Consider the following 56,371-nt stretch of genomic DNA (forward strand, 5'->3'; position numbering starts at 1 on the left):
AAAAGAAATACCTCAGGATTTAGAAAACTATGTTCTAAAACCGCTTTTTTCATTTTCAGGAACAGGAGTTATTTTCCATGTAACCAAGGAAGATATTGAATCCGTTGTTGAAAAAGAACTTTATATTCTTCAAAAAAAGGTAAATTACATTCCAATTGTGCAATCTCCAGACGGAAAAGTAAAAGCCGAAGTACGTGTACTTTGTGTTTGGAAAAAAGACGATATCGCTCCTACTCTATGCTGCAACTTGGTGCGTTTGAGTCGAGGTGAAATGATTGGCGTAAAATTCAACAAGGACAAAGATTGGGTTGGTGGTACGCTTGGTTTATTTGAAAGATAAACTTAAATTGAATCTTAATATTTCCATTTTTTAACATTGATTAAAGTTTTTAATTAGCTTTTCATTTTTTATCATTGAAGCCTTTTTTACTAATTATCTAGCAAAAAAAATTCTAACTGTTTACATGCTTATTTTTACCGATAATGTCATTTTAACGCATTGAAAATTATTTTAACGAATGTTCAACAATATCTTATAGTAAAATACTCGCTAATATTATATTAATTTCATTTTTAAGAGCGGTTTTTCTTCCTTTTTTCTTTAAGAAATATAATTTTTTATTTAAAATCTTAGATTCCAGCGACACTTTTATGAATTTTTTAAAGTGTTTCCCTTAATAATTTGAAAAATATGGAATTATTCAATAATTTAACATAAATAAAATTAAGGTGTTTTTTTTTTCTTTATTATTGTAAGGTTATAATAATTTAAGAATAATCAACAACTTTAATAATTAACAAATGAATAGAAGAGAAGCACTTAAAAACGTTGCGTTTTTGATGGGAGGCGCAATCTCAGCAACTACAATGGGCGTTTTGTTTGAAAGTTTTACTTTACCCGAAAAAGAAAAAAATCAGGTGTCTTTTTCTGCAACGGATGAAGAGATTTTGGCTGAATTCGCCGATATCATCATCCCGACAACAGCATCTTCGCCCGGAGCAAAAGCTGCAGGACTCGGTGCTTTTATTCCAATGATTATTAGAGATTGTTATCCTGCAAATATGCAAGAAATTTTTGCCTCAGGATTAAAAGCAATGCAATATAAATGTTCTAAAGAATTCAATAAAGACTTTTTGTCAATGTCCGTTGAAGAACGTCAAAAACTATTGACCTCATTAAGGGATGAGGCAATTGCTACCAATAAAGCACCTTCTTTCTTTTTGATTGCAAGAGATTTAACAATTTTAGGGTATTATTCTTCAGAAATAGGCTGCACACAGGCTCGTGAATATCTTCCAGTTCCGGGACGCTACGATGGTAGTGCAGACTACAAACCTGGACAAAAAGCTTGGGCAACCAACTAGTCTTATTAGAACCTACTGTTAGAAACTATTTTATTAAATAAAAAATACTACCCGTGAATATAAATACCAATTTGAAAGAGGAAAATACGTATGATGCTATTGTTGTAGGATCTGGAATTAGTGGTGGTTGGGCTGCAAAAGAACTTACCGAAAAAGGATTAAAAGTTTTGATGTTAGAACGCGGAATGAATATTGAGCACATCAAAGATTATGAATCGGCCATGAAAGCACCATGGGAATTTGAACGAGCAGGCAAGCTTACCGAAGAACAAAAAAGAACCCATCCTGTTCAAACAAGAGATTATCCATACAATGAAGCTACCGAAAAATGGTGGGTGAATGACTTGGAATGTCCCTATACAGAAGACAAACGTTTTGATTGGTACAGAGGATTTCATGTGGGTGGAAAATCTTTAATGTGGGGCCGTCAAAGTTACCGTTTTAGTGACCATAATTTTGAAGATAATGCCAAAGATGGTCATGGAAATGACTGGCCTATTCGATATAAAGACCTTACCAAGTGGTATGATTATGTAGAGAAATTCGTAGGAATAAGTGGTCAAGCAGAAAATTGGCCCCTATTACCGGATGGTAAATTTTTGCCTCCGATGGATTTAAATTGTGTTGAAAAATCAGTTAAAGAAAGATTAGAAAAACATTATAATAAAACCCGTATTCTTACAATTGGTCGTACTGCTAACTTAACTGTACCCCACAAAGGGCGTGGCAGCTGTCAGTACAGAAATTTATGCAGTCGAGGCTGTCCATTTGGTGCATATTTTAGCACCCAATCTTCTACACTACCTGCTGCAATGGCAACCAATAGATTGACCGTGAGACCCTACTCTATTGTGAATCATATTATTTATGATAAAGACACTAAAAAAGCAAAAGGTGTTATGGTTATTGATGCAGAAACAAATGAAACCATGGAGTTTTATGCTAAAATTGTTTTTGTGAACGCATCCACTTTAGGATCAACATTCCTTTTATTAAATTCAACTTCAGAAGCGCATCCGAATGGAATGGGTAATGCCAGCGGACAATTAGGCCATAATCTTATGGATCATCATTTCCGTTGTGGTGCAGAAGGAACAGCTGAAGGTTTTGAAGATAAATACACGTACGGAAGAAGAGCTAATGGTATTTATATTCCAAGATATCAGAATGTAGGTGGTGATAAACGAGATTATTTAAGAGGTTTTGGGTACCAAGGAGGTGCCAGCAGAGGATCATGGCATAAAGAAGTTGCCGAATTGGCTTTTGGTGAAAACTTTAAATCGACTATGTCATTACCAGCTGATTCCTGGAGTATGGGATTAGGTGGTTTTGGAGAAATGCTACCGTATTACGAAAATAAAGTATATATCGATCACAGCAAAAAAGACAAATGGGGACAACCTGTTTTAGCAATTGACTGCGAAATTAAAGATAACGAAGCTAAAATGAGGGAAGATATGATGAATGATGCCGCAGAAATGCTGGAAGCTTCAGGAATTAAAAATATACAAACCTATGATAATGATTATTATCCTGGAATGGCTATCCACGAAATGGGTACTGCCAGAATGGGTAATGACCCTAAGGATTCCGTTTTAAATAAATGGAATCAAATGCACGAAGTTAGTAATGTATTTGTTACCGATGGGTCTTGTATGCCTTCCATCGCTTGTCAAAATCCATCATTAACATTTATGGCTTTAACGGCACGTGCTTGCGATTACGCAGTAAAAGAATTAAAAAAAGGAAATATTTAGGTTCATCAGTATGAGAAAATTAAGAATGGGAATGGTTGGTGGTGGCCAAGATGCCTTTATTGGTGCAATTCACCGCTTAGCCGCCAATATGGATGGATTAATTGAATTAAAGTGTGGTGCATTAAGTATAAAACCAGAAACCGCAATAGCCTCTGGTAAAGCCTTGTTTCTTCCGGAATCAAGAACATATTTAACGTTTGACGAAATGATTAAAGCGGAAGCGGCTTTACCTGCTGACGAAAGAATCGATTTTGTTACTATTGTTACACCAAACTTTGCTCATTTTGCTCCTGCGATGATGGCTTTGGATCATGGTTTTAATGTAGTAATTGAAAAACCAATGACTTTTTCGTTGGAAGAGGCAAAACTATTGCAGCAAAAAGTAGAAGAAACAGGATTAATTCTTTGTTTAACACATACCTACTCCGGCTACCCAATGGTCAAGCAAGCTAAAGCAATGGTTAATGAAGGAAAATTAGGAAAAATTAGAAAAGTTTGGGTTGAATATCCGCAAGGTTGGTTGAGTAAACTTTCTGAAAGAGAGGGTAATGCGCAAGCAGCTTGGAGAACGGATCCTACTAAATCCGGAAAAAGTTCAGTAATGGGTGACATTGGAACTCATGCAGCACATTTAGCCGAATATATTACCGGAGCCAAAATTACGGATGTTTGTGCTGAATTAAACACTTTAGTCGAAGGGCGTGTAATGGATGATGATGGAGCTGTTTTATTAAAGTTTGACAATGGTTCCAAAGGAGTTTTAATGGCTTCGCAAGTAGCTGCCGGAGAAGAAAATGCATTAAGAATAAGAGTTTATGGTGAAAAAGGTGGAATCGAATGGTTTCAACACGATCCCAATACTTTAACAGTTAAGTGGCTAGATGAACCAACTCAGGTTTTAAGAGCTGGATCTAACTATGCACATTTATCTTCATTTGCAACACACAATTGTAGAACTCCAGGCGGACATCCCGAAGGTTATTTAGAAGCATTTGCTAATATTTATCGCAACTTTGCTTTAACCCTCAACTGCAAATTAGATGGTACAACACCTACTGCTGAAATGTTAGACTTTCCTTCTGTTGAAGATGGAGTAAGAGGAATGGCATTTATTGATAACGTAGTAGCATCATCACAATCTGATAAAAAATGGACTCCTTACGTTTTGTAATTAATTAGGAATTCACAAAAGTTTAGACAAACATAACATGACAACAATACAAGGTCCAGCAGTATTTTTAGCCCAATTTATAAGTGATGAAGCGCCTTTTAATTCTTTAGATGGGATTTGTAAGTGGGCCGCTGATTTAGGTTTTAAAGGTATTCAAATGCCAACATTAGATACCCGTTTTATTGATTTACAAAAAGCCGCCGAAAGCAAAACCTATGCCGAAGAACTCAAAGGTACCGTTGCTTCTTATGGACTGGAAATTACAGAATTGTCTACGCATCTGCAAGGACAGTTAGTAGCCGTTCACCCCGCTTATGATGATTTTTTTGATGCTTTTGCTCCGGTAAACGTTCATGGAAATTCAAAAGCGAGACAAGAATGGGCTGTCCAACAATTAAAATATGCAGCTAAGGCATCCCAAAATTTAGGTTTAAATGCTCATGCCACCTTTAGTGGTTCTTTACTTTGGCAATATTTTCATCCGTGGCCTCAAAGGCCGCCCGGCTTAGTTGAAGATGGTTTTGCTGAATTAGCCAAACGCTGGTTACCAATTTTAAATGAATTTGACGAAAATGGAGTCGATCTTTGTTATGAAATACACCCTGGCGAAGATTTGTTTGATGGGGAAACCTATGAAATGTTTTTAAAAGCCGTAAATAATCATTCCAGAGCGTGTTTGTTATATGACCCGTCCCATTTTGTATTACAACAGTTAGATTACATTCAATACATTGATTTTTATCATGAACGAATAAAAGCGTTTCACGTAAAGGATGCCGAGTTTAATCCTACAGGAAAGCAAGGAACTTTTGGAGGATATCAAAGTTGGGTAAATCGTGCAGGACGTTATCGCTCCCCTGGAGATGGTCAAATTGATTTTAAAACTATTTTTAGCAAACTGGCACAATATGATTACAAAGGCTGGGCTGTTATGGAATGGGAATGTTGCATTAAAAATCAAGAGGATGGCGCTAGAGAAGGCGCTGCATTTATAAAAAATCATATCATAAAAGTTACCGACAAAGCATTTGATGATTTTGCTGCTGTGGAAACAAATAAAGCTTTTAACAAAAAAAACTTAGGATTATAAAACTTAAATATAAATGAAAATGAAATTAAAATATTTGCTTTTTGGGGTTGCTTTAATTAGCTTAACCTCATTTTCTAATGATAATTTAGATACAAAATATATTAAAGCTACTAAAAAAACAACAGCGATTTTTCAAACATCGGATGGTGAAAAATTAATCGCTAAATCGGATTGTGTTGGGTGTCATAAACTAGACAAGAAACTAATAGGCCCCTCCTACTTAGATATTGCAAAAAAATATCCTTCGAACGATAAAAATATTACTTATTTATCTGGTAAAATAATAAAAGGTGGTTCAGGAGTTTGGGGAACAATACCTATGTCTGCGCATGCTTCGCTTAAAAAGAATGATGCAAATTCGATGGCAAAGTATATTTTATCCTTAAAAAAATAAATCAAAAGACGCTTTTATATATTCTGTATAACGTTATTATGCAGAATATAAAGTTATGATGTGACACTATTCTATTGCTATTAACCAAACTAGATTAAAAATAAATGAAACAAAAAGAAGAAGATAAAATCACAAATAACCGTCGTGATTTTATAAAAACAACTGCTATAGCTGCCGCAGCTTTTATGATTGTTCCCCGTCATGTTTTAGGAAGAGGATTCGTTGCACCAAGCGATCGTTTATCAATAGCCAGTATTGGCGTTGGCGGAAAAGGTAAATCTGATATCGCTATGTTCGCCAGCAGTGGAAAAGCTGATATTTCTTTTTTATGTGATGTTGATACCAGAAGAGCCGCTGCAAGTGTAAATGCATTTCCTAAAGCTAAATTTTACACGGATTGGCGCGAAATGTTAGACAAAGAACATAAAAATTTCGATGCAGTTTCAGTTTCTACTCCGGACCATAACCATGCTATACAAGCGCTTGCTGCTATGCAATTAGGCAAACATGTATATGTTCAAAAACCTATGGCACATGATATTTACGAAGCTCGTATTTTGACTCAAGCTGCCAAAAAATATAAGGTGGTTACGCAAATGGGAAATCAAGGTGCCTCAAATGATGGTACCCGAATAATGAAAGAATGGTATGATGCAGGTTTAATTGGTGATGTTCATACGATACATGCATGGACAGACCGCCCAGTTTGGCCTCAAGGTATTCCGTGGTCTGCCAATAAAGCCGATATTCCAAGTGAATTAAATTGGGATTTGTGGTTGGGAACCGCTCCTTACAAAGAGTATGTAAATAAATTAGTGCCCTTCAACTGGCGAGGATGGTGGGATTATGGTACTGGTGCCTTAGGAGATATGGGTTGTCACCTGCTAGAAGCTCCTTTTAGTGTATTAAACTTAAAATATGCGAAAGATGTACAATGTAGTGTAGGTTCTGTATACGTAGATGAATTTCAAAGAGGATATTTTCCTGAGAGTTGTCCACCTTCTAGTCACGTTACATTAACTTTTCCAAAAACTGAAAAAACTAATGGTGACATCGCAGTACATTGGATGGATGGAGGAATCCAACCTGAAAGACCTTCTGAATTAGGTTCGAATGAAATTTTTGGCGATGGCGGAAATGGAACATTGTTCACAGGTACAAAAGGAAAAATGATGTGTGATACTTATGGTTTAAATCCGCGTTTGCTTCCTCTAAGCAAAAATGAAAATTTACAAGTTGCTCAAAAATATGCAAGAGTAATCGATGGTTCCGAAGGACATTACAAGCAATGGATTGAAGCAGCAATTGCAGGTTATGGAAAAAAAGAGTTAAGTTCTCCTTTTGAAATTGCAGGTCCTTTAACAGAAGCATTATTGATGGCAAATCTTGCTATCAGAGGTTATGATGTAATGAGAGAAGAGCTTGGAGAAGAAGTGTATCCGGGCCGTTCAGCAAAATTACTATGGGATAATGATGCCATGAGAATAACCAATTTTGACGAAGTTAATCAATTTGTGAAGCGAGACTATCGCCAAGGTTGGAAAGCTTTAACTTTATAAACAAGATTAATTATTAATTCAAAAACTTAAAAATGATTAAAAATATTTGTACCTCATTAATTGTTATACTAATGATTCAAACCGCAAATGCACAACAAGCACCAATAGCCAAAGGATTTAAATCAATTTTTGATGGACAATCCACAGCAGGATGGCATTCTTACGGAAAAAAAACAGCTGGTTCAGGTTGGAAAGTTGAAGATGGCGTATTGCATTTTGATCCTACTGCTGCCCAAAATGGTCAAGGAGGCGATCTTGTAACTGATGTTGAATACGAAAATTTTCATTTGAAATTAGAATGGAAAGTAGCAGCAAATGCGAACAGTGGTATTATTTTCTTCGTTAACGAGGATTTGACAAAATTTAAAAATACCTATGAAACAGGTCTTGAAATGCAAGTGTTAGACAATGAAGGTCATCCTGACGGTAAAATTGAAAAACACAGAGCTGGTGATTTGTATGATTTAGTAAAAAGCACTTCAGAACCAGTAAAGCCTGTTGGAGAATGGAATTCTGTTGATATTGTATGTAAATTCGGAAAACTTACAATGTTAGTTAATGGTGTAAAAGTTGTTGAAACAACACTTTGGGATGCTAATTTCAAAAATTTAGTTGCCGGCAGTAAATTTGCTACTTGGCCTGGTTTTGCAGCTTTCAAAAAAGGAAAAATTGCTTTGCAAGATCACGGTGACAATGTCTGGTTCAGAAACATCATGATTAAAGAATGGAATACTATGAAAATTACAACCGGATGCGAGGCCGGAATGTAATTGAATAAAAAGTATTAAAAAAAAACGAAAACTAACCAAACCAAAATAAAAATTATCCAACCAATGAATAGCACCATCCGAATAAAATTATCCATAATGATGTTCCTAGAATTTTTTATCTGGGGCGCATGGTTTGTAACCCTTGGAACATTTCTGGGAAATAACTTAAAAGCATCGGGTTCAGAAACTGCCGCTATTTTTTCTACGCAATCCTGGGGCGCCATTGTTGCACCTTTCATCATAGGTTTAATAGCTGACCGGTATTTTAATGCAGAAAAGATTTTGGGAATTCTTCATCTCGCAGGTGCCTTTTTAATGTATCAAATGTATCAATCGGAAGAAGTTGGAATGTTCTACACTTATGTTTTAAGTTACATGATTTTATACATGCCAACGTTGGCTTTAGTCAACTCAGTTTCGTTCAATCAAATGAAAGATCCGGAAAAAGAGTTTTCTAACATTAGAGTTTGGGGAACTATTGGTTGGATCATTGCGGGACTTTCAATCAGTTATTTATTTCATTGGGATTCTGCCGAAGGAATAAGTTCAGGTTTACTTAAAAATACTTTTTTACTAGCTGGTGTTGCTGCCTTTATATTAGGCTTATTTAGCTTTACATTACCAAAAACACCACCAAAAGTTAATGATGAAAAAATAAAAATTGGAGACATTATAGGTCTTGATGCTTTAAAATTATTGAAAGATAAAAACTTTGCAATATTTTTCGTTTCATCTATTCTAATTTGTATTCCTCTTGCTTTTTATTATCAAAATGCTAATCTCTTTTTAACTGAAGCAGGTGTTGAAAATCCGACGGGGAAAATGGCAATTGGACAAATATCGGAAGCCTTATTCTTGTTATTGATTCCTGTGTTCTTTACGCGTTTTGGTTTCAAAAAAACGATTTTAATCGGGATGTTAGCTTGGGCAATTCGATACGTTTTATTTGCTTACGGCAATGGTGGAGACTTAAGTTTCATGTTAATTATAGGTATTGCGCTGCACGGTATTTGTTATGATTTCTTTTTTGTATCGGGTCAAATTTACACCAATTCAAAAGCGGGAGAAAAATATAAAAGTGCTGCTCAGGGTCTCATTACATTAGCTACCTATGGAATTGGTATGCTAATAGGTTTTGCTGTTGCAGGTTATATTACAGATAATTATAAGCTGGCAGACGGTGCTGTAAACTGGCAGATGGTATGGATTATTCCTGCTGGAATTGCTATGGCAGTGTTCTTACTTTTTGCACTTTTATTTAATGAAAAAAACAATGGAGAAGAATCCACTTCTGCTGTATAAAAATTAAAAATGAGTACTAATTTAAATAGAAGATCTGCCATAAAAGGAATAGTAGCCGGAACAGTTGCGATGGGAATTCCTTCTGGATTTTCTGCTTTGGCTATGCCAAAAAAAGAAACAGCAATACAATTGGGTAAATTAAAAGGAAATATAAATCACTCCGTTTCTCGGTGGTGTTTTAATGACATAGATTTAGATACTCTTTGCATCGAATCTAAAAAGATGGGAATTTCCGGGATTGATTTAGTAGGTCCTAAAGATTGGCCAACATTGAAGAAATATGATCTTGTTTCTACCATGTGCAACGGTGCAGAGATTAATTTAGTAGATGGTTTTAATGATATTAAATTCCACGAAACGCTATTAAAAAACTACACTGAAATGATTCCGATGGTAGCAAAAGCAGGTTATAAAAACCTAATTTGCTTTAGCGGAAGCCGAAGAGGAATAACTGATGAAGAAGGATGGAACAATTGTGTTATCGGTTTGCAAAAACTAATTACATTGGCTGAAAAGCATAATGTGATTTTAGTAATGGAATTGCTAAACAGCAAAATTGATCATAAAGATTACCAATGTGACAGAACATCCTGGGGAGTAGCATTAGCAAAACGCTTGAATTCAGAAAACTTTAAACTTCTTTATGATATTTATCACATGCAAATCGATGAAGGTGATGTGATTAGAAACATAAGGGACAATCATCAATATATTGCACATTATCATACGGCCGGCGTTCCGGGACGAAATGAAATTGATGATACACAAGAATTAAATTACTCCGCAATTATGAAAGCAATTGCAAAAACTGCTTTTAAAGGTTATGTAGGACAAGAATTTGTACCAAAAAACCCGGACAAATTAGCCGCACTACAACAAGCTATTACTATTTGTGATATTTAACCAATCTAAAAAACAACTCATGATAAAGAGAAGAGAATTTTTAATTAATACTGGTTTGGCTCTAGGCGCATTAGCACTTGCTCCTACATTTGCTTTTGACTCAAAAAATAGAAATATCGGAATTCAACTATGGACCTTGCGTGACACGTTACCAAAAGATGTTAAAGGTGTTTTAGCTCAAGTTGGTAAAGCTGGATTTTGCGAAGTGGAAACTTTTGGTTATTCAGTAGATAAAGGCTTTTTTGGAACTTCAGTGCGCGATTTTAAATCGATATTGGATGATAACGGTTTAAAAGCAACGAGTAATCATTTCGATTTCAATTCGATGATTAAAGATGGTTCCACTGATCTTGTAAAATATTATGTAGAAACCGCAAATCAGTTAGGAAGTGAATATGTGACGGTGCCATATATCGTTTCAGAATTGCGCGGAACTACTGGTGATGCCTATAAAAAATTAGCCTTACAAATTAATAAAGTAGGAGAACTTTGTAAAGAAGGAGGTTTGAAATTAGCATATCACAATCATGATTTTGAATTTACTAAATTTGGTTCAACCAATGGATATGAGATTTTATTAAATGAAACTGATAAAAACTTAGTTGATTTTGAAATGGATTTATATTGGGTAGTTCGCTCTGGAAATGATCCACTGCAATTATTCCAAAAATATCCGGGACGTTTTTCAATGTGGCATGTAAAAGATATGGATAAAAGTAATCCAGATTGGAATGCAGAAATTGGAACTGGAACTATAGATTTTAAATCGATTTTTGCTCAAGCTAAACTTGCTGGAATGAAACGTTTCTTTTTGGAACACGAATCAAACTACAAACCAAATCCAATAGAGTCTGCTGCAACAAGTTTTAAATACATTAGGAAAAACTTGATCTAAATAGTTTAAACGAAAAATAAATTTAAAAAAGGGATATGTTAGTATCCCTTTTTTATTACCACTTCTCTGCTCCCAATAATTTTTTTCCCAAATCACTCAATTCTGCGGTTTTATATTTACTGTAAAAATCATAAAAGTTTTCATTCTTTATTTAAAATAAAAGATACCTTCATGAAATTTAGGCCTTAATTTCTGGATTTACTCTGTTATATCAAAACTGGCGACATAAAAATTTTTGTCTGTTTCCAATTTTGAATTTTCAGTATTTGCTGGAAGACTCTTCCATTTTATTTCCGGTTGCAACAATTCTTCTTTTCCGTTTAGAGTCACTTTGACTGGCATATTAAAACCAGCTACACAATTTGTCCAGCGATACCCCAGTTGATTATCCTTGAAAAAATATTCCAGTGTAGGAATTCTGGTGTCTCGTAAGTACTGATTAAAAACAGTTGATAAATCGAATCCAACTTTTTGACTCATATAATTCTCAATTTGTTTTGTAGTTACCGTTTGGTGATAAAAAGTACTGTTCAAACCTCTTAAAATCCCTCTCCATTTTTCATCATCATTTACTAATTGGCGTATCGTGTGAATCATATTGGCGCCTTTAGGATACATATCGCCTGAACCTTCATTATTTACATCGTAATTTCCGATTATTGGTTTGTCATTTTGGATATTTTTTCTGGTTCCTCTCACGTACTCAAATCCTGCTTCTTTTCCATAATAATATTCGACAAAAAGACTTTCAGAATAGTTTGTAAAACTTTCGTGAATCCACATATCAGCAATATCTTTATACGTGATATTATTGGCAAACCACTCATGTCCAGATTCGTGAATTATAATAAAATCGAATTTTAATCCCCAACCCGTTCCGCTCAAATCACGACCCAAATAACCATTTTGAAATTTGTTTCCATAAGTTACAGAACTTTGATGTTCCATTCCTAAATATGGAGCTTCAACAAGTTTGTAACTGTCTTCATAAAAAGGATACGGCCCAAACCAGTGCTCAAAAGCCTTTAGCATCCTTGGAACATCTTGAAATTGTTTTTTGGCTTTCGCCAAATTGTCTCTCAAAACATAATACGTGCAATCCAAAATCCCTTTTTCTCCTTTATATTTTTCTGAAAATGAAACATAATCTCCTATATTTATGTTTACGCCATAATTATTAATTGGATTTGACACATACCAATTATAGGTTTTTGTCCCGTCTTTTAGTTGTTTAACACTAGTCAGACGTCCATTCGATACATTTGTCAAATTTTTAGGAACATTTACGCTAATCAGCATATTTTCCACTTCGTCATACATGTGATCTTTGTTTGGCCACCAAACACTCGCTCCTAATCCTTGACATGAAGAAGCAATAAAAGGCATACCATTATTGTCTTTTTTCCAAGTGATTCCTCCATCCCATGGCGGATTTACCGCAACTTTTGGTTTTCCTCCATAATGTATGGTCAGTTCTTTTATTGCACCTTTTGTTTGGAGAGCAAGTAATTCAATAAAAAATGCATTTCCTTCTCTTCTGTATTTTAAAGATTTTCCATCTTGAATAACTTTAAAAATTTCCATGGGATTCTGTAAATCAATTTGCATATTGTTGTATTCCTGTAATACCTGATATTTTATGGTATTCGAACCAGAAATAGTGCTGTCTGCGGGATTTACTTTAATATCAAGATGGTAGTTTTTTACATCCCACCAAGCTCTTTCTTTGGTAATACTGCCACGTATCGTATCTTGTCTAGTAAATATTTCTTCTTTTTTATCTAGAAGGCCTTGCGCATTTACACCATTAAAGATGAGAAATGAGATAAAAATAAGACTGCACTGTTTTTTCATAATGAATTTATTTTGGACAAAAATAGCCTTCAAATTATAGAAATAAAATTCCTTAAATTTATTTTCCGGGATATATCTGAACATATTCTTGAAGCAATTTATTTTGTTTTCCTCTAATTTCCATAATTACCTTATTATGTTTAAAGTCAAATTTTAATAATCCAAAATTGATATCTTTTATCACTGCTCCTTTGACATAAGGATTTTCTTCACCAGAAAAAGTAGTATAAGTATGTGTCAATCCATTCGAGGTAAAATCTATTAACGGATACGCTAATTTAGCAACATTTTTGGCAGAAAATGTAGCAATATGACGATCTCCCGATATTATAAAAGTACCTTGAGCTTTGGTGGAAATTATTAATTGCTCTAATTTTTCTATTTCATGAGGGAAATTTCCCCAGGCTTCAAAACCATGTTTATCGGATAAAAACTGAATACTGCTTACTATGACGTTAAATTGAGCATCGGAATTTCTAAGTTCTTTCTTTAGCCAATTCCATTGTGCCTTTCCCAATACTGTTCCTTCACCATATTTATTGGGTTGAAAACGCTTTTTTGAATCGGTCGCTTTTGTAAGTGCTGTTCTAAAAAAACGAGAATCCAATACAATTATTTTGACTTTATTTCCATCAACAACAATGGTTTTTGCAGTATAAATTCCGTCTCTTTTTCGTTCCGGAGCCTTTTTTGAAGTTCCTAAAAAATCTAATAATAACTGTTGACTTTTTCTTTTAAAAGGATATTCTGCCCCGCCGTCATTCACACCAAAATCGTGATCGTCCCACGTTCCTAAAACGATTTTGTCTTTAATAAATTTGAGATAATCAGAATCTTGTTTCTGAATATCATAATTATTTTTAAGAAAATGCATGTCTGATGTATCGGAATACACATTATCGCCTCCCCAAATCCAAACAGAAGGATGATTTTCATCTATCGCTGGCCAAAGTTCATTTTTAATTTTTTGGTCGTCGCAGGAACCGAAAGCAACAGTAAAATATTCATTTTGAATCGGTTTTTGAGTTTCAATTTGACTTATTTGATCAAACGATTTACAACTTATAAATCCTAAAAAACTAAAAAGAAATATTATTTTTTTCATTTGATGTAGAAATGGAAGTAATTATTTAATATTAAAATTCCAACGAAGATATAAAAAACTGTGTCGTTGTACTTTAACTAAACTTTAAATAAAAAAGCGACTATTTCTATTGAAACAATCGCTATTTTTAATTCGGCAAAAGCATTTAATGCAAATTTGTTATTTTTATTTGTTCTACCACAGCTGTGAAATCATTGGCTAAACGATTGCCATAATCTTCTAAAAGTTCTAAAACACGCTGCTGATTATCTGATTTTACAATTAATCCTGCATGATATTCCAATGGCACTTTAAAGCAAACTTCAGGATCTGAAAAAGATGATAAATTAGGGTGCTGGAATTTTGACAACGTCAGAACGATTCCGGCATACCCTTTTTTTACTTTTGGCAAAACATATTTATCCGCTTTTACTAATCCGTTTTCAATTGCTGCCCACTCCTTCCATAAATTAATATTGGAAGCTTCGGCAACCATCTCTGCTAAATGTGCTCCTCCCACGCGTGAAGATGTTTCCAGAAAATAAATTTGACCACCTTCATTACTTTTAATAAATTCAGTATGAGCGGCTCCATGTTTCAATCCAAAACCTTTCATCACTTGTTCATTTAACTTTTTTATCGCAATATCATCTTCTGAATTGTATCTAATATTTGCCGAACGGAAAACACCACCATCCTGAGAAATTTCCATTGGTGTGGATAAATATTTTGAAGTCAAACTAAAGATCACTTTACTGTCCGAAATTAAACTATCGCAATGATACACATCGCCTGGTTTAAATTGTTCCAATAAATATTTAAATCTATTATTTCCCATTTCATTAATATGAATCCACAAACTCTCTTTGTCATGTATTTTTATAATTCCTGTTACCGAAGCTTCGGAACGAGGTTTTAAAACCCATGGAGCTTCGATAGTTTCAGCAAAAGTATTAATGTCATGATCGTTAAATAAGGAACAAAAAGCAGGAATGGGTATCCCACAACTTTTGGCTCTCATACGCATGGCGAGTTTATCTCTAAAATAACGTCCTGTGGTTTGTCCCATTCCGTCGATACGGAGATTTTCCCTTAAATATGTTGCTTTTTCCACGTCATAATCATCCAGAGCTACAATGGCATCAATTTTTGTGGACTTCATGAAATTCCCAACACCTAACAAAAGATGTTCTAAATTCCAATCGACGTCCTGACCTTCCATATAGAAAATCTCATCAATATGTTGATGGGGCCACGGTTTATCCTTCAGTTTTTCACTCGTCACTAAATAGACTTTGTTGCCTAACTTTTTTAAATTAATTAAAAAATCGGCACCTTTGAAATAATTTGAAATGCAAAGAAAGGTTTTACAGTTTTCCATTGTTTATAAATTTTCAATGAATTTAGTCAATAAATGAACACCAAAGGCTGTTGCGTGCTTACTTTTAGCAAATTCATCATCTCCAAATGCCACTCCTGCAACATCCAGATGTGCCCAAGATTTGTGTCCCTCAGTAAAATATTCTAAAAATTTGGCAGCACTTATGGCTCCCGCAACTGCTTTTCCGCTATAATTTTTCACATCGGCAATATCACTTTCAATATCTGATTTATATACATCCCAAAGTGGTAAAGGCCATAAACGTTCTCCAATTGCATCTCCGTTTTGTTGCAATTTCTTCGCCATTTCTTCATTATTGGTAAACAAAGCACCACATTCATAACCAAGAGTAGCCACGCTGCTTCCGGTAAGTGTAGCAATATCAACAATATATTCTGGTTTGAAATTTTTAATTAAATACGATAATCCATCTGCTAAAATAAGTCGCCCTTCAGCATCCGTATCAATAATTTCTATAGAATGCCCGCTGTAACTGTGAATTACGTCGCTTGGTAAAAATGATTTGCCATCCACTGCATTTTCAGCACAAGGAACAATTGCAGTTACTTTTACAGGTAATTGTAAATCAGCGATCAGTTGCATCGCGCCAAAAACTGCGCCACCACCTGCCATATCACATTTCATGTGAACCATTCCAGCTGTTTTTATATTTATTCCACCAGTATCAAATGTGATTCCTTTTCCAACAAGTCCAACGTATTTCATGTGCTTAACTTCAGCTACGGGAGTGTAATTCATGATAATAAACTGTGGTTCATTTTCACTTCCTTTTCCAACTGCTAAAAATGCGCCGAGACCAACTATTTTTGAAGCTTCAGACCCGAGAACTTCTACATCAAATCCGTATTTTTCTCCCGTTTCTTTGGCCCAATTCGCTAAGTATTTCGGATTGATTGTATTTGGTGGCAAATCGACCAAATTAAAAGTACTCAATTGTGCTTTTGCAATTTTAATTCCTTTTTTGGCTGCAGCCAAATAATCATTCTCACTTACCAAAGTCAATGTGAATTCAGGATTTAAAAAAGGATGTATTTCTTTTTCAGATTTAAAATGACCCAAATTATACGTTCCCAGAAGCAAACCGGATACCATCGCTTCAATCTGTTCTTCAATACATTGTTCCGGTATAACTAAAGCAACATTCGAACTGAAATTTTCTTTTTGTTTCGATGAAATACGTCTAAAAATAGTCTTTAAAGATTTGTAATCAATTGTTTTTCCCAAACCAATAAAGACATAAGTATTGTCATTTTTTTCGGCTAAGTAGTGTGTGTCTTTTTTTCCAAAAAAAACGTTAGAAGCAATTTTCAATCCATTAAATGCAATGGGAACAATACTTTTTGAATAGGTTTCAAAAACCGGAATCAAAATTGTACCTGAAAAACTATCTAAATTTGTTACTGTTCTTGTTGTCATTTTCTTTAATTTTTAAAGCTTTTTGATTAAATTTAATGTTACTGTGTATGCTTTATTCTTAAAATTGAGTTGCAATAAATTGCGTCTCTACGAATCTTTTGTATTAAAAAATAACCACTCAATTGCTTTAGGAAATTCATCACTCCAATATATTTCGCTGTGTTTTCCCTGCCTGTTAATACTTAAATTAATTTGGGATCTATCTTCTATAAAGTGGCTGGAAATTAAATCATCCTGAAACTTTTTGACGTGCTCAATCATCGTTTTACTTTCATCACCACCAGCATATAAATAAATTTTAGTATCGGTCGTATTTACTTTCCTTGCATCAATTTTTAACTCCGGAACCACCCAAAGTGATGGAGAAAAAATCATCAGTTTACCAAATGTTTCGGGATTCCTGAGACCACTAAAAATACTGATTAATCCGCCCATCGAACTTCCTCCTATCCCTGTAAATTCACGTTCTTTTTTGGTTCTAAAATTACTGTCTACATAAGGTTTTAGCGTATCAGTCACAAAACGGATGTATTTCTTTCCTTGTCCTTTTCCTAAAACTGTTTTTCCTACATTATATTCTTTTATACGATCTTCCTCAGCGTGTTCAACAGCAATAATTATGATTTTTCCAATTTTATACTCGGACATGACTGCCAGTTTTTTGTCAATTTCCCAGTTTCCAAATTCGGCTGTTTCATTGAATAAATTTTGGGCATCCTGCAAATACATTACCGGATAACTCTCACTAGAATTATCGTAATCATGCGGTAAAAGTGCCCAAATTTTCCTAATTTTATTGAGTTGCGGGATTTTAAATTCATCTGATATCAACTGAACTTGTGGCAAATACGATTGTTTATAAGGCAACCAGTTTTTCCTCCATCTGGCAACATGTTCATTTTGTATGCCAGTATACGCTAATGTTGAACGATTTTCGGTACGATTTCCATGACTGTCAATTTCAACTTCACTCCAATCCCCTTTTGTAAATTTATACAAAAGCACCTTAGGATAATCAAAGTCATGAGGGAATTTGTAATGATACGAACCATTTCCAATCTTTTGCATTACAAATTCTTTGTCCTGTGTGCGCCAATTATTAAAATTTCCTGAAATATAAACCGGTCGAGAATCATCTTCGTCAGTTGTCAGAATTATGTATAGTCCTGTATTAATTATGGAATCGTTTACATCTGGATTAAAGGTGGTATTATCTGTATTCATCACTTGTATTGGGGGACTTTTTATTGTAAAATAATAGTAAATATAGTGGATTGGCATTTGAAATAAAAGAAAAAAGAAAAACCCAATAGTATAATTATTTACTATTGGGTTTTATGAATTTAAATTCTCTAAAAGGAATTTCTATTTTTGACGCGTTTTTAACACTTCAACAACGTCATTCAGCTTATATCCCTTGGCTTGCAATAAAATAAGATAATGAAAAAGCAAATCAGCACTTTCGCTTAAAAACAAATCATCGTTATCATCTTTGGCCTCTATAACCACTTCAATCGCTTCCTCGCCTACTTTCTGTGCAATTTTGTTCATTCCCAATTTAAACAACGAAGCCACATAACTTTTTTCGGAATCCGCATTTTCTTTTCGAAGTTGAATAGTATCTTCTAACGCCGTCAGAAACCCATAATCGGATTTATTTTCGTCAGCCCAACACGTATCAGTTCCGTTGTGACACGTTGGTCCTTCTGGTTTTACTTGTACCAATAATGTATCATTATCGCAATCGTTTTTGATGTTAATCAAATTTAGAAAATTTCCACTTTCCTCTCCTTTTGTCCAAAGTCTCTGTTTAGTTCGACTATAAAATGTTACTTTTTTAGTGTCAACTGTTTTTTGGTATGCTTCAGCATTCATGAAACCCAACATCAAAACCGTTTTGGTTTCACTGTCTTGAATGATAGCAGGAATTAATCCGTCAGTATTTTTTGAGAAATCTATGTTCATATTTTTAGTCTAATGTATTAAAGTCAAAAAAAAATTAAATTCGTACTTCGATATTATTGTTTTTAAGCGCTTTTTTTAATGTTTTGATTTCAATTTCTTTAAAATGAAATACGCTTGCCGCCAATGCTGCATCGGCTTTTCCGACCAGAAAAGTGTCTTTAAAATGTTGAATGTTTCCTGCGCCACCAGAAGCAATTATTGGAATATTAACCAATTCAGAAAGTTTGGCCAAAGCTTCATTTGCAAAGCCATTTTTAGTTCCGTCATTGTCCATTGAGGTAAACAGAATTTCGCCTGCGCCTCTTTGCTCCACTTCTTTGGCCCAATCAAATAAATTCAATTCAGTTGGTATTTTCCCTCCCATTAAATGCACAATCCATTCTCCATCTATCTGTTTGGCATCAATAGCGACAACAATACACTGGCTTCCAAATTTCTGTGCCAAATCATTAATCAATTGCGGATTTTTAACCGCTGATGAATTGATGGAAACCTTATCAGCTCCGTTTTGAAGCAATATTTCTACATCCAAAATAGAAGAAATTCCACCACCAACGGTAAAAGGAATATTAATCGTTGAAGCAACCTTCCGTACCAATTCAACCAAGGTTTTTCTTCTTTCTTCCGTTGCAGAAATATCAAGAAAGACTAATTCGTCCGCGCCTTCATCCGAATATATTTTGGCTAATTCTACCGGATCTCCTGCGTCACGTAAGTCCACAAAATTAACACCTTTTACGGTTCTTCCGTTTTTTATATCAAGACAGGGTATAATTCTTTTTGTAAGCATATCTGTTTGTTGTTAAAAGTCTTATTATTCAAATACTGGGCGCAAAAAAGTTCGTTCATAACTTAAAATACATCTTGAATCTTCTGCAATTTTGAACGTTTCGATACATTCTTGATCTTCTAAAATTAGTCTTCTGTAATTTTCATATTCGGATAAACTAACAAACGAAAACATTGCAAATGCAACGTTATTTGCTCCTTCAGACGGCAAAAAATAACCATGATGCTGTCCACCAAAACGGTTAACTAATTTAATCCATCTTTTACCATACTCTTCAAAAATATCCAATTGAAAAGGGTCAATAATATATTTTACGTAACAAGTTATCATAATTTATGCTCTGAATTTGACTATTTACTAATTATAAACTGTTCCAATTGTTTCAACGAAATTCGTCCTTCATAAATTGCTTTTCCGATTATTGTTCCTTCACAACCTAATTCGGCTAACCTTGGCAATTCATCAAAAGTTGAGATTCCTCCTGAAGCAATCAATTTTATGCCGTTGGATTCCCCCAAAATTTTATTGTATAATTCAAAAGAAGGTCCTTCAAGCATACCGTCTTTGGCGATATCCGTACAAATAACATATTCAATTCCTTTATTTTGATACTCTTGTATAAATGGAATTAAATCTTCATTCGAATCTTCTAACCAACCAGAAACTGCTACCTTTTCATTATTAGCATCTGCCCCCAAAATAATTTTATCCGAACCATATTGCGCAATCCATTTTTCGAACAGTTCTCTATTTTTAACGGCAATGCTTCCACCGGTAATTTGATTCGCACCACTTTCAAAAGCGATTTTTAAGTCGGAATCCGATTTTAATCCACCACCAAAATCAATTTTCAGTTTGGTTTGAGAAGCAATTTGTTCCAATATCTTATAATTGACAATTTGGCTTGACTTCGCTCCATCTAAATCAACCAAGTGCAAATATTCGATTCCGTGTGCTTCAAATGATTTCGCCACTTCAAGCGGATTTTCATTGTATATAATTTTGGTATTGTAATCGCCTTTTGACAAGCGAACACATTTTCCGTCTATGATATCTATTGCAGGTATTATTCTCATTTATTTAAGTCTTAAAGTGTAAAAGTCAAAAGTCATAAAGACATAACCTAATTTATAATTTTAAAAAATTACCCAAAATTTGTTCTCCAACGTCACCACTTTTCTCTGGGTGAAATTGTGTTCCGTAGAAATTATTTTTTTGAAGAGCTGATGCATACTCAACTTCATAATTAGTTGTTGCAATGGCTTCGAGACAAATTGGCACATAAAAACTATGTACTAAATACATGTGTTCGTTTTCATTAATTTCTTTGAATAAAAGTGATTTCAAGTTGTAAATTTGATTCCAGCCCATTTGAGGTACTTTTACTTTTGGCGTAAATTTAATCACATCAACATCAAAAATACCTAAACCCGTTGTTTTTCCTTCCTCCGATTTGTTGCACATCAATTGCATGCCCAGACAAATTCCCAAAACGGGTTGTTTTAAAGTTGGGATTAATACATCAAGACCACTGTCAATAAGCATTTTCATCGCAAAACTAGCTTCGCCAACACCTGGAAATATCACCCGGTCCGCAGCCTTAATTTCTTTCCAATCATTACTCAAAACAGCCTCAAAACCTAATCTTTCAATAGCAAATTTTATGCTTTGAATATTTCCTACTCCGTAATTTATGATTACAATTTTCATTTCTTTCAACCATTAATAAATTAAGTTTTATTTTAGAAGTAACGTCCAATAATTCATAATTTATAATTCATAATTTTTTAAAGCATTCCTTTTGTCGAAGGCAAAATCATCTTTTCCGTATCACGTTTTACTGCTACTTTTATCGCTTTTGCAAAAGCTTTAAAGATGGCTTCAATCTTGTGATGCTCATTTGTACCTTCTGCTTTGATATTAATGTTGGCTTTGGCACCATCCGAAAACGATTTGAAAAAATGAAAAAACATTTCCGTCGGCATTTTCCCAACCATCTCCCGTTTGAATTCGGTTTCCCAAACCAGCCAGTTTCTGCCTCCAAAATCAATGGCCACTTGTGCTAAACAGTCGTCCATTGGCAAACAAAAACCGTAACGTTCTATTCCTAATTTATTTCCCAATGCTTTTGCAAAAACTTCGCCCAATGCAATTGCTGTATCTTCAATCGTGTGATGTTCATCCACTTCTAAATCTCCTTTTACAAGAATTTCTAAATCCATTTGTCCGTGACGTGCAATTTGGTCCAGCATATGGTCAAAGAAGGCAATTCCGGTTTCAATTTTACTTTTTCCGGTTCCGTCAAGGTTTAACTTGATATAAATATCCGTTTCGTTCGTTTTCCTTTCGATGGAGGCGGAACGTTCCTCTAATTTCAAAAACTCATAAATTACTTTCCAATCGGTAGTTTGCAAAGCAATAACGAAGTCCAATTCTCCTCTTTTTGAAGAAATCTCATCTCCTCCCAAAGCTTCATTTGTATCAATAAAAATCGCTTTTGAACCTAAGTTTTTTGCTAATTCAACATCCGTTATTCTGTCTCCAATGACGAATGAATTTGCTAAATCATATTCCGGATTGTCAATATATTGTGTCAACATTCCAGTTGCGGGTTTACGCGTCGGTGCATTTTGGTAAGGGAAAGTTTTATCAATAAACACTTCTTTGAAAACAACCCCTTCATTTTCAAACGATTTCATAATAAAATTATGAACTGGCCAAAAGTTAATTTCGGGATGAGAATCCGTTCCCAAACCATCCTGATTGGTAACCATTACCAATTCGAAATCCAATTCTTGAGCTATTTTAGCTAAATATTGAAAGGCGTTTGGATAAAATTCTAATTTTTCGAAACTGTCTAACTGATAATCATTTGGTTCCAAAACCATTGTTCCGTCACGGTCTATAAAAAGTATTTTCTTCATTTAATTACGATGCGCTATTTTAAATTAGCTATTTGTCTATTATTTTCTTCTTGTATGAATAATCAAATCTTTTTGGGCGTGTCCCTGTGGGTCGGGCTATACGTTCCCGCTTTTTTACAGCCTCGTTCCTCTGCTCTAAAAAGAGCTCCACTGCTATCCCTCACGCTAAGCAACCACGTTCTATTTTAAATATTACAAACATTTGCTATCCTCGGTCATCTTGACCATCTTGGATTTAGCTGTATTTTCAGTTACTTCTTCACAGTATACATTGTTTATCAATATCCCGGTTTCAAATACAAGTTGCACATAAGTTATTTTACCTGGCTCAACTTAAATTACAAATTTTTCAGCACTTTCGCCTGGCTTCTTTCTGCCACCTTTAACAAAATAATTATGCTTTCCTACAGCAACTTCATGTACGGAGTAATTTTTATTATTCAATTTGCACACAAAAGCACCATCTACAAAAGTTTTAAAAGCAACTGCTGAACCCTGAAAATCTGTAGAACGCAAAAAATAAATTTTGCCAGTTGCAACGTTGGTAGTGTCCTGTGCAGAAGCAAGCGAAGCAAAAAACAAAGTAACAATGAAGGTAAAAATTAATTTTTTCATTTTATATTAGTTTAGGTTAATTCATTTCTTTCAAAGCTACTATTAATTTCATGTTTTCTTGTGCAGTTCCAACAGTAAAACGCAAACAATTGTCACATAGCGGTTGGGTTGTACGGTTCCGAATTACAATACCTTTCGCAATCAATTCATCATACCTTTTGTTAGCATCATCCACTTTTACCAAAATAAAATTGGCTTCTGTAGGATAAATTTTTTCGACAAAGTTCACATCAAGTAATTCCTTAAGTAATTTTTCTCGTTGTGCTATTATTGATTCAATCTCAGCTTTTATTTTTTCTGTATCACCTAATCGTTCGATTGCTCTTTTTTGAGTCAGTTCATTGACATTATACGGTGGTTTTATTTTGTTTAAGACCGAAATTATTTCCGCAGATCCATAACAAACTCCCAATCTAATTCCGGCCAGACCATACGCTTTTGATAATGTTTGGGTGATAATTAGGTTTGGATATTCATCTAATTCATTACTCCAGCTATCTTTCTTCGAAAAATCAATATAAGCTTCATCAATTACAACCAGACCTTTGAAGTTTTGCAAAAGATATGCGACACTTTCATCCGAAAAGGAATTCCCGCTTGGATTATTTGGCGAACACAAGAAGATAATTTTAGTTTGTTCATCGACAGCTTCTATAATTTTTTCAATTTGAGGTTGGAAATCATCCGAAAGCAAAACTTCTCGATTTTCAACTGCATTGATATTAGCCAAAACGCCATACATTCCGTAAGTTGGTGGCAAAGTAATTACATTATCTTTTTTTGGTTCACAAAAAGCCCGAAACAACAAATCCAACACTTCATCGCTTCCGTTTCCTAATAAAATTTGATCCGTTTTAACAGATTTTTGTTTTACCAAAACCTCTTTTACACTCACTTGTTGTGGATCCGGATAGCGGTTTACACCATTTTCAAATGGATTTTCATTGGCATCCAGAAAAATCATATCTGCAATGTCGAAATCCTTAAATTCATCACGAGCCGTAGAATACGGTTTCATTCGTTTAACGTTTTCTCTGACTAAATTATTTATATCGAAATTATTTTCCATCTTGAATCGCTTTTAATCGTAATGTAACTGCATTTTTGTGTGCTTGCAGTCCTTCCGCTTCTGCCATGATTTCAATAGCTTTACCGATATTTTGTATTCCTTTTTCAGTTATTTTTTGAAAAGTCATCGTTTTCGTAAAACTATCCAAATTTACGCCGCTATAATTCTTGGCGTAACCGTTTGTAGGCAGAGTATGATTCGTTCCTGAAGCATAATCACCGGCACTTTCAGGGGTATAATTTCCTATGAATACAGAACCCGCATTTTGAACACCATTGCTGTAAAAATCATCAAATTCTGAACAAATAATAAAGTGTTCCGGTCCGTATTCGTTGATTAAATCCAAAGCAATTTTATCATTTTCGACAAAAATTAATTTAGAATTGGCAATCGCTTTTTCAGCAATGGCTTTTCTTGGCAATGTTTCCATTTGGATTTGGATTTCAGCCTCGACAGCATCAATTAATTTTTTGGAAGTAGAAACTAAAATTACCTGACTGTCTGCTCCATGTTCAGCCTGTGACAATAAATCCGAAGCTACAAACGCCGGAATTGCAGTATCGTCAGCAATAATTAATAATTCTGATGGACCTGCCGGCATATCGATTGCTACGCCAAATTGTGTTGCTAATTGTTTAGCCACGGTCACAAATTGATTTCCCGGTCCAAAAATTTTATACACTTTCGGAATTGTTTCTGTCCCAAAAGTCATTCCGGCAATAGCCTGAATTCCTCCTACTTTTAATATTTTAGTCACACCACATAAATTTGCAGCATACAAAATAGCTGGATTTATATTTCCGTTTTTATCCGGTGGCGAACACAAAACAATTTCATTACATCCAGCAATTTCCGCAGGAACAGCCAACATCAAAACTGTGGAAAATAAAGGTGCAGTTCCTCCCGGAATATACAATCCTATCTTTTGAATTGGTCTTTTTTCCTGCCAGCACTTTACTCCTTCGATTGTTTCTACAGTTACTCTTTCCGTTTTTTGAGCAATATGGAATTTTTTAATATTTGATTTTGCGAGAGCAATCGCTTCTTTTAAGTCGGTAGAAATTGATGCGATTGCTTGGTCAATTTCAGCTTTAGTAACTTCAATAGAATCGATTTTGGCACCATCAAAAAGTGACGTATATTTCGCGACAGCTGTGTCTCCTTTCTTTTGAACTTCATTAAAAATTTCTTTTACAGTGGCTTCAATGTCATCCACAGTTTTGGTAGGTCGCTCTAAAATTGAGGACCACGTTTCTGGTTTTGGATTGTATATTTTATTCATTTTTTTATAATTTCAGGTTTGTAGCTTAAAGTTCGAATTTCAGACTTTATACTTCTAAGGTTAATTAAAGTACCATTTTCTCAATTGGACAAATTAAAATCCCTTCGGCTCCAAGTTCTTTCAATTGATCAATTACATCCCAAAAACTGTCCTTGTCGATAACAGAGTGAACGCTACTCCATCCCTCTTGTGCCAAAGGCAAAACGGTTAAACTTCTTAATACCGGAAGAATTTTTCCAACAGCATCAATTTTGTCATTTGGAACATTCATCAGGATATATTTCGATTTTCGTGCTCTTAAAACAGATTCGATTCTGAATTTTAACGTATCAATTATTTTTTGGGATTCAGGACTTACTTTTGGAGAAACAGCCAAAACCGCTTCACTTTTAAAAATAACTTCAACTTCTTTTAAATTATTTTTAAACAAAGTACTCCCGCTCGAAACAATATCAACAATAGCATCGGCCAAACCTATATTTGGAGCAATTTCAACCGAACCTGATATCTGGTGTATATCGACTGTCACCCCTTTAGAACTAAAAAAATCTAGCACTGTTTTAGGATAAGAAGTTGCAATACGCATACCGTCTAAATCTTGAACGGATTTGTAATTAAATGCTTTTGGTACAGCAACGGAAACTTTACATTTTGAAAAACCTAATTTTTGAATTACTTCAATACTGTTTCCTTTTTCAACTAATAAATTATCGCCAACAATTGCTATATCTACAACTCCATCTATCAAATATTGAGGAATATCTGAATTTCTTAAATATAAAACCTCTAAAGGAAAATTTGACGCTTCGGCTTTTAATTGGTCGATACCGTTATCTATTGAAATACCAGCATCTTTTAGAATTTGAATGCTGTCTTCGTTTAAACGTCCTGATTTTTGAATTGCAATTTTTAATGTACTCATTTTGTTTTGTTTTTTTTTTGTTTAAAATATTTTGATTGAGTACAAATGATGGGTAATAAAAAACCCGTTTGATGTACTCAAACGGGTTTTTAGAATATGATGATTTACACACATATCATTAACACATCGCTTGAGAGCAATAATGAAAATGATGATGATGCAATTGATTTGTAAACATTTTTGGATAATTTATTTTAATTCTTTTGCAAATATAAGAGATAAATTATTTACAAAGCAATTTTTATTTTAACATTAATACTAATTTTTGTTAAATGAATATTATTTGTCTTCTTTATCATATATTTTTTCAGCAGATGGATTCCCATTCACCGGAGCCGAAACAGCATTATTTTCTCTAATTTCAGTATGACGAATTTCTCCTCCCGAAGTCCCAACATTTATAGCCATAATTCCACCTACCAATGCTAAAACAAGCGTAATAAATGAAAATATTTTGGCCGGTCGGAACTTTTTTACAGAGGCTATTAATGAAATTAAAGCAAAACCTCCGGTTACGTAAAGTACTAAAGCAAATTTCTCTGCTAATTCTTCATGTTCATGGATGATTGCTTTGCCTATATTTGGAAAATCTTCCACCATTTCCTCTGCTCCCTCGCCAGTTCCCATACTGAATGCACCAAAAATAGCTGCTACAATAAATAGAATGTAAGCAGTATTTTTTACGGAATTGTTATTTAAAAATATTCCTGTAATTAAAATTCCAATTCCAAAAAAGGTTCCGATAATTGGAAAATGGTTTACAACCATGTGTAAATGAGCATCATTCATAATTTTTTTATTTAAAGTTTAATATGTTCTCGTACATTAATTATTTTATCCCGCCAATGAAACCCCGATTACGGAACCTATTCCATAAGTTACAGCTGCGGCGACTAATCCAAAAGAAACTTGTCTAAATCCGGAAAATAAAACGCTTTTTCCGGTCAATAATGTTATTGCGGCGCCAATACCAAAAAGCCCAACCACACTACTTCCGACACTTAATAAAATGGCATTTTTTCCATTTAAAAACATAAATGGATACAATGGAATAATCGCTCCAATAGCAAAAAGTACGAATGAAGCTATTGCCGCTTCCCAGGCCGAACCACCTAATTCTTCTTTGTCTATTCCCAATTCTTCTGTGATAATAGCATCAATTGCCGTTTGAGGATTTTCAAAGGCTTTGTCAGCTAATTTCTGTGCTTCGACAGCATTCATTCCTTTGGCTTGATACAGCAATACCAATTCTTTTTTCTCTTCTTCGGGTGAAGCTTCTAATTCTTCGGTTTCCAACTCAATTTGACGCTGGTTTAATTCTCTCGAACTTTGCACCGAAAGCCATTCGCCCAAAGCCATTGAAATTGCTCCTGCCAAAAGTCCTGCAATTCCTGTTAACAATATCGTATCATTAGAAACGGCTGCTCCGGCAACGCCCATTACTAAACTCAAATTCGAAACCAATCCGTCATTAGAACCTAAAACGGCAGCTCGCAACGCGTTTCCGCCCACTGATTTGTGTCTGCTTTCAAATTTTGACAAAAACCCGCCGGAAACATTCAAGGCGGCATTATTGTTTACGGCTTCAATAATATTTAGATGATTGTGCTCAAAACCTGTTGGTTTTTCCCCGCTTTTGATTTTATTCTTGATTGAATTTACCGCAAACTGCTTTTCTATACTCGCAAGGTTACTAATAATAGAAGTATAACCAAAGATTTTGCCCAACTTCAATTGAAATTTTGCTCTTGTAGAAGGCAAAGGCATTGTGTAATTTGGCTCCAGAGTCAAAACTTTATCAAACATATGTTTCGCATGTCCTTTTTCGATTTCACTCAGACTACGCAATACTCGTGTCAGCGTATCGTCGGACTGAATGGCAGCAATACTATCATACAAAAAGGCAGTATCAACCTCTGTTTGCAATTGATCTTTTAATTTATTCAGGTCCATTTTATTTACTGTTTAGTAATTAGCCAAATCGAAAACACCCTTTGTCAAAATTTTTGAAGAAGCATTAATGATTACACTCGGAAGTATTTCGACGAAATTTTCAGATTTTTCGCCTACAGTAACGCTTATTTTCTTGAATGAATATCCATTTTTTTTATTATCCAATAAAAGTACGAAATTTTTGTTATTTTCAGTTATCATTGCTTCAGAAGGAATCGCCAAACCTTTCTTGGAATTGATGATAATTTCAGCTTCAACAAACATTCCTGTTAATAACTTTTGCTGTATAGCATCGTCTAAATGTCCATGAACATTAATCGTTCTGTCATTTCCTTCAATTGATTTTCCAACCAAATGTACTTCTGCATTAAAAACATCTTTCGTTGCTTTAGGAACTTTAAAATGAATCTTCTGTCCTATTTTAACATTTAAAATATCTTTTTCAAAAACAGCTAATTCTAAATGTAAATGATCCTTATCAACAATTTCTAAAGTAACATCCGAAGGCGCCACATACATTCCCACATTGGCATTCATAATCACAATATCTATCACTATTGGAGAAAAAATAGTGATTGTTGAAGTAAGATTTCCTCTCTCCACATTTCTCGGATTAATATTCAAAAGCACTAATTTGGCTCATTTCACTTCATATAAACTTAAAATTACGGTGGTTCCGCTATGTTCCTGACTGGTAATTGCAATATCAATGTTGAGCAAGGAGCACAATCTTTTTACGATAGACAATCCTAATCCTGTTCCTTTAATTTCTGGATGATTACTGGATTTTGAACGATAAAACTGGTTGAATATTTTTTCTAAGTCCTCAGCTGGTATTCCAATTCCGGAATCAGTGATCTGACATTCAATTTTAGAACCGATAGATTTTATGGTGACAGTTAAATTTCCGTTTTGATTTGAATATTTTAACGCATTTGATATTAGATTATTGATCACTATCGAAAACAAATAATTGTCGGTTTCCAAGTAATAATCTTTAAGGAATTCAGTCAAAACAGTGATGTTTTTTGATTGTATTACCGTAGAATATCGAGCAATTGTATCTAAAAATAATGCATTCAGATATACTTTCTCCGTTTTTAAGGTTTGCTTTTGGTTTTCAAATCGAGCCAATAAAAGCAATTGATCCACTAAATGATTTAAGCGATTAACTTCTGTAACACAAAAATTAATTTTTACTTCATATTCAGCGTGGTTTCTGGGTTTACGAATCAAAACTTCCAAAGTTCCTTTGATCACCGTTAATGGCGTTCTTAATTCATGAGAAGCATCCGAAGTGAACTGCTTTTCTCGTTCAACGGCAGTTTCTATTCGGTCTAATAAATTGTTGATGGTTTGCGATAAAATAAACAATTCGTCACGGTTTTGCGGTAACGGAATTCGGGACCTCAGATTATCTTTGGTAATAATGTTAGAAGTCGTGATAATGGTACTAATTGGTTTTATGCTTCTTCCAGCGATAAATCGAGCGATAAAAAACAGCAAAATAAGAATTACGGGATAGGAAATAATCAGCACTTCAAATATATTATCAAGCACCCTCGTAGCATCTTCCAGTGACATGGCAATTATTATGTAGCCAATAATTTTTGCTTTTTTATAAATGGGAACCTGAATTTGACGAATCGCGTTGTCGACTAATTTGGTATCAAAGAGTTTATTATCAGCATTCTCTTTGTCAAAAGTTAAAGTAGATTGTTTAAGATTGGGCGATTTTTCAATCACATTGCTATTTTGATCTATAAATTGAATAAACACCGGATTTACGTCCAGCGTATTGTGCTCCCGCTCCATCCATTCCTGTTCATGAATCAAATGAAAACTGTTGCCTACAAATTCAATTTCATTGAAATGTTTTTCAGCTTCACTAGTAATGTCATTGTTGACATGGCTGTAAACACTAAATTTAACAATAGAAAAGATGATAAAAAAAACCACAAAAATCAATAAAGCTGTGGTAACAATATAATTGAAAGCAATTCTATTTTTAAAGGAAAGTTGTTGCATCTTAATCTAGTCATTAGCGATATAACCTACACCGCGAACTGTTTTTATGTAGTCTTGTTCAATTTTTAAATTTAATTTTTTACGAATTGCATTCATAAAAACATCAATTACACCAGTGTCATATTCAAAATGAATGTCCCAAACATCTTCTATAATCTGAGTCCTAGTGCAAACTTTACCTTTGTTTTTTACCAAATAAGTCAACAGTTCAAATTCACGTTGGGTCAATGCCACTTGAATTTCATTTACTAAAACACGATGTTGCGCCGTGTCAATTTTGATGGTGCCAAGAGTCAGCACTTCGTCGACATTTTGGTTTCTGAAATGAATTTTGATGCGTTCCACTAATTCATCAAAACTAAAGGGCTTCTTGATATAATCATTCGCACCTGCTTTCAAACCTTCAATTGTTTCCTGAACGGTATCTTTTGCAGTTAAAAAAATGATCGGAGTTGTAGTGTTTTTTAATCGAATGGATTTACAAAGTTCTAATCCGGTGATTTTGGGCAACATCCAATCCAATAAAATCAGATCAAAATTATGTTTTTGAGTCAACTCAAATCCTTTTAAACCATCAGAAGCACCCGTGATTGTATACCCTTCTTCTTCTAATCCTTGTTGCAGAAATTGAATAATTCCTGCTTCATCTTCTACAATTAGTATATGCATTTTTATCGTTTTTGTAAATTTAGGTTTTATTGCATTACAAATTTGAAAGCAATTGTAGCAATATTAGCATTCAGGTTATCGCTTCGTTTGTAATGATTGAATCTAAAATCAATATTTTTCAAACCAAATTTCCAAATTTTACCCGCCGTAAAAATATCGGTGTAATTTACACCAAAACCGTATTGATTCGCATCAAATGTTGCTAAATCAGCATCAGAGGTGTAAAACTTTTCTGTTGACAAATGCGTTTCATAAGGCGCAAAATATTTTGAAGCCATTTGTGTGTAATAGCGATACATAGGAAAAACAGTAAACTTATCCGAGACTTTTACAGGAAGCTCAAAACTGGCGGTATGCGATTGAATGTCCCAGTTATCAGAATAAAAACGATAATAGGTTCGTAATATAAATCGGTCACTGAAGTAATAGTTCAAACGCGCTCCCACCGGAATTTTAAAACGAGAATCGGGCAATCTTTCGATATCGTCCGCTAATTTGTAGACTCCGGCGTTGCTTGTACTTTCGTAATTGCTAATATATTCTGGCTGTCCAATGTAAAAATTGGCTTTGTCAGCAAAATAAATTCGGTGATAAGGAGACGATAATAATCCTTGCTGTTGCAGCACATCAAAGAAAACGGAAACTTGTAATTTTTTGGTTAAAACCTGAGAAAACCCTAGCGAAGCTGAGAAAGAATTTCGGTTAACCGCATTTACTGTTTGAAACGCTGAGGGCAAATAATTTGTTGTGGATACACCGTTTTGATCCAAAACCGATACCCCGCTAAAATAGCCTTGATTTAAAAAATTAGAACCATATTTTGAATATTCGTGCAATTCAGTGGGATAAATAGGTCTCCACTGGTCCAAATATGCATTTACTTTCAAGCTCAGTTCCGTGTTTTTTTCATTGAAGAGACTTGCAATTCCTCCACCAAAACCAACAGAAGTATAATCGTATTCATTCGAAAAAGAAACATCTGCATTCCATATAAAATTTCTAGAGTCGCTGCTGTGACTGTAATTAGCCGTAACAGAAACCAATTGATCACTTTTTGAAGCACCGGATGATGCTTGCCAAGGCGTTCCATAAGGTCCGGAGGCCACTGCTTTATTTCCTGTTATTTTACCATAATCACCCTTTTCTGCGCCGCCAGAAGCGCCAGTGGAATTAAATGGATTTATGTTACTGGAAGAAGCTGATGAATAGGCCGATATTCCTAAATCAATAGTCAAAACATTATCATCATTCAAAGGCATTGCCACGACAATATTAGAAGCTACATCGGTAAGTTTCTCCGAACCAATTCCACCAGAAACGGCTGATTTTGATCCGTCTTGATTGTAATAACTGGCTAAAAAGTCAACTTCCGTACTTTCTAATACCCTTTTTTTGAAAACCGGTTCTTTACTATTTTCCTGAGAAAAAGCCGTTGCCGTAATTAAGATAAAAAGAGATAAAATTTTTATTTTCATTTTTTACTGGATTGAAATTTACAATCTGGAATAATGTATTTGACTAATTGCAACCACAACCACCTCCCGATTTACCACCATTGGCTCCTGCAGCAGCTTCACGATATATTTGAAAAGACGTTTCATACCGTTCCGCCGTTCGTGCTGAAAGCTTCATGTCAGGATCATTTATTTTCTCTTTTTCATATTCTTTGACGGAACTGCACGATTGTAAAACGAGTAGTGTAAAAAAAACAAAGGCTATTTTCTGTTTCATGACTGTAGTTTTTAATTAATTATATTTTTTGATGTCAATTCCATTTGAAGAATGGATTTTGCCTTTATCATCAACAATAATGCATTCTAGGCCTTTAATTTGATTAACAAGATCCAACCCTACTTCTACTCCAAGCACAAAAATTCCCGTTGCCATAGCATCCGCGATTTCTGTCTTTTTGGCAAAAACGGAGACACTGACAATGCCACTTGCCGGGTAACCTGTTCTGGGATCAATAATGTGAGAATACCGGATCCCGTTGAAATTAACATATTTTTCATAACTCCCTGAAGTTTCCACGGAGCCATCTTCTATCGGAAAAGTGGCGAAAATTTTATTTTTATTCAAAGGGTTTACAATTCCTACAGTCCAAGGTTTTCCATCCGGTTGTTTTCCCCAAACATTAATATCGCCTGAAACATTTATAATCCCTGAAAGACACCCTTTCGAAAACAATAGATCTTTGACTTTATCAGCAATATAACCTTGTCCAATACCGCCCAAACCTAATTTCATTCCTTCTAATTTAAGAAAAACAGTTTGTTCTTTTGGGTTTAGAATTATGTTTTTGTATCCAATTTTTGCCACTGATTCCTTTACCGCTTCTTCGGTTGGCATTACTTTCATGGAACCATCAAATTTCCATATTTTGTCCATCGAAGCATACGAAATATCAAATGCGCCATTGGTTATTTGCGAGATTTTTATAGATCTTTCGACCAATTCAAAAACTTCGATATCGACTTTTACCGGTTTTATCCCCGCATTGCGGTTAATTTCTGAAATTTGTGTAGTTGGAATCCAATCGGAAATTAAATGCTCAATTCGTTTTACTTCGGCTACAGCCAAATCAATATATTCGTTGGCTTTTATAGTGTCATTTGCAACAGCAGTAACCTCAAAAGGACTTCCTAACATCATCAGCTTTCTTTTGTGCGTAATTTGAGAAGTTGCTAATACCGTTGTGAATAAAAAACCTATGAAGAGTATTTTTTTCATAATTTTTCAAAGGAATGAATAATTTGAATGTATTCTTGCGGAGTTATGTTTTTGTAACCAGTGATTCCTAATATGCTTCCCGTTTTATCCAGTAACAGCACTAGAGGAAAATTTCCGGATTTGTTGTATTGTTCTGCTAATTTTTTATTGCTCGCAGTCAATTCAGCGGATAACATATTTGCTTTTTTCTTGGGAAAATCAGCTTTATAAAGCACCCATTTCTGTTTTGATTCTTTTTTAAAATCTTCTGATTTCCAAATCGTATTTTCTAATTTAATACAAGGTGCACACCAGTCTGATCCTGAAAACACAAGTAGAATGTTTTTGTTTTCTAAAATTGACTGTGCTTTTGCCTCTTCAAAATTCGTCTCCCAATTTTGAGAGTAGCTTAATGTTCCTATGAAAAGAAACAAAATCATTATATTTTTTTTCATTGTGAAATCCTTTTAAAATGTGAAGTAAACTTATTCATTTTATTCTAAAAAAAACCTCACTAAATTTGATTTTAAGCTAATATTAATTTTGATAAAATATTAAGCAGTTCTTAAAAAATAACAATAAAAATTATGTATACTTTTGTTTTTAAATTTATCATTATGAAATTGTTGCAAAAAGCCAATCCATTTTATTATTTACTACTGTTTTACATTAGTGTAAGTTTTATTGTCAGAGTTATACTTTTCTTTCATCCCATAACACAAACATCATTTATATGGGTGGATACGCTTTCCCTATTTGTCTTAGGGTTGATTTCTGATATTTTTATTTTTATTTTAGTCAGTGGATTTTTGTGGTTGTATCTTATTTTCATATCCAATGCAAAATATTACAAACCCTACGGATATCTAATTTTTGGATTATTAATAGCCTTGATACTTTACGTTTCATTTGGAAACACGATACTCAACGAATATGGTAGTGCTTTACCAAAAATTGTAACTGTCTTTATTTCGATAAAAACAATATTGTTTGGACTGTTACTTTTCTTACCAAAATATAGAAACCAAATCAGACTTTGGTTATTTTCCTTCGTCATTTTCCTTTACGTAATTTTAATTCTGCAAAACGCAATCAGCGAGTATTTCTTTTGGAATGAATTTGGGGTGAGATATAATTTTATCGCAGTAAATTATTTGGTTTATACTAATGAAGTTATCGGAAATATCATGGAATCTTATCCTGTTATTCCGTTGTTTTCAGCGCTATTTATTATTGCAGGAATTGTAACTTATTTTATTGTAAAAAAATCAAAAAATTATATTGAAAGTATACCTGTTTTTGTACAAAAAATCAAAATTTCCGGAATTTACCTGCTGCTTTTCGGATTATCATTATTAGCAATTCCCGCTTTATCTGTCAAAGAAAATTCTCAAAATATATTTGCCAATGAATTACAAGCCAACGGTTTGTATAAATTCTATGTAGCATTTATGAAAAGCGAATTGGATTATTTTAAATTCTATAAAACAGTTCCAAATAATCAAGCTTTTGCTCAATTACAACAACAAATTCCTAACATTTCAGGAGAAACAACGTTAAGAGAAATAAAAAATGAAGCTGCCGAAAATCGCAAAAATGTGGTTCTGATTACTATTGAAAGTTACAGCGCGGAGTTTATGAAAGTGTATGGAAACGAAAAGAATATTACTCCGTTTTTAGACAGTTTAGCAACCAAAAGTTTAGTTTTCACCAACCTTTATGCCGTTGGAAACAGAACGGTTCGCGGTCTTGAAGCCGTTACTTTATGCTTTCCTCCTACAGCTGGTGAAAGTGTGGTAAAACGAGAAGACAATAAAAACAAATTTTCTACGGGAAGCATTTTCAAACAAAAAGGCTATGCTGTAAAATTCATGTACGGCGGCGATTCCTTTTTTGATAATATGGGAGATTTCTTTTCAGGAAATGGATATGAAATTGTAGATAAAAAAACATTTGAACCCAATGAAATAACTTTCGCTAATATTTGGGGTGTATGCGATGAAGACATGTACAACAAAGCCATCAAGGAAATGAATAAAGAAGCAACAGCAAATAAGCCGTTCTTCAACCATATTATGACTGTGAGCAATCACAGACCATTTACGTATCCAAATGGAAAAATTGACATTCCCGGAGATGCAAAATCACGTGATGGCGGTGTAAAGTATACAGATTATGCAATGAAAAAGTTCTTTAAAATGGCCAAAAAACAGCCTTGGTTTACCAATACCGTTTTTGTAATTCTAGCTGATCATTGTGCTTCCAGTGCAGGAAAAACAGAACTTCCGGCTGATAAATATAGAATTCCGGCAATCATTTACAGTCCAGGTTTTGTTGAACCAAGAAAATACACTAATCTGATGTCGCAAATTGATGTAATGCCAACTCTATTCGGTTTGTTAAATTTTGATTATCAAAGTAAATTTTATGGACAGGATGTTTTAAAACCAGACTATAAACCACGAGCTTTGATTGCCACATACCAGGATTTAGGATTGATAAAAGACAATGTTTTGACGATTATCTCACCAAAACAAACCGTAAAACAGTTTCAATTGACTTTAAAACCCAACCAAAAAGTAGCTCCTGATTTTCAAATATTTTATGATCAAATACCGCTTAAAAAAGAAAGAACTGATTTAGTTAACGAAACCATTTCTTACTATCAAACGGCTTCGGATATATTGAAGAAAAAGAATTATCAAAAAATTAATTAGCATAAAAAAACGGGTAAAATTAATGTCTCACCCGTTTTCTAATTGAAAATATAATGTTATTCTTTTTCGTTTGTCAAACCAAAAAGGTTTCCTTTTTCAAAAGTTTTTAAATCCTTTTTTAAAGTTTTACTATTGCGCTTTGTCAGTTCAGTAGCATCAAGATTACTTAAATCCGGTTTTCCCGCATTTACCCACGCTGTGTACCAAAAACTTGCAGTGGCACTAATGGCTTTTTTCATTTGTTGTTCGACCATTCCATTCAAATCCGTGTGTAATTTAGCAGCATATTCATCAGAATATAACGTTCCGCCGTATTTGTTTTTCACCACATTTCCAGCTGCATCCGTTACATACATTTTGTTTTCAGCAGTTGCAGTTCTTAATTTTTTATCAGTATCCAATAAAGGCTTTACTAAACTATGAGTGTCAAAAATGATATCCCAAGTTGCTTTCTCTACATTCTCTAAATATTTTCCTTGCGGTACATTAAGCTTATAATCTTTGGCAAACAATTCCGGCAAACGACTTTCCCACAAAGAATGAATTCCTTTTTGATTGGTATTTTGTCCGTCATGATTGTCCGAAGTATGTAATGGCATGTGCGCATCAGCAATGTAATGTCCTAAATCAGCTGCGATAAATAATATTTCATTCTTTCTTTTATCCTTGAAAGCTTTAGTCAATTTGACCATCATATCCTGAATGTACCAAGGTAAAATTCCGTTTTTCGTCAAAAATTTCTCCTCATATTTAAGGTTCGCTTCTTCCATTGTTTTGGGAAAAGTTTCCACTGCACCAAAATTCTCCATATCAAAATAATGACGCGGCGGCTCCGCTTTATCATTCAAAACATTTCTTCTCAAATCCGGAACGGTAGATCCTTGCGTGATAAAATCAATGTGATTGTAAAAAAATGCTTGTAATGGTTTTGGAAGTGCCATTACTGCCGCTCTATTGATTCGTTCATGACCAATAACGCCCCATGACAAAAGAAAAATAGCAACTCCAATAACAGATAAAGTAATAAGTGTAGGTCTAATTTTAAAATTTTTCATTAAATTTATTTTTTTGAAGTACAAATGTATTTCTTTAAATCGTTATTAAAAAAAATTGGGTTTAAGATTCTGTTAATTAAAAAAGAAAACTACATATATGTTTCGACATCAAGGGAAAAACAGAACTTTTATTCACAATCTTCGTTTGGCCACTTTATTATCTTTTGTTGCCGGAATTGTAAATGTTACGGGTGTTTTGTCTATTCAAACATTAACTACCAATGTTACGGGACATTTCGCCTATTTTGCGGAAGAATTCATGAAACGGGATTATACAGCCGCCATTACCTTTTTTGTATTCACTATTTTCTTTTTGTTTGGTGCTTTTATTTCTAATTTTTTAGCGGAATTAATTTCCAAAAAACACCCTAATTTATCGCACGTCATTCCTATTGCATTGGAAATGATTGTTTTAATTGGTGTTGCAATCTTTGGAACACAATCCGAATTATCTAGCATTGATGGAAAATGGATTGCTTTTTCGATGCTTTTTGCTATGGGAATACAAAACTCTTTGGTAACCAAGATCTCTCAATCAACGGTCCGAACAACCCATTTAACTGGGCTTTTTACCGATTTGGGTATTGAATTATCTCAATTGTTTTTCTATAAAAAACCCGAAGAAAAGAAAAAATTAAAAACCAGTATCTATCTGAGATTATCCATTATTTTATTCTTTTTTATCGGCTGTTTTGCAGGTGGTTTTCTTTATGATTTATTGAAAATGAAAACACTTTTTGTGGCCGCCACTTTTCTATTGTTTGCACTTTTGTATGATTATCTCCGACTGCAATTTCATGTTATAAAGCGAAAAACCTTTCATCATAAAACTATTTAAGATAAATAATTGAGATCAAAGTTGCGATTGCTATAAATGTCCACAGCAAAATTCCTTGCGAGAGCGGTTTAAATCCTACCGATTTTAGAACAGTTCTATTCAATCCCGCTCCAATTAGGAACAAAGTTACTGTCAGACCTATTTTAGCAACTGAAACCAAATGCGGTCCAAAATTACTTATTTGTGGCAAATACGTATTGGCAATCATAGCCACAATAAAAAATCCAATAAAATAAGGGATTTTTATTTTTCCCGATTTATTTTTGAAAAAAAATGCAGTAATCAATGCCACAGGAATAATCCACAAAGCACGGGCTAATTTTACTGTAGTGGCTATCTGCAATGCTTCAGGACCAAATTTACTGGCTGCTCCTACCACAGAACTGGTATCATGAATGGCAATGGCGCACCATAATCCAAACTCTTTTTGTGATAAATCCAACCAATGACCCACGGCAGGAAATAAAAAAAGTGCAACCGAATTCAGAATGAATATCACTCCTAAAGCAACTGAGGTTTGTTTTTCATTGGATTTGATAATAGGAGCAATCGCTGCAATGGCACTGCCACCGCAAATTGCAGTGCCACAAGAAATCAAATGCGTTGTTTTCTTTTCGGTTTTAAACCATTTACCAAGAAAAGTTCCTAAAATCAAAGTACTAAAAATAGAAAGTACCGTAAATAAGAAGCCTTCTTTTCCTGCAGCAACAGCACTGTGAACATTCATTCCAAATCCTAAACCAACTACTGAAAATTGCAATAAGTAATTTGTGGCTTTATGATTCAATTCTAAAAATGGATGTCCAAAAAGATTGGCGACAATTAATCCCAACACTAAAGCAATTGGCGGGGAAACAAAAATTGTGGTACAAAACAACAGCAACACAACAAAAATGAGTTGCTGCAATGTGGCATTTACTTTAAAAAAAATAAAAGATTCTTTTTGAATTACTTTTTGATGCGTTTCCAATGTAAAGTTGTTGAATTATTACATCACAAAGGTGAAAAGATAAATCTATTTATGCCAATCGTAAATTATGATCTGCTATAACTTTAAATTATAATTATTGTAAATATTCTGGATGAACAAATCCGATAGAGAATCCGTTTTTCCTTGTAACGTAATGATATAAAAGAATCGTTCTATAATTAGGTCTTTTATGTCAAGTATGGCCAATTCATTGTTTGCAAGTTCTTTTCTTACCGCATGAATGGATATAAAAGCCACACAATCAGAGTTCATCAAATAGGATTTTATGCTTTCGGTACTACCTAATTGCATTTCGATTTGTAGTTCTGATAGTTTAATTTTAAATGGTTTCAACGCATGTTCAATTACTTCAAGTGTTCCTGAACCTTGTTCCCGCATTAAAAAACGCATCCTTTTAAGATCATTTTGAGTCACTTCTTCAATACTAACTAATGGATTGGAACTCTTACAGACTAAAACCAATTCGTCTTTTAAAAACTCCGTATATTTAATGGATTTATTTTTTGATTGCCCTTCTACAATACCTATTTCAATCTCCTGTTTTAACAAAGCATTTTCTATTTGTTCCGTGTTTCCATTTAGTAAATTCACTTTTACATCTTGTAATTTTTTATGGAAACGAGCTAAAAGTGGCGGAATTATATACTGTGAAATAGTTGTACTGGCTCCTAATCGCAACAATCCTGCACGTTGATTAATCAGCGTGCTCATATCAAAATCTATTTCGCGGTAAACTTCAAAAATGTTTTTGGTGTGCTTTAATAAAACTTCACCAGCAGTAGTCAGTGTGGTTTTAGAACCATTTCTATCAAATAATTTAATTTTATATTGCTCCTCTAATTCCTGAATGTGTTTTGAAATCGCGGGTTGCGTGATAAACAATTCCGTTGCAGCTTTTGTGAAACTCAAACGATTGGCAACGGTATAAAACACTTTCAGTCTAAAATCCATAGTATTTAATTGTATTACAGTAATCCGTTGTATTTTCGAACAAACCATTCAGTTGCCAGCAAAATTAAAATTAAAACCAATAACCAAATCCAATCAATTAAAGGCGTTTTAGTAACACTATTCTTTTGTACTGCTCTATATTCGTCGTTTTCCAAAAGCATTTTAACCAATGCATCGACTTGATCGGGAAAAAATACTTTTCCTTGTGTTTGCGTCGCTAATTGTGTTAATTTTTCGACATCGGGATTGACAAATTGATTTTCAATATCAAAATCAAGAATTTCAAAACTACTGGAATAGGTCGTTTTAGAATTCAATTCTTTTACTGTAAACGCATAAGAACCGGCTTTCAATCCGTCAAGATTGACTTTAAAGGAATTATTATCTTTTAGTAAATCGTAATTTTTTGTTTGCCTGGTTTTGGTATTTGTTACCGCAATAGTCAAACGGGCTTTTTCATCAAACTCATAATTTTTATTGAAAAATTGCGCAGTTATTTCAATGGTTTCACCGGAATTATAAAAACTTTCATGCTCAACAACCAGTGATTTTTTAGAATTATTCGAAGCTAAAAATTGAATAATCTTATCGATTAAAATATCATATTTTTCAAAAGATTGATTGTTGACATGCGTTTGCAAACGCCATTTCCAACTATTTTCTCCCAAAAGATAAGCGTCTCGCCTGCCTTGATTTTCTGTAAAAGCCAATAAAGGTGAATTAGTATCTATATTTCTAATTTTGGACGAAAGCAAAACAGACACCGCTCCTTTTGTAGTTACGTTTCCAAAAGCGTTTTGCAAAGGCGGTAAATTTTCAAACCCGATATTGTCAGCTGCAAACAAATTAAACTGCGCATTAAAAACTGACAAATAATCTTCTTTTTGTCCACTCATTTTAAAGCTCAAATTATTCTGTTGCTGATTCAGAAAATTGAAATCGGTGTTGTTACCAGTAATAATAAACGTATTGATTCCCGCACCTTTATTATTCTCAAAAATGGTTTTGAATTCAGTTGTTGGCTGGTATAAAATTAAAACATTAAAATCCTGCAATGTTTTGACTTCATCTGGTTTAACGATTGTTACTTTACGCTGTACATTGGATTCAATCGCTCTTTTTAGCGCACCTAAATCAGGATGATTTATGGCTGAAATTATGACAATATTTGTTTTTTGGTCAATAACTTCAACCGCAAAATTCTTGGTGTTATTATACGTGTTTTTTTCCTTTTCTTTTGATGTGATAGTAGCTTTAAAAACCTGTAATCCTATTTTATCAGCCGGTAAAAGAACACTTACTTTTGCCGTTTTTTTGGAGGGAGAAAAGGTAATCGATTGTTTACTAAATACCGACTTGCCTTGAGATATTACAAATTCAGCAGTTATACTATTAGTTCCTGAATAGTGCAAAAAAGCTTCTACAGGAAATTTATTTTTTTGAAAAGCGTATTTATTAACGTTCAGCTGATTGATTTTAAAATCTAAAAAAGTCGTTGTATCACCTACAATCACTGGAAATACTTTATTCGCAACATCAAAACTATAGATATAATCATTCCCCGAAGTTTGATTTCCATCCGTAATTAAAACAGTTGGATAGATTGCGTTTTTATAAATACTTTTTAGATTTTTAGCTACAACATCAATATTCGTTTGGATTCCTTTAAAATCAAATATTTCTGTTGGTTCAAAATCATCTGAAAATTGATACGATTGCACGTCAAATTTCTGTTGTAAATCCGAGTTTGATTGTATTTTTTTATACAATACCAATGCTTTTTCATTGGCATTCAAAAAAGAAATAGAACTTGAATTGTCAACAACAATCGGTAAAGGTGTTTTTACAGTTTCCAATGTATTTCTGGTTATTATTGGATTGATCAACAACAATAAAATTACAAAAATGGATGAAAAACGCAAAAAAGCCAAAAACCAACCGATTTTCGATTTGTTTTTAGCTTTGTAGATGTATTGAAAAAACGACAAACTGCCAGCTAATAGTATAGAAAGAAGTAATAGTAGCAAGGTAGTTGTTGTCATATTTTAGCAATGTTCAGTGTTCAGTGTTCAGTGTTCAGTTCTCATCTTACTGATTACTGAAAACTGATAACTTTTTTAAGTAAGCATTCCTCCGCAAACATTCATAACTTGTCCAGTCACGTAAGCACTCATATCTGAGGCAAAGAAAAGACAGGCGTTGGCAACATCTTCAGTCGTTCCGCCACGTTTCAACGGAATTCCGTCTCTCCATCCTTTTACAATATCTTCGTTTAATTTAGCTGTCATTTCTGTTTCTATAAAACCTGGAGCAATTACATTGCAACGAATGTTACGTGATCCTAATTCTAGTGCTACAGATTTAGAAAAACCGATAACTCCCGCTTTAGAAGCAGCATAATTAGTCTGTCCTGCATTTCCTTTTACACCTACAACTGAACTCATATTTATTATCGAGCCAGATCGTTGTTTCAGGAAAGTACGTTGAATGGCTTTTGTCATATTAAAAACCGATTTCAAGTTGACATCAATTACTTGATCAAAATCGCTTTCAGACATACGCATCAATAGATTGTCTTTAGTAATTCCAGCATTGTTTATTAGAATATCAACCGTTCCAAATTCAGCTAAAACAGCATCAACAAAAATTTGGGCCTCATTAAAATCGGCAGCATTTGATTGATATCCTTTAGCTTTAATTCCAAGAGCGTTCAATTCGTTTTCCAATACCAAAGCCGATTCTACAGAAGAGCTGTAAGTAAAGGCAACATTTGCACCATGTTTTGCAAAAACTTCAGCAATTCCTTTCCCAATTCCGCGACTCGCACCTGTAATTATGGCAACTTTTCCTTCTAGTAATTTCATATTTAAAAATTAGTTTAAATTTTATTTGGAGCTATTCCTGCTATCCGTTTCAATCTTTTATGATCGCTCCCGCTCACATAAAAGGATTTTCACTGCTATCAGGGCTATCTAACACTCGTCAAATATATAATAATTCCCTTTTTAAAAAAAATTCAAAAGCAATAACAGTCAAAATTCAATTCTTAAATTTTAAAGAATCGTTTTGTCCATTTATCCCAAAACGAACTGTAAATAGCCACTAATGTGAAAACTAATAAAAATAAATGATACCAAGCATTACTAATTAAATCAAAGAAATCTAATTTCCCGTTAGCGTAGCTCAATATAAGCAATACTTGAGCACCATAAGGTAAAATCCCTTGAATTATACACGAAAAAATATCCAGAATTGCAGCCGTTTTTTTAGGATTTAAATTGTATTCATCATTAATTTCTTTAGCAATCGGCCCTGTAATTACAATAGAAACCGTATTATTCGCTATCGCTAAATTAGCAAAACCTACTATAGCGCCAATTCCCGCTTGAGCTGATTTTTTACTTTTAATTCTTTTTTTAATCTGAACTAATAAATACGTTATTCCGCCCGCTTTATCTACCATGGCAGCTAAACCTCCTGTAAGCATAGACAACAAGAAAATATCAGTCATACTAGTAAAGCCTTCATATATCTTTTGCGTAAACTCCATTAGCGTAAATGAACCACTAAAATATCCAATTATACCTGCTAATAAAGTACCAATAAGCAATGTTGAAAATACATTAACACCCACAACCGCTAATATGATTACTAAAATGTAAGGTACAGTTGCTATCCATGAAAAATCATTTTTTGCAATGGCAACGGTCACAATATCCGAGTTCAAACCAAGATAAAAGAACACCAGAATAGTAAAAACTGCAGCTGGAAAAGCAATAAACAAGTTAATTTTGAACTTGTCTTTTAGATCACATCCTAATGACTGCGTTGCTGCGATGGTAGTGTCAGAAATCATGGAAAGATTGTCTCCTAACATAGAACCACCTAATAAAGCGCCAGATATCAATGGTAATGAAGCGCCACTTTTATCAGCTAATGCGACAGCGATTGGACCAATCGCTACAATTGCACCTACTGAAGTTCCTGTAGCAGTTGATAAAAATGAAGCAATCAAGAAAATCCCCAATGGAAAATAGGCAACGTCGATAGTATTTATTCCAAGATTCACCAGAGCGTCAACTCCGCCCATCGCGTTACTTACCACCGCGAAAGCGCCGGCCAATAAATAAATTAAACACATCGTCATGATTTTGCTTTCTCCACATCCTGCAATTAGTGTAGCAACTTTAACGTCAGTTGAAGATTTGAATAACAAAAAAGCAGCAATAATACCCACCAGAACAGCGACTGGCGATGGAAAAGCATAAAAATCTTTTAGAATAATTCCTGCTCCTAAAAAAGTAAAAATAAAAATAAATAAAGGAATTAATGCAAAGGCACTTCCTTTGTCTTTGGAAAATAAAGTCATAAAAATAATTTACAATTAAAAATTATGACGAAAAACAAAGCTAAAAATGGGAATGTAAACAACATTTTTTCCAAAGGATTTGGCTTATCGTTTTAGCACCTTGCTTGCTGTTGCAGGTTGCTATCCTATTGTAGGATTCGTGATAACGGGTGCAAAAGTAATTAATTATTTATGAAATATTTGGAATTTCATTCAAAAAATAATAATTCAAAAAAAAGCGCCACATAAAAATATGACGCAATTACAATTAAGATATTGAAAAAACAGGCTTTAAATAATTAAAAAGCTACATTCCATTTTGGTAATCTTCCATTTTCGTCAAGGAAATTTTGCAAAACTTGTCCTTCTACAAATGTTGGGATTACTTTCGTATTGTCATTGAATGTTTCATACCAAACCACTTCAAGCGTGCTGATATCTTCTATTTTCATTTGTGCTGGCCAAGAATATTTTCTTCCAGTTTTTGCAAATTGGTGTCCTTCTACAATTTTATCTTTCAAGCCACCATTTTTAATTTTCAAAGTTCCGTTATTTTGAATAGTTCCAGTAGAACCAACCATAATTAACTCTTTTTCATCTCCAACGGAATACACTAAAAATACTCCAGATCCTTCTGAAGCATTACAAACTTCTGCTAAACTATCTTCTGTAGTAAATGAAAACTGATTGGTAACTTTAAATTTTTTTAATTCTTTGTACATGTTATTTTATTTTTATTTGAACTGGCTTCGGCAAAAAAATACCCCACAAAACCGTGAGGTCAATTAGAAACCATTCGTTTATGTTTATTCTTATTAGGATTGCAGCTAAAAAACAACTGCATTTAATAAAGTGCAAAGATATTTCTTTAATTCAATTTATAATAAAAAAGCCCCACAAATGTGAGGCTTTTAAAGATATTTAATCAGAGTTTAGATTAACCTAAAACTTCTTTTACTTTTTTACCAATTTCAGCTGGAGAATCTACTACGTGAATTCCACATTCTCTCATGATTTGTTTCTTAGCTTCGGCAGTGTCATCTGAACCACCAACAATTGCACCTGCATGTCCCATTGTACGTCCTGCTGGAGCGGTAACTCCTGCAATGAATCCTACAACTGGTTTACGGTTACCATCAGCTTTGATCCAATGGGCAGCATCCGCTTCTAATTGTCCACCAATTTCACCTATCATTACGATACATTCTGTTTCTGGGTCGTTCATCAATAATTCAACTGCTTCTTTTGTAGTGGTTCCAATAATTGGGTCTCCACCAATACCAATTGCAGTAGTGATTCCTAGTCCTTGTTTTACCACCTGGTCAGCTGCTTCATACGTTAATGTTCCCGATTTAGAAACAATACCGACAGTTCCTTTTTTGAAAACAAAACCTGGCATGATACCAACTTTAGCTTCACCCGGAGTAATTATTCCTGGGCAGTTAGGTCCTATTAATCGAGCGTTTCTTTCTTTAACATAACTATTTGCTTTTATCATGTCAGCAACAGGAATTCCTTCAGTAATTGCAATAATTACTTTTATTCCAGCGTCTGCAGCTTCCATAATTGCGTCAGCAGCAAAAGCCGGCGGTACAAAAATGATTGTTGTATCAGCACCTGCTTGTTCTACAGCATCTTTTACAGTATTGAAAACTGGTCTGTCTAAGTGAGTTGTTCCCCCTTTTCCTGGAGTTACACCACCAACAACGTTAGTACCGTACTCAATCATTTGAGAAGCATGGAAAGTTCCTTCGCTTCCTGTAAATCCTTGAACAATTATTTTGGAATCTTTATTGACTAAAACACTCATGATATATTTTTTATGTAGTTTTTAAAATGGTTATGCAAAAGTATAAAATAGTAATCAGTAATCAGTATTCAGCGTTCAGTTTTTTGACACTAAATTATGATAATTGACTCATTTGGTACCCTCGAAATAATTTATTGTCTTTAATTTGCCAAATAACAAAAAAATGTGCCAGCAGCATCTCTTCTCTAGGATTCTCAATCGTTTTCACAAAATGAGAATAGCGAACTGAAATTAAATCATTCTCAGCTAAAATATGACTGATCCGAACTTTAGAACGAACGTACGCTTTGCTCAACTCAACAGATAAATTTACTAACGAATCATAGTTGAGTTCCACAAATCCTTTACTGCTGTTCCATTCCACAATTACTTCCGGATGCAAAAAATCTTTAATAACCTCGCTGTCAATTAAGGCATCTGATTTATAAAATTTCTGAACGATTTCTTTTGCAGACATATTATTTTAGTTTATTTAGAATTTCTGGAATCTTCTTGATATTAGCCAGTTGTTTCAATTTTTCTCTTGATTCTTCAATTGGAGTACCGAAATACGATTTACCACCTTCTACTGATTTTGTTACGCCCGTTTGACCAAGAATAACAGCCTTTGCTCCTATTGTTATCCCACTCGTGGTTCCTACTTGTCCCCAAATAGTAACTTCATCTTCAATAATAACACAACCCGCGATTCCGGTTTGTGATGCGATTAAACATTTTTTTCCAATAACGGTATCATGACCAACGTGCACCTGGTTGTCAATTTTTGTGCCTTCGCCAATAGTGGTATCGCCAGTAACACCTTTGTCAATGGTACAAAGAGCTCCAATTCCAACATTATCTTTGATAACCACTCTTCCGCCTGAAAGTAATTGATCGTATCCTTCAGGTCGCTTCTTGTAATAAAAAGCATCGGCACCCAAAATAGTTCCTGAATGAATCATCACATTATCGCCAATTATCGTATAATCATAAATGGAGACATTAGAGTGAATCAAACAATTCTTTCCTATAACTACATGGTTTCCAATAAATGTATTTGGCTGAATTACAGTTCCTTCTCCTATGGAAGCTGTTGCAGATATTGAAACATTTGAATATTGAAATGGCTTGAAATAGTTTGTCAATTTGTTAAAATCCCTAAAAGGATCTTCAGAAATCAACAATGCTTTTCCCTTTGGACAAGTTACATTTTTATTAATCAAAACAATCGTGGCTGCAGAGTGTAATGCTTTATCATAATATTTAGGATGATCCACAAAGACAATATCTCCGTATTCAACAACATGAATTTCATTCATTCCTGCAACAGGAAAACTAGCATCACCAACATATTCACAGTCGATGATACTTGCAATTTCTTCTAAAGTGTAAACTTTTTGGAATTTCATTTTCTTTTAGTTTTTAGTTTTCAGTCTCAGTTTTCAATCTTTACCCACACGAAATGTCATTGAGGCTGAAAACCAATAAAAACTATTCCTTAACTCTTTCCATGTAATTTCCGGAAGTCGTATCTATTTTGATTTTGTCCCCTTCATTAATAAACAAAGGAACATTTACAGTTGCACCCGTTTCAACAGTTGCTGATTTTGTTGCATTCGTAGCAGTATTTCCTTTAATTCCTGGTTCAGCATAAGTCACTTCAAGAATAACTGATGCCGGCATATCTACTGAAAGCGGTAAATCAGTTTCTGTATTGATACTTACCATTACGTTTTCTCCTTCTTTTAATAAATCAGGTGAATCCAGAATGTTTTTGTTTAAAGTAATTTGTTCGAAAGTCTCAGTATTCATAAAATGAAAATCATTGCCTTCTGGATATAAAAACTGAAATTTATGGTTTTCAACTCTAACTTCTTCGATTTTATGACCTGCCGAAAAGGTGTTATCTAATACTTTTCCGTTTGTTAAACTTCTCAATTTTGTTCTGACAAAAGCAGGTCCTTTTCCTGGTTTTACGTGAAGAAATTCAATAATTTTGTAAATATCGTTGTTGTATTTGATACACAATCCGTTTTTAATATCTGATGTAGATGCCATTATATTTTTTATTTATTTTCCCCACCCCGACCCTCCCCGAAGGGGAGGGAGCTAAGAATGGAAATTAGTTACTTATTTATTTTTATTATATTTTACATTTTGTACTACATTATATTTTTTTATAATATAGGCACGTTTACACTCTCTCCCTTTCGGGGAGGTCTGGGGAGGGGATTAATAATTCCCAGAATATCCTTTCATTACTCCTCTTGATGAATTTCGAATAAAATCAATGATTTCATCTCTTTCGGGTGTTGCTTCCATTTCAGCTTCGATAATACCCAAGGCTTGAGTTGTATTGTAATTTTTTTGGTACAGAATTCTGTAAATATCCTGAATTTCTCTAATTTTTTCAGTGGTAAAACCACGTCTTCTTAATCCAACTGAATTAATTCCAACATATGATAAAGGTTCTTTTGCTGCTTTTGTGAAAGGCGGAACATCTTTTCTTACTAAAGAACCACCTGAAATCATTGCGTGATCTCCAATGTGAATAAATTGATGGATTGCTGCCAATCCTCCAATAACCGCATATTTACCAACTGTAACATGACCTGCCAAAGCAACTCCATTTACTATAATAGCATTATCACCTATGTGACAATCATGCGCAATATGCGCTGTTGCCATTACTAAACAATTGTTACCTAAAGTTGTTTGTCCAGAAGCGATTGTACCTCTGTTTATAGTTACGCATTCTCTAATCGTACAGTTGTCACCAATTATTGCTAAAGAATCTTCTCCTCCAAATTTTAAATCCTGAGGAACTGCTGAAATTACCGCACCAGGGAAAATATTACAATTTTTTCCAATTCTTGCGCCTTCCATTATCGTAACATTCGAACCAATCCAAGTCCCATCTCCAATTATTACATTATTGTGGATGGTTGTAAATGGCTCGATGACAACATTTTTGGCTATTTTGGCGCCTGGATGAACATAGGCTAGTGGTTGATTCATCAGCTATTATTTATTTTTATATTTATCAGAATAAAAACTCCAATCGATTTTTGTTGCGATTCAATTGTAACGTTTTCAATCTAAATCTATTGTTTTTTTGCAATTTGCGCCATTAATTCCGCTTCAGCAACTAGTTTTCCATTTGCGTAAGCATTTGCTTGCATGTGGCAAATTCCTCTTCTGATCGGCGTTATTAAATCACATTTAAAAATTAAAGTGTCTCCTGGCAGCACTTTATGTTTGAATTTGACATTATCAATTTTCATAAAATACGTCAAATAATTTTCAGGATCTGGAACAGTGCTTAAAACCAGAATTCCACCGGTCTGTGCCATGGCTTCCACAATTAAAACACCTGGCATCACTGGAGCTTCAGGAAAATGACCCACGAAGAAATTTTCATTCATCGTAACATTTTTCATTCCCACAACATGACTTTCAGACATTTCAATGATTCTGTCAATCAATAAAAACGGAGGTCTATGAGGAAGTACCGCCATAATTTTATGAATGTCCATTAATGGCTCCTGGTGTAAATCATAAACAGGAACGTAATTTCTTTGTTCAATTTTTATGATTTTCGCCATTTTTTTGGCAAACTGTGTATTTACAAAATGCCCTGGTTTATTAGCGATTACTTTTCCTTGAATTCTTGTTCCAATTAAAGCCAAATCACCTACAACATCAAGTAGTTTGTGCCTTGCAGCTTCATTAGGATAATGTAATGTTAGATTGTCTAAGATTCCATTTGGTTTAACCGTAATTTCGTCTTTTCCAAAAGCAACTTTCAAATTTTCCATCGTTGCGGCTGAAATTTCCTTATCAACATAAACAATCGCATTATTCAAGTCACCACCTTTTATCAAACCATTTTCCAAAAGAGATTCTAATTCGTGTAAAAAGCTAAATGTTCTGGACTTTGATATTTCAGTTTTGAAATCAGCAATACTTTTCATATTTGCATTCTGAGTTCCTAGAATTTTAGTACCAAAATCAACCATTGCTGTTACACAATAATGATCACTTGGCATAACTAAGATTTCACTTCCTGATGCTTCATCGGTAAAAGAAATCACTTCCTTAACAACGTATACGTTTCTTTTCGCATTTTGCTCTTCAAAACCTGCTTTTTCAAGTGCTTCAACAAAATACTTTGAAGAACCATCCATAATAGGAAGTTCAGAAGCATTCAATTCGATGATTACGTTGTCTAAATCACAACCAACCAGCGCTGCTAAAACATGCTCGGGAGTTTGAATTTTAACGCCAAGTTTCTCCAAATTAGTTCCTCTTTGCGTGTTTACAACATAATTTGCATCTGCCTCAATAATAGGTTGTCCTTCAAGATCTACTCTGACAAAGGTAAAACCATTATTCACTGGAGCAGGTTTAAAAGTCATTTTTACTTCTTTTCCTGTGTGTAATCCAACTCCAGTTAACGAAATTTCTGTTTTGATGGTCTTCTGTTTAACCATTGTTTCCATTTTTTTGGTTTAATATTTGTTTTTTTAATTCTTCTATTTCTGCAACAATTTTCGGTAAATTCTTGAAATGAACATACGACTTACTAAAATCATTGTAACCAAATGTAGGGCTTCCTTGCAAGATTTCATCATCTTTTATATTCCTTCCCACACCGGACTGCGCTTGGATTCGCACATTGTTACCAATGGTTAAATGACCTGAAATTCCAACTTGTCCGCCAATCATGCCGTTTTTCCCAATTTTTGTAGAACCTGCAACTCCTGTTTGCGCGGCTATCACTGTATTTTCCCCTATTTCAACATTATGGGCTATCTGAATTTGATTGTCAAGCTTGACTCCTTTTCTGATGATGGTAGATCCCATGGTAGCTCTGTCAATTGTGGTACAAGAACCTATATCAACATTATCTTCAATAATTACATTTCCTATTTGCGGAATTTTAGTGTACGTTCCGTCTGGATTTGGTGCAAAACCAAAACCATCAGCGCCAATAATAGCACCAGAATGAATGGTACAATTGCTACCAATCACGGTTTCCGAATATATTTTTGCGCCAGCAAATAATATTACATTATCCCCAATTGACACATTATCCCCAACAAAACAATTAGGATATATTTTTACATTTTCGCCCAAAACTACATTCTGACCAACATAACTGAAACTACCAAGATATAAATTATCTCCGTATTTTACACTTTGTGAAAGAAAAGAGGGCTGTTCTATTCCGGTTTTATTCAATTTTACCTGATTATAAAACTCTAATAATTTTGAAAACGCGGCATACGCATCATGTACTTTTATTAATGTTGTGGTCAAGGGTAATTCTGGCTCAAAAGACTCATTAACAATTGTAACGGAAGCTTTTGTGGAATAGATAAAATTAAGATATTTAGGATTTGATAAAAAAGTAAGTGATCCCTCAGAGCCATCTTCGATTTTTGACAATCTAAAAACTTCAGCCATGGGATTTCCTACAACTACTCCTTCTAAAATTCCCGCTATTTGTTCTGCTGTAAATTTCATCTTATCGGATCATATTTTTAAAAAAAGTAAGATGGAACTCGCTTTGTAAAGTTCTTTTTGAATTAAAAAAAATGATTTGGCTCGTTTCATTGTGGCAAAAATATAAAAAAATAGATTTTAAACGACGTTTTTATAGCAGTTGTTTTGGGAAACAGATATAATACTTCGTCACTAATTTAGATAACGATTTTAAATTCAGCTGGTCAGAAGATTCTATAACGTCCTCTATTGTGCTATCTTTTTTCAAAATTCGTATCGGTTCCGCTTCTTTGCTGTACGCTTGATTTTTTATTTTACCTTTAAAAATAAAATAATTAGTTTCTAGTAATGAAATATTATTTTCTACTGCGAATCTTTCTTTTAGCGGCTGTAATTCTTCAATCCCTACTTTTTCACTAGTTAATTTTATTTTTAATAAATCTCTGTTGACAATCATTTTACTTAACGACGACAAAATAAAATCATCTTGTTTTTGCCAAGCTTTTAAAGCTCCAATAATATCAAAATCATCCAGTTGAGCAAATAAATCCAAGGTTTCAGCATCAAAAGTATCAATAGTGACTTTGTTTTGCATGAAAAACAATAGCGGCTCGCTGCACGGCAATTGCACTCCTTTTAGAGTTAATTCTTTGGCGCGTTTTAAGATTTTCATCAAAATTAACTCTGCCACTAAACTCGTTTTGTGCAAATACGCCTGCCAATACATCAAGCGTCTGGACATTAAAAACTTTTCGACGGAATAAATTCCTTTTTCTTCAATTACTAAATAATCGTCCACCACGTTCATCATTTGAATCAATCGTTCCGAATTGACATTTCCTTCTGCCACTCCCGAGTAAAAACTATCACGTTTCAAATAATCCATTCGATCCATATCCAATTGACTGGAAATCAATTGCAACATAAACTTTCTGTTGTATTCTCCTTTAAAAACCTGAATTGCCAAACTCAACTGACCGTTAAATTCAACATTTAATTGATTCATGAATAACAACGATATTTCTTCGTGATGAACATCTTCTACAATGCTTTTTTCCATCGCATGCGAAAAAGGACCATGCCCAATATCATGCAATAAAATAGCAATGTACAGTGCATTTTCTTCTTCCAGAGAGATAAAAACTCCTTTGAAACGCAACACATCGACAGCTTTTTGCATCAAATGCATACAGCCTAAAGCGTGATGAAAACGAGTATGATTTGCTCCAGGATAAACTAAGTACGACAATCCCATTTGGGAAATTCGGCGCAAACGCTGAAAATAAGGATGCTGAATTAAATCGTAGATTAAGGCATTTGGGATAGTTATGAACCCATAAATGGGATCATTAAATATTTTTAGCTTATTGATTTGACTCACTATAAGTTTGTTTTTAAGGTCAACAAATATAAGTAAATTAGTGTTTAAAACAGAAATCTTACTAAATGGGTTTTGAACCCAAAAAAAAGGAGCGTTTTTAGCGCTCCTGATGTATTGTCTTTTAAAGTTTTCTAATCCAAATATTTCTGAATTGATTTTTAGAATCATGATCCTGAAGTGAAATAACATCATCGCCATGAGACGACGGATAATTGTGCAAACCGATGTAAAGTGTCAATCCGTTTATAGTTGTGTTGTTTTGTACTAAAACACCATTCAAAAATACGGTGATTTTTGCCGGAGCATCAATTCTTCCATCTACCTTAAAACGTGGTGCTGTGTAAATTACATCGTAAGCATTCCATTCTAATGGCGTTTTCACGGCGTTTACTAATGGTGGATGATCTTTATAGATACTTCCCGCTTGACCATTGCTGTATGTTCTATTATTGTAGGAATCTAAAATTTGCAATTCGTATCTGTTTTGGAAAAACACACCACTGTTTCCTCTTGCCTGTCCGCCATCTAAAACGACATCCGGTGCACTCCATTCCAGATGCAACTGACAATCGCCAAAGGTCATTTTGGTTTGAATGGCTCCTGAGCCTGGAACAACTTCCATGTAATCTTTATCAACAATTTTCCAACCGGCAGGTTTACTTACATCTTTTTGGTTGACCCACTGGTCCAGATTTTTACCATCAAATAAGATTATCGCGTCCGAAGGTGCATTGCCAAGGATTTTAGCAGGCGTAATAACTTTTACTAACGGTTCCCAAATTTCCGTCATTTCGGGTTGCATCAACATTGGGGAAACCTCTGGCGGAGTATTTACATATTTGTGTTGCGCAATAGTTGCTGTAGCGGAAAAAATGGCAATTATTAAAAAAGAGTTCTTGAAATTTTTAGCGTTCATGGTTGAATTCATTTGGTTTAATAAAATATAAATTTAGGGTTATTGTTCTCTTTTCAATATTAAGCATTTTTTTTTCATGAACTAACTTTTAATCTAATTATAACTAATTGCGTATAATTCAAATTTTTTAAACGCATAAAATGATAGTTTTAAAAATTCATTCTAAGACGTTTTACAATATTATAGCGCATCGCAGCTTTACGAATCCTAGAATTAAGCTATCCTAATCTTTTTTCCCTTTGAATTTATGCGTTTATTTTAATGTTTTTTTCGGAATTTGTAATTTCATATAATTGCGCACAAGAAGTTAAATAAAACTCATGAGTTTTTAAACTCTAAATTTCACACGAAATCCTCCCAAAAAAATGGATTTTAGGATTTAAAAAATCAATTTCGTTTTTCTATTGATATCAATCGGTTGCTAAAATTGCGTAGCCGTAATTATCGGACCAGCCAGATGATAACGGCAATAATTTTCGGGTGTGTGCTTCTCTAATCATTCCAGTTTTTTCCAAAACATGGATAGAACCAATATTCCCAACCGCGCAACCCGCCTCAATCCGATGCAGATGAAGTTCTTCAAAACCAAAACGGAGAATTTCTTTTAAAGATTCTGTAGCGTATCCTTTGTTCCAATGATTCTTGTGGAATTTAAACCAAACTTCCGCATTTTTATATTTTACTTTCCCTAAATTGATTCCTATTAATCCTATAGTTTGGTTTCCGGTATTCAATTCGACTGCAAAAGTAAAATGGGTCGCAAATTCTTTGTTGTTTTCAAAAACCCACTTTTCTAAAAGTAATTTTGTTTCTTCGAGTTCTGATGGAATTCCTAAAGTATTGAATTCATCTGTTTCTTTCAAAGAATGCAATTCATGAATATAATCCAAATCCAAAAGTGTGATTGGTCGTATAATTAATCGTCGCGTTTTGAAAATTGTAGTATTCATTATTGACTATTATAATTTTAATCGAGTAATAAGTAGTAAAACTCAAATTTGAATTTTGTGCCCACTAAAACCAGTCTTTTTGTAATTATATAACCTTATAATTTCCGACTAATCAACATGGGCACAAAAAAATTTATTCAGTACCAAAACAAAAAAAAGTTCGAGTCATTTAAATTAATAAGTCCTAAAACAACTTAAATATTCTGTTAATTGGAATCATCACACCTTGTTTCAAGATAACATTTTTGTCAGTGACACCCCAAACCGTGGTGTCTACAACTTTCTTGGATTCAACGTCTTCAAAGAAAATTTTAATTTTTGAATGCTCTAAATTGCCCAGTGATAAAGCTCTGTTGATTTCACCAGTTCTTGTTTTTATTTCGTCAACGTCGCTTAGAACATCTGTTTTTGGAAACTTTAGAAGCGCAATATCTTCTTTATCAATGATATTGTAATCTTCTGTCATAATAGTAAAAAATTTAATTAATAATAAATTGCAGTACTGTGGAAAATCAAAAAGTTGACCTATTTTATTCGCCATAATACTACATTACAAAAATAAAACCTCCCAAGTTTGTTACTGCCAATTTTATATTAATTTTTTGTCTTTCTTAACAATTACTTTTTTATCTGCTCTATAGAATTGCTCTCAATTCAGTGTTGTTCCAAAAAATTCAATATGGTGCAATCAAACAAATATTTTAAATCTTAGAAAGTAATTTTTTCTTTGAATACCAGTACTGACAGAAAAACAGATAAAAAAATTAAGCAGATTGTACAAACTATTTTATAAAAATTTAAAAACTGAATTTTACTAATTTATAATTTTCCGACACTCAATAAATTCACTATTTTTCCTAAGTAATTCCTAAAGAATAAATGATAGCAATTAAAAAAAATGAAATTCATTTCTTTTAATTGCAGGATTCAAGTTATAAATGCAACTTTTTGATTAAACATAAAATTAGGTGTTTCAAAATTAAATCTTTTTCTTGGTCTATTGTTTAATTTCTCTTGTATTTCTATAATTCTCTCTGGA

55 protein-coding genes, 1 pseudogene and 1 riboswitch (1 of these 57 cut by a window edge) are annotated in these 56,371 nt (G+C 33.9%); of the genes and pseudogenes, 13 read left to right on the forward strand and 43 right to left on the reverse strand.

What is annotated here, in order from left to right; genetic code table 11:
• From ACP7AQ_RS04735 to ACP7AQ_RS04785, 11 genes are all read left to right on the forward strand, one after another.
• Positions 1–340 carry the 3' end of a hypothetical protein gene (locus ACP7AQ_RS04735; RefSeq protein WP_426094588.1) on the forward strand. The gene continues 851 nt to the left of window position 1, outside the view, so only the last 340 of its 1,191 coding nucleotides appear in the window; its start codon lies beyond the left edge, outside the window; its stop codon occupies positions 338–340.
• Positions 341–801: 461 nt separating this feature from the next.
• Entirely contained in the window at positions 802–1,365 is a 564-nt protein-coding gene (locus ACP7AQ_RS04740) for a gluconate 2-dehydrogenase subunit 3 family protein (protein ID WP_426063738.1), read from the forward strand.
• A gap of 53 nt (positions 1,366–1,418) precedes the next feature.
• Entirely contained in the window at positions 1,419–3,122 is a 1,704-nt protein-coding gene (locus ACP7AQ_RS04745) for a GMC oxidoreductase (protein WP_426094589.1), read from the forward strand.
• Between the two features lie 10 nt (positions 3,123–3,132).
• On the forward strand, positions 3,133–4,293 hold the full coding sequence (locus ACP7AQ_RS04750; protein ID WP_426094590.1) for a Gfo/Idh/MocA family protein: 1,161 nt from the start codon (positions 3,133–3,135) through the stop codon (positions 4,291–4,293).
• Between the two features lie 37 nt (positions 4,294–4,330).
• Positions 4,331–5,383, forward strand: a complete 1,053-nt coding sequence (locus ACP7AQ_RS04755) for a sugar phosphate isomerase/epimerase family protein (RefSeq protein ID WP_426094591.1) — start codon at positions 4,331–4,333, stop codon at positions 5,381–5,383.
• A 13-nt stretch (positions 5,384–5,396) separates the two neighbouring features.
• The gene (locus ACP7AQ_RS04760) at positions 5,397–5,777 is read left to right on the forward strand and encodes a c-type cytochrome (protein WP_426063734.1); all 381 of its coding nucleotides are present in this window, start codon (positions 5,397–5,399) and stop codon (positions 5,775–5,777) included.
• Between the two features lie 104 nt (positions 5,778–5,881).
• Positions 5,882–7,336: a Gfo/Idh/MocA family protein gene (locus ACP7AQ_RS04765; RefSeq protein ID WP_426094592.1), complete on the forward strand. Its 1,455-nt coding sequence runs from the start codon at positions 5,882–5,884 to the stop codon at positions 7,334–7,336.
• 32 nt (positions 7,337–7,368) lie between these two features.
• Positions 7,369–8,106: a 3-keto-disaccharide hydrolase gene (locus tag ACP7AQ_RS04770; RefSeq protein WP_426094593.1), complete on the forward strand. Its 738-nt coding sequence runs from the start codon at positions 7,369–7,371 to the stop codon at positions 8,104–8,106.
• Positions 8,107–8,169: 63 nt separating this feature from the next.
• Entirely contained in the window at positions 8,170–9,408 is a 1,239-nt protein-coding gene (locus ACP7AQ_RS04775; protein ID WP_426094594.1) for a nucleoside permease, read from the forward strand.
• 9 nt (positions 9,409–9,417) lie between these two features.
• Positions 9,418–10,311, forward strand: a complete 894-nt coding sequence (locus ACP7AQ_RS04780; RefSeq protein ID WP_426094595.1) for a hydroxypyruvate isomerase family protein — start codon at positions 9,418–9,420, stop codon at positions 10,309–10,311.
• Between the two features lie 19 nt (positions 10,312–10,330).
• Positions 10,331–11,206: a sugar phosphate isomerase/epimerase family protein gene (locus ACP7AQ_RS04785; RefSeq protein ID WP_426094596.1), complete on the forward strand. Its 876-nt coding sequence runs from the start codon at positions 10,331–10,333 to the stop codon at positions 11,204–11,206.
• Between the two features lie 198 nt (positions 11,207–11,404).
• On the opposite strand, the gene ACP7AQ_RS04790 is transcribed toward ACP7AQ_RS04785, so the two are convergent.
• The 24 genes from ACP7AQ_RS04790 to ACP7AQ_RS04905 form a co-directional block, all read right to left on the reverse strand.
• Positions 11,405–13,060, reverse strand: a complete 1,656-nt coding sequence (locus ACP7AQ_RS04790; protein ID WP_426094597.1) for a M1 family metallopeptidase — start codon at positions 13,058–13,060, stop codon at positions 11,405–11,407.
• A 58-nt stretch (positions 13,061–13,118) separates the two neighbouring features.
• The gene (locus ACP7AQ_RS04795) at positions 13,119–14,165 is read right to left on the reverse strand and encodes an alkaline phosphatase D family protein (RefSeq protein ID WP_426094598.1); all 1,047 of its coding nucleotides are present in this window, start codon (positions 14,163–14,165) and stop codon (positions 13,119–13,121) included.
• Positions 14,166–14,310: 145 nt separating this feature from the next.
• Positions 14,311–15,525 carry an ATP-grasp domain-containing protein gene (locus tag ACP7AQ_RS04800; RefSeq protein ID WP_426094599.1) on the reverse strand — a complete coding sequence of 405 codons (1,215 nt, stop codon included), beginning with the start codon at positions 15,523–15,525 and terminating at the stop codon, positions 14,311–14,313.
• Positions 15,526–15,528: 3 nt separating this feature from the next.
• A complete protein-coding gene (locus ACP7AQ_RS04805; protein WP_426094600.1) occupies positions 15,529–16,962 on the reverse strand; it encodes a leucyl aminopeptidase family protein in 1,434 nt (477 codons plus the stop codon).
• 87 nt (positions 16,963–17,049) lie between these two features.
• Positions 17,050–18,186, reverse strand: coding sequence for an alpha/beta hydrolase (locus ACP7AQ_RS04810; RefSeq protein ID WP_426094601.1), 1,137 nt, complete (start codon positions 18,184–18,186; stop codon positions 17,050–17,052).
• A 141-nt stretch (positions 18,187–18,327) separates the two neighbouring features.
• Positions 18,328–18,927, reverse strand: coding sequence for a bifunctional phosphoribosyl-AMP cyclohydrolase/phosphoribosyl-ATP diphosphatase HisIE (gene hisIE, locus ACP7AQ_RS04815; protein ID WP_426091186.1), 600 nt, complete (start codon positions 18,925–18,927; stop codon positions 18,328–18,330).
• 34 nt (positions 18,928–18,961) lie between these two features.
• Positions 18,962–19,717 (reverse strand): imidazole glycerol phosphate synthase subunit HisF, encoded by a 756-nt coding sequence (gene hisF / locus ACP7AQ_RS04820; RefSeq protein WP_426091185.1) that lies wholly within the window; start codon positions 19,715–19,717, stop codon positions 18,962–18,964.
• A 24-nt stretch (positions 19,718–19,741) separates the two neighbouring features.
• Positions 19,742–20,047, reverse strand: a complete 306-nt coding sequence (locus tag ACP7AQ_RS04825) for an NIPSNAP family protein (protein ID WP_426094602.1) — start codon at positions 20,045–20,047, stop codon at positions 19,742–19,744.
• A gap of 20 nt (positions 20,048–20,067) precedes the next feature.
• A complete protein-coding gene (gene hisA, locus ACP7AQ_RS04830) occupies positions 20,068–20,793 on the reverse strand; it encodes a 1-(5-phosphoribosyl)-5-[(5-phosphoribosylamino)methylideneamino]imidazole-4-carboxamide isomerase (protein ID WP_426094603.1) in 726 nt (241 codons plus the stop codon).
• A 52-nt stretch (positions 20,794–20,845) separates the two neighbouring features.
• A complete protein-coding gene (gene hisH / locus ACP7AQ_RS04835; protein WP_426094604.1) occupies positions 20,846–21,427 on the reverse strand; it encodes an imidazole glycerol phosphate synthase subunit HisH in 582 nt (193 codons plus the stop codon).
• 77 nt (positions 21,428–21,504) lie between these two features.
• Complete coding sequence (gene hisB, locus ACP7AQ_RS04840; protein ID WP_426094605.1) at positions 21,505–22,641, reverse strand: bifunctional histidinol-phosphatase/imidazoleglycerol-phosphate dehydratase HisB; 1,137 nt, start codon at positions 22,639–22,641, stop codon at positions 21,505–21,507.
• 333 nt (positions 22,642–22,974) lie between these two features.
• Entirely contained in the window at positions 22,975–23,256 is a 282-nt protein-coding gene (locus ACP7AQ_RS04845; protein ID WP_426094606.1) for a hypothetical protein, read from the reverse strand.
• A 16-nt stretch (positions 23,257–23,272) separates the two neighbouring features.
• Positions 23,273–24,325, reverse strand: a complete 1,053-nt coding sequence (gene hisC / locus ACP7AQ_RS04850) for a histidinol-phosphate transaminase (protein ID WP_426094607.1) — start codon at positions 24,323–24,325, stop codon at positions 23,273–23,275.
• The gene (gene hisD, locus ACP7AQ_RS04855) at positions 24,315–25,607 is read right to left on the reverse strand and encodes a histidinol dehydrogenase (RefSeq protein ID WP_426063715.1); all 1,293 of its coding nucleotides are present in this window, start codon (positions 25,605–25,607) and stop codon (positions 24,315–24,317) included. The genes hisC and hisD overlap by 11 nt, the downstream gene beginning before the upstream one ends.
• A gap of 64 nt (positions 25,608–25,671) precedes the next feature.
• Positions 25,672–26,529: an ATP phosphoribosyltransferase gene (gene hisG, locus ACP7AQ_RS04860; protein ID WP_426094608.1), complete on the reverse strand. Its 858-nt coding sequence runs from the start codon at positions 26,527–26,529 to the stop codon at positions 25,672–25,674.
• Between the two features lie 279 nt (positions 26,530–26,808).
• The gene (locus ACP7AQ_RS04865; RefSeq protein ID WP_426063713.1) at positions 26,809–27,318 is read right to left on the reverse strand and encodes a hypothetical protein; all 510 of its coding nucleotides are present in this window, start codon (positions 27,316–27,318) and stop codon (positions 26,809–26,811) included.
• Positions 27,319–27,363: 45 nt separating this feature from the next.
• The gene (locus ACP7AQ_RS04870; RefSeq protein WP_426094609.1) at positions 27,364–28,482 is read right to left on the reverse strand and encodes a VIT1/CCC1 transporter family protein; all 1,119 of its coding nucleotides are present in this window, start codon (positions 28,480–28,482) and stop codon (positions 27,364–27,366) included.
• A gap of 12 nt (positions 28,483–28,494) precedes the next feature.
• A complete protein-coding gene (locus tag ACP7AQ_RS04875) occupies positions 28,495–29,106 on the reverse strand; it encodes an efflux RND transporter periplasmic adaptor subunit (protein ID WP_426094610.1) in 612 nt (203 codons plus the stop codon).
• 15 nt (positions 29,107–29,121) lie between these two features.
• A complete protein-coding gene (locus ACP7AQ_RS04880) occupies positions 29,122–30,510 on the reverse strand; it encodes a sensor histidine kinase (RefSeq protein WP_426063711.1) in 1,389 nt (462 codons plus the stop codon).
• Between the two features lie 6 nt (positions 30,511–30,516).
• Entirely contained in the window at positions 30,517–31,179 is a 663-nt protein-coding gene (locus ACP7AQ_RS04885) for a response regulator transcription factor (RefSeq protein WP_426063710.1), read from the reverse strand.
• A 26-nt stretch (positions 31,180–31,205) separates the two neighbouring features.
• The gene (locus ACP7AQ_RS04890) at positions 31,206–32,654 is read right to left on the reverse strand and encodes a DUF3570 domain-containing protein (protein WP_426063709.1); all 1,449 of its coding nucleotides are present in this window, start codon (positions 32,652–32,654) and stop codon (positions 31,206–31,208) included.
• 43 nt (positions 32,655–32,697) lie between these two features.
• Positions 32,698–32,910, reverse strand: a complete 213-nt coding sequence (locus tag ACP7AQ_RS04895; protein ID WP_426063708.1) for a DUF4266 domain-containing protein — start codon at positions 32,908–32,910, stop codon at positions 32,698–32,700.
• Positions 32,911–32,925: 15 nt separating this feature from the next.
• A complete protein-coding gene (locus tag ACP7AQ_RS04900) occupies positions 32,926–33,909 on the reverse strand; it encodes an FAD:protein FMN transferase (protein ID WP_426063707.1) in 984 nt (327 codons plus the stop codon).
• Positions 33,906–34,343: a thioredoxin family protein gene (locus ACP7AQ_RS04905; RefSeq protein ID WP_426063706.1), complete on the reverse strand. Its 438-nt coding sequence runs from the start codon at positions 34,341–34,343 to the stop codon at positions 33,906–33,908. The genes ACP7AQ_RS04900 and ACP7AQ_RS04905 overlap by 4 nt, the downstream gene beginning before the upstream one ends.
• 162 nt (positions 34,344–34,505) lie before the next feature.
• On the opposite strand from ACP7AQ_RS04905, the gene ACP7AQ_RS04910 reads away from it, so the two are divergent.
• Positions 34,506–36,605, forward strand: coding sequence for an LTA synthase family protein (locus ACP7AQ_RS04910; RefSeq protein WP_426094611.1), 2,100 nt, complete (start codon positions 34,506–34,508; stop codon positions 36,603–36,605).
• A 56-nt stretch (positions 36,606–36,661) separates the two neighbouring features.
• Here ACP7AQ_RS04910 and ACP7AQ_RS04915 read toward each other — a convergent pair whose 3' ends face one another.
• Positions 36,662–37,660, reverse strand: a complete 999-nt coding sequence (locus ACP7AQ_RS04915) for a zinc dependent phospholipase C family protein (protein WP_426094612.1) — start codon at positions 37,658–37,660, stop codon at positions 36,662–36,664.
• Between the two features lie 97 nt (positions 37,661–37,757).
• Here ACP7AQ_RS04915 and ACP7AQ_RS04920 point away from each other — a divergent pair, with 97 nt between their 5' ends.
• Positions 37,758–38,498: a YoaK family protein gene (locus ACP7AQ_RS04920; protein WP_426094613.1), complete on the forward strand. Its 741-nt coding sequence runs from the start codon at positions 37,758–37,760 to the stop codon at positions 38,496–38,498.
• Here the strand turns inward: ACP7AQ_RS04920 and ACP7AQ_RS04925 are convergent.
• The 18 genes and pseudogenes from ACP7AQ_RS04925 to ACP7AQ_RS05010 form a co-directional block, all read right to left on the reverse strand.
• A complete protein-coding gene (locus tag ACP7AQ_RS04925) occupies positions 38,491–39,468 on the reverse strand; it encodes a YeiH family protein (RefSeq protein WP_426063702.1) in 978 nt (325 codons plus the stop codon). The genes ACP7AQ_RS04920 and ACP7AQ_RS04925 overlap by 8 nt on opposite strands.
• A gap of 75 nt (positions 39,469–39,543) precedes the next feature.
• Positions 39,544–40,440, reverse strand: coding sequence for a LysR substrate-binding domain-containing protein (locus ACP7AQ_RS04930; RefSeq protein ID WP_426063701.1), 897 nt, complete (start codon positions 40,438–40,440; stop codon positions 39,544–39,546).
• A 14-nt stretch (positions 40,441–40,454) separates the two neighbouring features.
• The gene (locus tag ACP7AQ_RS04935; protein ID WP_426063700.1) at positions 40,455–42,482 is read right to left on the reverse strand and encodes a hypothetical protein; all 2,028 of its coding nucleotides are present in this window, start codon (positions 42,480–42,482) and stop codon (positions 40,455–40,457) included.
• A gap of 75 nt (positions 42,483–42,557) precedes the next feature.
• Positions 42,558–43,304, reverse strand: coding sequence for a 3-oxoacyl-[acyl-carrier-protein] reductase (gene fabG / locus ACP7AQ_RS04940; RefSeq protein WP_426094614.1), 747 nt, complete (start codon positions 43,302–43,304; stop codon positions 42,558–42,560).
• 182 nt (positions 43,305–43,486) lie between these two features.
• Positions 43,487–44,809: a Na+/H+ antiporter NhaC family protein gene (locus tag ACP7AQ_RS04945; RefSeq protein WP_426094615.1), complete on the reverse strand. Its 1,323-nt coding sequence runs from the start codon at positions 44,807–44,809 to the stop codon at positions 43,487–43,489.
• Positions 44,810–44,863: 54 nt separating this feature from the next.
• Positions 44,864–44,960, reverse strand: a riboswitch (SAM-I-IV-variant riboswitch).
• Between the two features lie 127 nt (positions 44,961–45,087).
• Complete coding sequence (locus tag ACP7AQ_RS04950) at positions 45,088–45,510, reverse strand: hypothetical protein (protein WP_426063691.1); 423 nt, start codon at positions 45,508–45,510, stop codon at positions 45,088–45,090.
• A gap of 215 nt (positions 45,511–45,725) precedes the next feature.
• Positions 45,726–46,598, reverse strand: a complete 873-nt coding sequence (gene sucD, locus ACP7AQ_RS04955) for a succinate--CoA ligase subunit alpha (RefSeq protein WP_091207776.1) — start codon at positions 46,596–46,598, stop codon at positions 45,726–45,728.
• Between the two features lie 94 nt (positions 46,599–46,692).
• Positions 46,693–47,055: a nuclear transport factor 2 family protein gene (locus ACP7AQ_RS04960; protein ID WP_426063690.1), complete on the reverse strand. Its 363-nt coding sequence runs from the start codon at positions 47,053–47,055 to the stop codon at positions 46,693–46,695.
• Between the two features lies 1 nt (position 47,056).
• Positions 47,057–47,986, reverse strand: coding sequence for a UDP-3-O-(3-hydroxymyristoyl)glucosamine N-acyltransferase (locus ACP7AQ_RS04965; protein WP_426094616.1), 930 nt, complete (start codon positions 47,984–47,986; stop codon positions 47,057–47,059).
• A gap of 82 nt (positions 47,987–48,068) precedes the next feature.
• Positions 48,069–48,635 carry an elongation factor P gene (efp, locus tag ACP7AQ_RS04970; RefSeq protein ID WP_426091163.1) on the reverse strand — a complete coding sequence of 189 codons (567 nt, stop codon included), beginning with the start codon at positions 48,633–48,635 and terminating at the stop codon, positions 48,069–48,071.
• Positions 48,636–48,809: 174 nt separating this feature from the next.
• Positions 48,810–49,595 (reverse strand): acyl-ACP--UDP-N-acetylglucosamine O-acyltransferase, encoded by a 786-nt coding sequence (lpxA, locus tag ACP7AQ_RS04975; protein ID WP_091207753.1) that lies wholly within the window; start codon positions 49,593–49,595, stop codon positions 48,810–48,812.
• A gap of 86 nt (positions 49,596–49,681) precedes the next feature.
• Positions 49,682–51,070 (reverse strand): bifunctional UDP-3-O-[3-hydroxymyristoyl] N-acetylglucosamine deacetylase/3-hydroxyacyl-ACP dehydratase, encoded by a 1,389-nt coding sequence (locus ACP7AQ_RS04980; RefSeq protein WP_426094617.1) that lies wholly within the window; start codon positions 51,068–51,070, stop codon positions 49,682–49,684.
• Positions 51,063–52,106, reverse strand: a complete 1,044-nt coding sequence (gene lpxD, locus ACP7AQ_RS04985; protein ID WP_426091161.1) for a UDP-3-O-(3-hydroxymyristoyl)glucosamine N-acyltransferase — start codon at positions 52,104–52,106, stop codon at positions 51,063–51,065. The genes ACP7AQ_RS04980 and lpxD overlap by 8 nt, the downstream gene beginning before the upstream one ends.
• Before the next feature lie 130 nt (positions 52,107–52,236).
• The gene (locus ACP7AQ_RS04990; protein WP_426094618.1) at positions 52,237–53,466 is read right to left on the reverse strand and encodes an HD domain-containing protein; all 1,230 of its coding nucleotides are present in this window, start codon (positions 53,464–53,466) and stop codon (positions 52,237–52,239) included.
• Between the two features lie 121 nt (positions 53,467–53,587).
• Complete coding sequence (locus ACP7AQ_RS04995) at positions 53,588–54,394, reverse strand: 3-keto-disaccharide hydrolase (protein WP_426094619.1); 807 nt, start codon at positions 54,392–54,394, stop codon at positions 53,588–53,590.
• Positions 54,395–54,792: 398 nt separating this feature from the next.
• The gene (locus ACP7AQ_RS05000) at positions 54,793–55,332 is read right to left on the reverse strand and encodes a GNAT family N-acetyltransferase (protein ID WP_426094620.1); all 540 of its coding nucleotides are present in this window, start codon (positions 55,330–55,332) and stop codon (positions 54,793–54,795) included.
• 184 nt (positions 55,333–55,516) lie between these two features.
• Positions 55,517–55,798, reverse strand: coding sequence for a hypothetical protein (locus ACP7AQ_RS05005; RefSeq protein WP_426094621.1), 282 nt, complete (start codon positions 55,796–55,798; stop codon positions 55,517–55,519).
• A 461-nt stretch (positions 55,799–56,259) separates the two neighbouring features.
• Positions 56,260–56,371, reverse strand: a pseudogene (locus ACP7AQ_RS05010) (IS30 family transposase); the annotation flags it as partial.

The organism is Flavobacterium sp. DSR2-3-3 (genome assembly GCF_049896585.1).
Classification (GTDB): domain Bacteria; phylum Bacteroidota; class Bacteroidia; order Flavobacteriales; family Flavobacteriaceae; genus Flavobacterium.

Coding starts and splice junctions, on each gene's coding strand:
- ACP7AQ_RS04930 (WP_426063701.1), bottom strand. CDS start 40,440: ATGGATTTTAGACTGAAAGTGTTTTATACCGTTGCCAATCGTTTGAGT.
- ACP7AQ_RS04825 (WP_426094602.1), bottom strand. CDS start 20,047: ATGATAACTTGTTACGTAAAATATATTATTGACCCTTTTCAATTGGAT.
- ACP7AQ_RS04795 (WP_426094598.1), bottom strand. CDS start 14,165: ATGAAAAAAATAATATTTCTTTTTAGTTTTTTAGGATTTATAAGTTGT.
- ACP7AQ_RS04910 (WP_426094611.1), top strand. CDS start 34,506: ATGAAATTGTTGCAAAAAGCCAATCCATTTTATTATTTACTACTGTTT.
- hisB (WP_426094605.1), bottom strand. CDS start 22,641: ATGAAGAAAATACTTTTTATAGACCGTGACGGAACAATGGTTTTGGAA.
- lpxA (WP_091207753.1), bottom strand. CDS start 49,595: ATGAATCAACCACTAGCCTATGTTCATCCAGGCGCCAAAATAGCCAAA.
- hisC (WP_426094607.1), bottom strand. CDS start 24,325: ATGGAAAATAATTTCGATATAAATAATTTAGTCAGAGAAAACGTTAAA.
- ACP7AQ_RS04775 (WP_426094594.1), top strand. CDS start 8,170: ATGAATAGCACCATCCGAATAAAATTATCCATAATGATGTTCCTAGAA.
- ACP7AQ_RS04805 (WP_426094600.1), bottom strand. CDS start 16,962: ATGACAACAAGAACAGTAACAAATTTAGATAGTTTTTCAGGTACAATT.
- ACP7AQ_RS04965 (WP_426094616.1), bottom strand. CDS start 47,986: ATGAAATTCCAAAAAGTTTACACTTTAGAAGAAATTGCAAGTATCATC.
- hisH (WP_426094604.1), bottom strand. CDS start 21,427: ATGAAAATTGTAATCATAAATTACGGAGTAGGAAATATTCAAAGCATA.
- sucD (WP_091207776.1), bottom strand. CDS start 46,598: ATGAGTGTTTTAGTCAATAAAGATTCCAAAATAATTGTTCAAGGATTT.
- ACP7AQ_RS04845 (WP_426094606.1), bottom strand. CDS start 23,256: ATGAAAAAATTAATTTTTACCTTCATTGTTACTTTGTTTTTTGCTTCG.
- hisD (WP_426063715.1), bottom strand. CDS start 25,607: ATGAATAAAATATACAATCCAAAACCAGAAACGTGGTCCTCAATTTTA.
- ACP7AQ_RS04880 (WP_426063711.1), bottom strand. CDS start 30,510: ATGCAACAACTTTCCTTTAAAAATAGAATTGCTTTCAATTATATTGTT.
- hisG (WP_426094608.1), bottom strand. CDS start 26,529: ATGAGTACATTAAAAATTGCAATTCAAAAATCAGGACGTTTAAACGAA.
- ACP7AQ_RS04780 (WP_426094595.1), top strand. CDS start 9,418: ATGAGTACTAATTTAAATAGAAGATCTGCCATAAAAGGAATAGTAGCC.
- ACP7AQ_RS04800 (WP_426094599.1), bottom strand. CDS start 15,525: ATGGAAAACTGTAAAACCTTTCTTTGCATTTCAAATTATTTCAAAGGT.
- hisIE (WP_426091186.1), bottom strand. CDS start 18,927: ATGAACATAGATTTCTCAAAAAATACTGACGGATTAATTCCTGCTATC.
- hisF (WP_426091185.1), bottom strand. CDS start 19,717: ATGCTTACAAAAAGAATTATACCCTGTCTTGATATAAAAAACGGAAGA.
- ACP7AQ_RS04760 (WP_426063734.1), top strand. CDS start 5,397: ATGAAAATGAAATTAAAATATTTGCTTTTTGGGGTTGCTTTAATTAGC.
- ACP7AQ_RS04890 (WP_426063709.1), bottom strand. CDS start 32,654: ATGAAAATAAAAATTTTATCTCTTTTTATCTTAATTACGGCAACGGCT.
- ACP7AQ_RS04810 (WP_426094601.1), bottom strand. CDS start 18,186: ATGAATACAGATAATACCACCTTTAATCCAGATGTAAACGATTCCATA.
- ACP7AQ_RS04740 (WP_426063738.1), top strand. CDS start 802: ATGAATAGAAGAGAAGCACTTAAAAACGTTGCGTTTTTGATGGGAGGC.
- ACP7AQ_RS05005 (WP_426094621.1), bottom strand. CDS start 55,798: ATGACAGAAGATTACAATATCATTGATAAAGAAGATATTGCGCTTCTA.
- ACP7AQ_RS04905 (WP_426063706.1), bottom strand. CDS start 34,343: ATGAAAAAAAATATAATGATTTTGTTTCTTTTCATAGGAACATTAAGC.
- ACP7AQ_RS04785 (WP_426094596.1), top strand. CDS start 10,331: ATGATAAAGAGAAGAGAATTTTTAATTAATACTGGTTTGGCTCTAGGC.
- ACP7AQ_RS05000 (WP_426094620.1), bottom strand. CDS start 55,332: ATGAATACTACAATTTTCAAAACGCGACGATTAATTATACGACCAATC.
- ACP7AQ_RS04945 (WP_426094615.1), bottom strand. CDS start 44,809: ATGACTTTATTTTCCAAAGACAAAGGAAGTGCCTTTGCATTAATTCCT.
- ACP7AQ_RS04950 (WP_426063691.1), bottom strand. CDS start 45,510: ATGTACAAAGAATTAAAAAAATTTAAAGTTACCAATCAGTTTTCATTT.
- ACP7AQ_RS04920 (WP_426094613.1), top strand. CDS start 37,758: ATGTTTCGACATCAAGGGAAAAACAGAACTTTTATTCACAATCTTCGT.
- ACP7AQ_RS04895 (WP_426063708.1), bottom strand. CDS start 32,910: ATGAAACAGAAAATAGCCTTTGTTTTTTTTACACTACTCGTTTTACAA.
- ACP7AQ_RS04750 (WP_426094590.1), top strand. CDS start 3,133: ATGAGAAAATTAAGAATGGGAATGGTTGGTGGTGGCCAAGATGCCTTT.
- ACP7AQ_RS04935 (WP_426063700.1), bottom strand. CDS start 42,482: ATGACAACAACTACCTTGCTACTATTACTTCTTTCTATACTATTAGCT.
- efp (WP_426091163.1), bottom strand. CDS start 48,635: ATGGCATCTACATCAGATATTAAAAACGGATTGTGTATCAAATACAAC.
- ACP7AQ_RS04755 (WP_426094591.1), top strand. CDS start 4,331: ATGACAACAATACAAGGTCCAGCAGTATTTTTAGCCCAATTTATAAGT.
- ACP7AQ_RS04915 (WP_426094612.1), bottom strand. CDS start 37,660: ATGAAAAATTTTAAAATTAGACCTACACTTATTACTTTATCTGTTATT.
- ACP7AQ_RS04870 (WP_426094609.1), bottom strand. CDS start 28,482: ATGGACCTGAATAAATTAAAAGATCAATTGCAAACAGAGGTTGATACT.
- ACP7AQ_RS04980 (WP_426094617.1), bottom strand. CDS start 51,070: ATGGTTAAACAGAAGACCATCAAAACAGAAATTTCGTTAACTGGAGTT.
- ACP7AQ_RS04765 (WP_426094592.1), top strand. CDS start 5,882: ATGAAACAAAAAGAAGAAGATAAAATCACAAATAACCGTCGTGATTTT.
- lpxD (WP_426091161.1), bottom strand. CDS start 52,106: ATGAAATTTACAGCAGAACAAATAGCGGGAATTTTAGAAGGAGTAGTT.
- ACP7AQ_RS04960 (WP_426063690.1), bottom strand. CDS start 47,055: ATGTCTGCAAAAGAAATCGTTCAGAAATTTTATAAATCAGATGCCTTA.
- hisA (WP_426094603.1), bottom strand. CDS start 20,793: ATGAGAATAATACCTGCAATAGATATCATAGACGGAAAATGTGTTCGC.
- fabG (WP_426094614.1), bottom strand. CDS start 43,304: ATGAAATTACTAGAAGGAAAAGTTGCCATAATTACAGGTGCGAGTCGC.
- ACP7AQ_RS04790 (WP_426094597.1), bottom strand. CDS start 13,060: ATGAAAAAACAGTGCAGTCTTATTTTTATCTCATTTCTCATCTTTAAT.
- ACP7AQ_RS04865 (WP_426063713.1), bottom strand. CDS start 27,318: ATGAATGATGCTCATTTACACATGGTTGTAAACCATTTTCCAATTATC.
- ACP7AQ_RS04900 (WP_426063707.1), bottom strand. CDS start 33,909: ATGAAAAAAATACTCTTCATAGGTTTTTTATTCACAACGGTATTAGCA.
- ACP7AQ_RS04995 (WP_426094619.1), bottom strand. CDS start 54,394: ATGAATTCAACCATGAACGCTAAAAATTTCAAGAACTCTTTTTTAATA.
- ACP7AQ_RS04885 (WP_426063710.1), bottom strand. CDS start 31,179: ATGCATATACTAATTGTAGAAGATGAAGCAGGAATTATTCAATTTCTG.
- ACP7AQ_RS04770 (WP_426094593.1), top strand. CDS start 7,369: ATGATTAAAAATATTTGTACCTCATTAATTGTTATACTAATGATTCAA.